Raw genomic sequence first — 53773 nt, forward strand, 5'->3', positions numbered from 1 at the left:
GGGCCGCCGCCCGGCGCGGCGGCCCCGCCGACCACGACGGGCCGGGCGGCGGCGGTGGCGGCCGCTCGCGCATCCCGCTGATCGCGGCCGTCGGCGTCGGCATCATCGTCCTCGGCATCGGCGCGGGCGCCCTGCTCAGCGGGGGCGGCGGAGGCGGTGACACGAACGCGGACACCGGCAAGACGGTGTCCGCGACGGCCCCGGCGACCGAGGGTTCCTCGCCCGCCGCCGACCCGGTGAAGGCGCAGGCCGTCGAGCTGGACAAGCTCCTCGCCGACAGCACCAGCAGCCGCGACGCGGTGATCAAGGCCGTCGGCGACGTGAAGGCGTGCCGGAACCTCGACCAGGCGGCGACCAGCCTGCGCGACGCCGCCAAGCAGCGCACCCAGTCGGTCACCCGGCTCTCCGCGCTCAGCGTCGACAAGCTGCCGAACCACGCCGAGCTGACCGCCGCGCTCACCAGCGCCTGGAAGGCATCCGCCTCGGCCGACAACCACTACGCGGCCTGGGCCGACCAGGCCAAGGCGGGCAAGGTCTGCCGCAAGGGCCACGCCCGCAGCAGCGGGCAGACCGCGGCCGGCAACCAGGCCAGCGGCACGGCCTCCGTCCAGAAGGAGAAGGCCGCCCGCCTCTGGAACGCCATCGCCGCCAAGTACGGGCTCACGCAACGCACCCGCACCCAGCTCTGATGCCCCGCTCCCGGCTCTACGCGTACCGGGTGCGCGGGACGGGCCGCGGCGGGGTCGTCCTGTGGACCGGCGGCGAGGGTGACGAACCCGACCGGGTGCTGACACTGCCACCGCCGGCTGTGCGCTCCGGGGCGCCGGTCTCCACGGAGCGCGGCCGGGCGCGGGCGTCCACGGAGCGCGGCGAGGTGCCGCTGCCCGCGGCTCGCCGCCGGGTGCCGGTGTTCACGACGGTCCGGCAGGCACGGCGGTACGCGAGCCGACTCGGGCGCGCCCTGGCCACGCCCGGCGCCGGCACGCTGGAACTCGCCCGGGTCCAGCACTGGCTGGCCGGCCCGGCCCGCCGCCGCGTGCCCCCGGGACCCGTACTGGAGGCCTGGAACTTCTTCGAGGACCTGGCCCGCGGACTCGGCGAGACCCACCGGCTGCCCGGTCAGGGCCCGGTGCACGACAGCGCCTACGACAAGCTGTTCGGCGCCGGGCACGCCGCGTGGACCCCCGCCGAGGAACGGGCCGTACGGGAACTGCTCACGGCCGGGGCGGACCTGTGGCACTCCTGCCCGGTGACCGTCAGACCCCGGTCGAGCGCCCGGCCCGGGGCGAGCGCGTAGCCAGGGCCGGGCGCCTGGCCCGAGGCGAGCGCCTAGTTCGTGCTCTCCAGCGTCCGCGACATGTTCACGAAGCCGCGGCGGGCCGGGACGAGGCGGCCGGCGCGGACGACCTGGAAGGTGACGTCGGCGTTGACCAGGCGCGGGAAGTCGTAGGCGCCGATCAGGTCCTCGAAGCGCCAGCTCAGTGTCGGGGTGAGGCCGCCCGTGTCCACCTTGAGGCCGTTGTCGAGCGCCCGGCGGATGGCCAGCGGGGTGATCCGGCCCGGGCCCAGCGACTCGACCGCCTTCTTCAGCACGGTGTAGGCGATCCAGGTGGTCTGCACGCCGGCATCGGCCGGGTCGATCCGGTTGTCGCCGAACGCCTGCTCCTTGATCACCGCCCGCATCTCGTTCCAGCGCGCGTCGTCCGCGGTCGGGTACCAGCCGGTGACGTACGAGCCCTCGTAGGGGCCCGACTTGCCTCCGGTGGCGTCCACGCGCGACTGGTCGACGCTGCCGATGACCGTGCCGGTGCGGACCTTCGGGTACCGCGTGCTGTCGCGCCGGAAGGAGTCCATGAACGTGTCGGTGCGGTCGCCGAGGGCGGGCACCACACAGCCGACCTCGGCCGGGTCGGAGGTCGCGTGCTGGAGCGCCTGCCGGGTGGGCCCCGAGTACTCGCTGGCGTCCTCGGCGGCCCGCTGGTCGTCGGCCTGCGGATGCCCCTGCTTCTTCAGGCCGGAGTCGAGCAGCAGCGGGAGCTGGTCGCCGGCCGTGGTGTCGGGGCGGATCAGCGCGACCGGGCCGCAGTTCTTGCCGAGCTGCTCGCCGAGGCCCGCCAGCAGCGCGGGCTGGCCGCCGTTGACCGGATAGGAGACCGGGCTGGTGAACTCGTCGTCGGTGACGCCGTACCCGCCGATGTAGGGGATGCCCGCGCTCTCCAGCGGGGAGAGGAACGAGCGGCTGTACTGGCTGTAGGAGCCGACCACCGCGACGACCTTCTCGTCCACGGCCCGCTCGGCGCAGTGCGCGGCGGCGATGGAGTCGTTGTGGTCGTTGCAGGTCAGCACCTCCAGCTTGTGGCCGTTGACGCCGCCGTGGGCGTTGACCCAGCGGGCGTAGGCGCGGGCGAGTGCCGGCATGCCGGCCTTGTTGGTCGCCTTGGTCTTCTCCGGCGCCCAGGTCATCACCTTGACCGTGCCGTCCCCGGAGCCCCCCGTGACACCGGGCACGACCCCGCAGCCCGCCGCGATCGACGCGCACGCCGTCAGCGCGCACGCGGACAGCAGCGCGGCCCGCAGGGGCCTGCGGTCCGGAACGGGAGAGGTGGTGCGCATGCGTCGCCTGCCGGTCATGTACACGCACGATTCCGTCACACGGCGAACCTCGGAGTGACTCGTGGTCAAGAGAGGATGACGCAGAGGTGAATGACGGGGGGCGATGACGTGTTTTCCGCGGGGAACGTACGATCGGTGACCGTGCAAGGTTCGGAGAACTCTTCCCGTCGCGGCCGTCGCTCCTCCACCATGGGCGGCATGCCACTGAACGACATGCCGTGGTGGCGCTGGCGCAGCAATGTGCGCTCCGCGCTGCACATGCTCTCCGACCCCGCCTTCCAGCGTGACGTCTGGCTCGCCGGCGTCGACGGGTACGGGGACGTCACCGACGCCGTGTACCGCCTGGTTGAGGACACCTGGCTCGACAACTGGTCGGCCGAGAAATACGTCGGCACGATCTTCCGGGACTCCGAGGAGGCGGCCCTCGTGGACACCGCCGTCCTGCGCGTCCTGCGGATCATGCACCAGGTCGGACCGGACGCCCCCGTCTCCGCCTACCTCGACCACCAGGCGTGGCCGGACGCCGTGCACGCCGCGCGCGCCGCACACGTCCGGCTCGCCACGAGCGACGGCGAGGAACCCGACGTCCCGCCGCGCACCCTGGAGGTCCTGCGCATCCTCACGCGGTCGGCGTAGGGCAGGGCCCGGGACGGGGCTCGCGGGGCGTCCGCCCTGCGGGACGGGAGTCCGGCGCGGGCGCCCGGTATGGGACCCTGTGCCGCATGAATGAGCCGTCCGTCCGCGGGAGCGCGCCCGCCGCCGAGCAGTACGTCCTGACCCTGTCCTGCCCCGACAAGCAGGGCATCGTGCACGCCGTGTCGAGCTATCTGTTCATGACCGGCTGCAACATCGAGGACAGCCAGCAGTTCGGCGACCACGACACCGGCCTGTTCTTCATGCGCGTGCACTTCTCCGCCGAGTCCCCGGTGACGGTGGAGAAGCTGCGGGCGAGCTTCGCGGCCATCGGCGACGCCTTCCACATGGACTGGCAGATCCACCGGGCCGAGGACCGGATGCGGATCGTCCTCATGGTCAGCAAGTTCGGCCACTGCCTGAACGACCTGCTCTTCCGCGCCCGGATCGGCGCCCTGCCCGTCGACATCGCGGCCGTCGTCTCCAACCACACGGACTTCGCCGAGCTGGTCGGCTCCTACGACGTGCCCTTCCACCACATCGCGGTGACGAAGGACACCAAGGCGCAGGCCGAGGCGCAACTGCTGGAGCTGGTGCGCGAGCAGGGCGTCGAACTGGTCGTCCTCGCTCGCTATATGCAGGTCCTCTCGGACGACCTCTGCAAGCAGCTCAGCGGCCGCATCATCAACATCCACCACTCCTTCCTGCCGAGCTTCAAGGGCGCCAAGCCGTACCACCAGGCGCACGCCCGGGGTGTGAAGCTCATCGGCGCCACCGCGCACTACGTGACCGCCGACCTCGACGAGGGCCCGATCATCGAGCAGGAGGTCGAGCGCGTCGGCCACGACGTCACCCCCGAGCAGCTCGTCGCGATCGGCCGGGACGTCGAGTGCCAGGCGCTGGCCCGCGCGGTGAAGTGGCACGCGGAGCACCGCATCCTCCTCAACGGCCGCCGCACGGTCGTCTTCGCGTAAGCGGGGGAGGGGGCCGGGCGCCGCTCGGCCCCCGGGGCAGTCCGGAGGCGCATCGGGAACCGTCGAGGCAGTCCGGGGGGCGCCCCAGGAAACCCCGGGGGCAGCACGGGGACGCCGCTCCGCCGGAAACCCCAGGGCGGCCCGGGAACGCTGGTGGCGACCCCCGGGGCTGCCACCTCCGGGGCACCACCTCGGACACCCCCGCTGTCCGCCGGGCGCCCCGGAGGCCGCCGCTGTCCGCCGGGCACTCCGGAGGCCGCCGCTGTCCGCCGGGCACTCCGGAGGCCGCCGCTGTCCGCCGGGCGCCCCGGAGGCCCCCGCTGTCCGCCGGGCACTCCGGAGGCCCCCGCTATCCGCCGAGCGCCCGGGAATCCCCCGCTATCCGAACGGGCACTCCGGAGGCCGCCGCTGTCCGCCGGCCACTCCGGAGACCCCCGCTGTCCGCCGGCCACCCCGGAGCCCCGCTATCCGCCGGGCGCCCGGAAGCCCCCGCTATCCGCCGGGCGCCCGGAAGCCCCCGCTACATCCGGCTCAGCGAAGCCGCCGCCAGGAGTACGTCCCTGATGGCCTCGCGGTCGCCGTCCTGGCCGGCCGCCGCCTCCTCCGGGGAGACGTGGCCCGCCGCGAGACGGCAGAACTCCACGCCGTCCAGCGCCACATGGGCCACCTCGTGCCCGGCCGAGGCGACCGCGCCCGGCGAGTCCAGCGGGATCAGCCAGTCGCCGCCCCCGGACCCCTCGATCTCCAGCCGCAGACTGCGGCCTTCGGCGCCCGCCGCGACCAGATGCCGGGCCGGAGGGGCCGACAGGCCCGCCCTGCGCCGCTCGGCCAGCGACCCCGGCAGCATCCGCGCCGCCAGGTCGATCATCCGGTGGAGATGCCGGGACGCGGGCGGCTCGTACGGGTAGTCCACGGCGTGCGCGATGTCCCAGGCGTGCATCCAGCACTCGAAGGCGCGGTCCACCATCGCGTCGCCGAGCGGCAGTTCGAACCCGCCGTACGGCACGCTCAGGCCGCCGGAACCCCGCGCGCCCGGGCCGGCCGTACCGCCGTCGACGAACGACACCGTCCGCACGATGTCATGGCTCTGCGCCCGCCAGGGGCCGCGCACGGACCGGGTCGGCGGGAAGCGCGAGGCGCTCCAGTACGTCTCGGTGCGCCCCTGCGGGGTCTGCCCCGGCGTGCTCGCGTCGCCGAGCGGGTCGTCCAGGCCCAGCGCGACCGCGACCAGGCCGTCGACGCTCAGCAGATGGGCGATCACCCCCGCGACCGTCGTACGGCGGCCGGCGGGCGCCCGGCCGTCGAACCAGCGCAGCCGCACCGGGGCGTGCCACTCGGCGCCGCCGATGTCCTGGAGCAGCGCGTCGAGCCGCGCGGTCTCCGCGTCGTAGGCGGCGGCCCACTCGGGGACCGGGATGCGCGGCGGGCGCCGGTCGAGGCAGCCCGCCAGGACCCGGGTGCGCAGCGTCGGGTCCAGGTCGAGGCTCTCCGGGGGATGCAGCAGGCCGACCGCCCCGCGCAGCCGCATCGCCTCGTCCGCGCAGGCCCCGCACTCCCCGAGGTGCTCCTCGACGGCCGTCGTCTCCCGCGCCGAGCAGGCGGCCAGCGCCCAGGCGCCGAGCAGCGACTTCAGGACGTGGTGTTCGAGGACGAGCGGCGCCGGGGCGGCGGACGGGACGGGCGCCGGGACCGGGTCGGGCAGGGGCAGCCCGGTGTCCTCCACGGAGGAACGCGGCAGCGGTATCCCGCCCTCCGGGTGACCGGACGGCTGCGGGTGACCGGACGCCTCCGGGTGACCGGGCGAGTGCGGGTAGCCGGGCGACGGCGGGTAGCCGGACGGGTCCGGTCGCTCCGGGGAGTACGGGCGCTCCGGCGCGTGCGGGTGCTCCCCGGGGCCGCCGGCGCCGCGCTCGCGGGGCCGGCCGTCGTCGGGGTCCTCCCCGTGGCCGAGCGGTCCGGCGCGGTCGGCTCCGCCGTTCACCGCGCGCCCCCGTACGGCGACGGCGGGCCGGTGCGGGCGGCGTCGTGGGCCGTGGACAGGAGCTGGAGGCCGAGCCGGAGCCGGCGGCGGGCCTCGTCCTCGGTGACGCCGAGGTCGGCCGCCGTCTGACGGTAGTCACGGCGCTGGAAGTAGGCGAGGTCCAGCGCCTCGCGCAGCGGGGCCGGCATGGACGTGACGATGTAGTCCGCGCGGGCGGCGACGGAGGCGCTGCGCACCTTGCGCTCCAGCTCCTCGGCGGTGCCGTGGCCGCCCTGGGCGAGCGCGGCCGTCTCGGTGGCGCGCAGCCGCTGCACGGCCAGCCGGTGCGTCAGCCCGGCGACCCAGGAGCGCAGCGGGCCCTGCCGGGGGTCGTAGGCGTCGGGGTTCTCCCAGACGTGGGTGAAGACCTCGCGGGTGATCCCGTCGGCCGCCCGGTCGTCGCCGAGGACGCGGTGGGCCAGGCCGTGCACGAGCGAGGCGAACCGGTCGTAGAACTCGCCGAGCGCCGCCGCCTCCCCGCGTGCGAGCCGCTGCTGCATCTTGCGGTCCCAGCGGGGCGGTGCGTCCTGCTTCGCCATGCGGCCCCCTCGCCCTGCCCGTGCCCGGCGCCTGTCCGTGAACGGTGCGTATCCGTGCGTGTCCGTGTGTGTCGGTGTGTCCGGCCTGTGTACCGACGTGTCCCCGTTCGCCGGATGGTCATGCGGTCCGCTTTTCGGTCCGTGCTTCCCGCCGCTGTTTCCAGCCTGGGCGCACCTGCTGTCCCGAATGTAGTCGGCACGTCCGACAGCGCACGCCCCTTTGCGCCAATGTGCGCCCCCGAACCGGCCACGGATGGTAGAAGCGCACCGCTTCCACCACCGGACTTGACCGCCAGGGACCGTATCCGACCGAAACCAGCCCCTCATTGAGCGATTTCGACCGTGCACCGGCGTTTCTTCCGGAGCCGATCCGTGTTTCATGGAAGCGCGGCCCGCGCGGGAACCGCGGAACGGTGTTTCGCGTGATGACTGCTGGGCAGCCGCGCTGGAAGGAAGCGTACGAAAAGCTTCCGGTTCTGCGGGACGAGGCGAGCGAGAGGCGTGGCGGTGACGCTCAAGGTGACCGAGGTGACCGACGTGACCGACAGCGAGGTCGGCGCGGGCGGCAGGGCGGGTACGGGCCGCGCGCACGGCCTCGACGCGGTGAGCCGCGACGAGGGCGACTGGGCCGTGCTGCGGGTGTCGGGCGAACTCGACCTCGTGACCGCCCCGGCGCTGCGCCAGGGCGTGCACGACGTGGTCGCGGAGGGCCGGCACAGCATCGTCCTCGATCTCTCCGGGGTCCTGTTCTGCGACTCCAGCGGGGTCGGCGTGCTGATCGCCACCCGCCGTCTGATGCGTTCCTGCCAGGGCCGGCTGCGGCTGATCCTGCCCGCCCAGGGCGCCGTCGAGGGCTCCCACGTCAACCGTGTCCTCGCGGCCCTCGGCGTCCGCCGCCTCTTCGACGTCTTCCCGGACGTCGACGCGGCCCTCGACGAGCAGGCCCGGCCGCTCTCCGCCTGATCCCCCGGCGGGCGCGCGGTCCGGCGCGGCCGTCTTCCCGTTGTCCCGGAATTCCCCCGGTCCTGGCACAACCGTCGTTTCCGGCTCGCGGGGCGCCCCGCGCGTCGTACGCTCCCTGCCAGACGAACCCCGGCCCGGCCACGGCCGGCTGAGAAGTGAGGCGGGTCCGAACACACCATGGTCAGCACCGAGTACGAGCGCAGGATCGCCGCCCGGTTCGCCGGGTTCGACCAGGACGGCAACGGCTACATCGACCGGGAGGACTTCAACGCGGCGGCCAAGGCCGTGCTCGCCGAGTTCGGTACGGCGGCCCGGTCCGACAAGGGCCAGGCCCTCTACGTCGGGGCCGAGGCGTTCTGGCAGGGCATGGCCGGCATAGCGGACCGGGACGGGGACCAGCGCATCACCCGCGAGGAGTTCGTGACCGGCGCGGTGAAGCGGCTGCGGGACAACCCCGAGCGGTTCGCCGAGATCGCCCGCCCCTTCCTGCACGCGGCCCTCGCGGTGGCGGACACCGACGGGGACGGCGCGGCCACGGTCGACGAGACCCGCCGCGTCCTGACCGCCCTCGGCGCGGACGAGGACACCGCCGCGGCGGCGGCAGCGGCCCTCGACACCGACACCGACGGCCGCGTCGGCGAGACGGAGGTCGTCACCGCCTTCGCCCGCTACTTCACGGTCCCGGAGTAGCCCGCTACTTCACGGTCCCGGAACAGGCCCCTTTCACGGTCCCGGCGTGGCCCCGCTGCCTCTCGGTCCCGGAGCGGCCCCGGACCCCGGGGCCCCGTTCCTCACTCCGAAAACCGCTCCCTGAGCCGGTACTTGAGCACCTTGCGCAGGGTCTCGTTGCGGGGCAGGGCGTCCACCACCTCCAGTCGCTCGGGGAGTTTGTGGACGGCCAGACCCTCGGCGCGCAGATACGAGGTCAGGGCGGGCAGCGTCAGTCTCGGGGAGCCCGGGGGCTGTTCGACCACCGCGCAGACGCGTTCGCCGCGCTCCGCGTCGGGCAGGCCGATCACCGCGACGTCCCCGACCGCCGGGTGCCGGTGCAGCAGGTCCTCGATCTCCTTGGCGGAGATGTTCTCGCCCTTGCGGATGATGATGTCCTTCACCCGCCCGGTGAGCACCAGATGCCCGCTCTCCGTCAGATGCCCGACGTCCCCCGTGATCAGGAACCCCTCCTCGTCGAACGCCTCCGCGGTCTGCGCCGGGTCCAGATAGCCCCGGCACACCGCCTCGCCGCGCAGCCGCACGTCCCCGTCGGCACCGGCCGGCCGGGGCGCCCCCGCCGCGTCCACGATCCGTATCTCCATGCCCCGCGGCGGCCGGCCCTCCGTGGTCGCGAGGTTCTCCGGCGTGTCGTCCGGCGCGCCCATCGTGATCATCGGGACCTCGGTCATCCCGTACCCGTGGGTGAGCTGCACGCCCATCTCCCGGACGACCGCGTGGTAGACCTCGGGCGGTTTCGGGGCGCCGCCGCCGGCGAGCAGCCGCAGGGCGGGCAGGACCGGTGTGCCGGGCTGTTTGCGCTGCTCGGCGAGGAACATGGCGTAGAAGGCGGTCGACCCGCCGGCCACCGTCACCCCGTGCCGGCGGTACTCCGCCAGGGCCTCGGGCAGCGCGAAGTGCTCGAACATCACGGCCGGGAAGCCGTACAGCAGCAGCATCACCGTGTAGTCGGGGCCGGCGATGTGCGCGTAGGGGAAGGCCATCGAGCCGACGTCGTGGGCGGACAGGCGCAGGGCGTGCGCGAGGCAGGAGCCGCCCGCGATCAGCGAACGGTCGGTGTGCAGCACGCCCTTGGGGTCGGAGGTGGTGCCCGAGGTCCAGTAGATCCAGCGGACGTCCGTGCCGTCGGCGGGCGGGGGAGGCAGCACGGCGGGGTCGCCGTCCGGCAGGTCGTCGTAGGCCTCGAAGACGTTCCGGGCGCCGAGCCGGTGCGCCATCGCGGTGTGGTCGAAGCCGCGCCACTCGCCCGGCACGGCGAAGTACTCGGCCTTCGACTCCCTGAGCGCGAAGCCGACCTCACGGTCCCGGTAGAAGGGGATGACGGGGGACTGCACCGCGCCGAGGCGGGCCAGCGCGAAGGACAGCAGGGCGGTCTCGATCCGGGTGGGGAGCTGCCAGGCGACGACCGTGCCGGGCCGCACCCCCCGCTCGTACAGGCCGGCCGCCACCCGTTCGGCGCGGTCGCGCAGTGCGCCGAAGGTCAGCGAGCGGTCGCCCTGGAGCAGGACCGGCCGGTCGGGGGTGAGGCGGGCGCGCCGGTCGGCCAGCTCCCACAGCGTGCGGGCGGAACTCAGGGCGTGCGCGGTGTCGTTCACTTCGACCCCCCGGGGGCGTTCGCCTCGGCGCCCGTGACCCACGGGCGTACCTGACGTTCCGTCAGATAGTGCGCAGAGCGTAGGGCTCACCGCCTTGTCGGTCCATAGGCGCGGGGCTAGCCTGCTGGAGGACAGAGATCTGACGACCCATCAGATACGTTGGCGGGGGCACCCGGAGACACGATGCCGGGGCCCGAGCCGGCCGACCCGTACGCCAGGCGGAGGGGACCATGACCGAACTGCCCCGCATCATCAGCGTCGACGACCACGTGATCGAGCCCGCGCACCTCTTCGAGACCTGGCTGCCGGCCAGGTACCGGGAGCGCGGACCGCGCCCGCTCACCGCCGGGATCGGCGAACTCGCCTACGTCGCGGGCAAGTACCAGATCACCATGGACCCGGCGGGCCCGCCGACGGACTGGTGGATCTACGAGGACCTGAAGTTCCCGTACAAGCGCAACATCGCCGCCGTCGGCTTCGACCGCGACGAGATGACCCTGGAGGGCATCACCCGCGCCGAGATGCGGCCCGGCTGCTGGGACCCCGCCGAGCGGCTGAAGGACATGGACCTCAACCACGTCGAGGCGAGCCTCTGCTTCCCGACCTTCCCCCGGTTCTGCGGCCAGACCTTCGCCGAGGCCCACGACAAGGAGGTCGCCCTCGCCTGCGTACGCGCCTACAACGACTGGATGGTCGAGGAGTGGTGCGGCGACAGCGGCGGCCGGCTGATCCCGCTGTGCCTGATCCCGCTGTGGGACGTGGGCCTCGCGGTCGCCGAGATCCGCCGCAACGCGGCCCGCGGCGTCAAGGCCGTCACCTTCTCCGAGATCCCCACCTACCTCGGCCTGCCCTCCATCCACTCCGGCTACTGGGACCCGTTCTTCGCGGTCTGCCAGGAGACCGGCACGGTCGTCAACATGCACATCGGCTCGTCCTCGCAGATGCCCGCCGCCTCCCCCGACGCCCCGCCCGCCGTGCAGGCCTCGCTCTCCTTCAACAACGCGATGGCCTCGATGACGGACTTCCTCTTCAGCGGCGTCCTCGTCAGGTTCCCGCAGCTCAAACTCGCCTACTCCGAGGGGCAGATGGGCTGGATCCCGTACGCCCTGGAGCGCGCCGACGACGTCTGGTCCGAGCACCGCGCCTGGGGCGGCGTGAAGGACCTGATCCCGGAGCCGCCCTCCACCTACTACTACCGGCAGATCTTCTGCTGCTTCTTCCGCGACAAGCACGGCGTCGCCTCGCTGGACGTCGTGGGCCGTGACAACGCCACCTTCGAGACCGACTACCCGCACGTCGACTCGACCTTCCCGCACACCAAGGAGGTCGCCCTCGACCACGTGAAGGGCCTCGACGACGAGACGGTCCACAAGCTGATGCGCGGCAACGCGATCCGCATGCTGGACCTGGACCTGTAGTGGACCTGACGTACACGCCCGAGGAGGAGGAGTTCCGGGTCCGCCTGCGCGGCTGGCTCGCCGAAGCCCTCCCCGCGCTGCCGCCGAAGCCGTCCCCCGCCGACTGGCCCGCCCGCCGGGCCTACGACCTCGGCTGGCAGCGCAGGCTCTACGACGCCGGCTACGCGGGCCTGCACTGGCCCGTCGACGCCGGCGGACAGGGCGCCACCCCGACCCAGCACCTCATCTACCTGGAGGAGACCGAGAAGGCCGGCGCCCCCTACGTCGGCGCCAACTTCGTCGGCCTGCTGCACGCCGGTCCCACCATCGCCGCCGAGGGCAGCGCCGGCCAGCGGGCCCGCTGGCTGCCGCCGGTCCTGCGCGGCGAGGAGGTCTGGTGCCAGGGCTTCAGCGAACCGGACGCCGGCTCCGACCTCGCCGCGCTGCGCACCCGCGCCCGGCGCGACGGCGACCACTACGTGGTCAGCGGCTCCAAGATCTGGACCTCCCACGCCGAGGTCGCCGACTGGTGCGAACTGCTGGTGCGCACCGACCCCGACGCCCCCCGCCACCGGGGGATCACCTGGCTCGCGATGCCCATGGACGCGCCCGGCGTCACCGTCCGCCCGCTGCGCACCCTCGCGGGCTCCACCGAGTTCGCGGAGGTCTTCCTCGACGAGGTGCGCGTCCCGCTCACCCATCGCGTCGGCGCGGAGAACGACGGCTGGCGGGTGACCATGGTGACCCTGTCCTTCGAACGCGGCACCGCCTTCGTCGGCGAAGTCGTCGCCTGCCGCCGGGTGTTGGCCGAGGTGGCGCGCGAGGCACGGAAGAACGGCCGCTATGACGACCCCGGGCTGCGCCGCCGGCTCGGCCGGCTGAACGCCCGCTTCCGCGCGCTGTGGCGGCTGACCCAGTGGAACGTGGGCGAGGCCCAGCGCACCGGCGGAGTGCCCGGCGTCGGCGCGTCCGTCTTCAAACTGAGCTACTCGCGGGCCCGCCAGGAGCTGTACGACACCGCCGCCGAGGTGCTCGGCCCCGAGGCGCTCGACCTCGGCCGCGAGTGGACCCGGGACCGGCTGTCGGCCCTGTCGTACACGATCGCGGCCGGCACCTCGCAGATCCAGCGGAACATCGTCGCCGAGCGCATCCTCGGCCTGCCGAGGGGGAGATGAGCCGGGCCGTGGACTTCCAACTCAGCTCCGACCAGCGGGCCTTGCGGCAGGGCATACGGGAGCTGCTGGAAGGCCGGTTCGGACCGGCCGCCCTGCGCGCGGCGGCCGGCCGGGCCGGGACGCCCGGCGAACGGGTTCTCGACCGGGCGCTGTGGCGCGAACTCGGCACGGCCGGATTCTTCGCGCTGCGCCTGCCCGAGGCGGACGGCGGCGTCGGACAGGGCCTGCCCGAGGCCGTCCTGGCCTTCGAGGAGGCGGGCCGCGTCCTGCTGCCCGGCCCGCTCATCGCCACCCACCTCGCCGCGGGCACCGTGCCCGGCGCCGCCACCGGCGAGGCGGTCGTCACGGCCGCCGACGGCGCGCTCGTGGAGTGGCTGGACGAGGCCGACGTCGTCCGCGGAGACACCGCGGGCGCCGAACCGCTGGAGCCGCTCGACCCGCTGACCCCGCTGCACCGGCTGCCCGCCGCCCCCGGCCGGCCCCCCGGCCCGCCCCCCGCCGACGCCCCGCTCGTCTCCCTCCTCACCGCCGCCGAACAAATCGGCAGCGCCGCCCGCACCTGCCGGACGGCCGTGCAACACGCCCGGACCCGCGAGCAGTTCGGTCGCCCGATCGGGGCCTTCCAGGCCGTCCAGCATCTCTGCGCGGACATGCTCGTCCGGGTCGAGCTGGCCCGCGCCGCCGTCTACGCGGCCGCCGTCACCGCCGGCCCCGCCGACATCGCCGCAGCCCGGCTGCTCGCCGACGAGGCCGCCGTACGCGGCGCCCGCGACTGCCTCCAGGTGCACGGCGGCATGGGCTTCACCTGGGAGTCCGACGTCCATCTGCACCTCAAGCGGGCCTGGACCCGGACCCACCGTACGGGCGGCGGCACACAGAGTGAGGAACTGCTCGCGGACGACCTCGCCGCCGGACCGGCCTGACGGGCCCGCTGTCCTGCGGCGGCGCGGAAACGGCGGAAAGGCATGCCGCGGATCGTGGCACGGCGGAATCACGGAGCGTCGATACCGGGTTGTGTCCTCGGCGCGACTCGTCACGGCCCGGAGTCGGCGCCGGGCTCCGGTACCTTGTGTGGGATGCGAGTGGTTCCGAGGCTGAGCCGGCCCGGTGTTGCCCCAGAGGCGGCGCCGGAGACGGCGATGCGCGCCGCTCGCGAGGCAGGACGAATCCCCGTACCTGCCTGTTCGACTCCCCGTGGCGAGCGTCGCACAGTATGCCGCACACGTACTCCTTCGCGCTGGAATATGCCCGAAGCGCTTGTTGGGGTGACTGTACGTCAACCATGCTGTCTCGCAAGGGAATCACGTTCCGTGATCCTTGTTCTGGCCATGCAGAAAATGGCCACGATCGTGGCCCTTGTGAGGCGCGAGGCGATGTGTCCGCCGGTTCGGATGGTGTGAGCGGTGCAGGTGCTTCAAGTGCAACTGGAGATCCGGCCCGACCCCGCGGAGGTGGGGCGGGCCCGGCGCTGGGCCCGTTCCCGGCTCGCGGGTTCCGGCATAGAGGCCGATGAACCGCTCGCCGAGACGCTGATCCTGCTCGTCTCCGAGCTGGTCACCAACGCCGTGGTGCACACCGGCTGTCCGGCCGTGCTGCGGCTGTGCCTGCCGGGCGGCGGCGAGGCCGCCACGGTGCGCCTCGAAGTCGCGGACTCCAGCGCCCGGCCGCCGATCCCCCGGCACGCCGAGGGCGACGAGACCAACGGGCGCGGCCTGGAACTGGTCGACGGCCTCGCGGACCGCTGGGGCTGGAACCCCGAGGGCGCCGGCAAACGCATCTGGTGCGAGGTCGACCGCTGCGCCGCGACCGGCTCCGCGCGGGTCGCGTACCCGGCCTACGAGGACTTCGCCTACGAGGCGGTCTAGCGCCTCCGTCTGTCGCGCCGGGGCCGCGCACACTTTCGTGCATCTATGCACGAAAGCGCTGTACGCGGCTGCCGTAGTGGCCGAATGCGCCGGTCCGTGCTTCGATTCGCGCTGTCTCAAATGGGGCGGAGGCGGCAAATCGCCGATCCGGTGTTGACGTGACGTGTCCGTTTGATCACGCTTGTGTTCGGTGATCCGCCGCGAGGGGACGGCGAGGGCCCCGGTGACGGGGGTCCTCGGCGAGTGCGGATCGCGATTCGGCGTCGGCTCCCCAACGGGCGGAGGAGCAGGGCGAGTACGCCGGAGACGGAGGGCGGCGCGTCGTGCCCGGAGCGGGATGGGGACCCCGCGGCCGGGCGCGGTCGAACCGGGGGAGGCGCGCCGCCGGCCGGTCTCGTGCGGGTGCCGGTGTACGGGAGCCGGGTGCCGTACGGGAAGTGGGTGCCGGAGGCGGGGCGGTCGCCGGGGTCAGAGGATGGCGACCGGGGCCACCGGGGTGCCGGTGGCGCCGACGAAGGGTTCCGGCATCGCGGAGAGCAGGAAGGTGTGGCGCCCCTCTTGTCCACAGGCTGTGGACAACTCTTCGAGATTCCAGTTCTGGCCCTGGAGCATGCCCATCTCGACCAGGTCGAGGGCGTGCACCGGCAGCCACAGGTCCTCGATCTCGGGCGGGAAGATCTCGAAGGTGAGGGTGTCGTTGGCGACCGCCGCCACGTCCCGCGCGTGGAACCACTCCGGGGCGCGCACCGACAGACCCGGCGACGGATACCCGTACCCGTGCTTGTCGCCCGCCAGATACACCTGGACCTGCCCGGTCCGCACCAGCACGATGTCGCCCGCCCGCACCCGCGTGCCCGCCAGTTCCTCGGCCGCCGACAGGTCTTCGGGGGTGACCGCGTGGCCGCCGGGCAGCCGGTCCAGGCCGCGGGCCCGCGCCACGTCGAGCAGCACCCCGCGCGAGACGATGTGCCGGGGCTTGTCGATCCCGCCGAACTCGGCGCCCCCGTGGGCGGTGACGGTGTCCGCCGGGCGGCCGTTGTAGAGCTTGCCCGAGTGCGAGACATGGGTCAGCGCGTCCCAGTGGGTGCCCGCCTGGAGGCCCATGGTCACCGCGTCGTCGCTGCACGCCACCGTGCCGGGCCCGAAGATCTCCTGGTTGATCTGCACCATCGCGTGCAGCGGATTGACCCGGCCCGGGATCATCCCGGTCTGCACACCGTCCTGCTTCAGCGGCAGCGCGAGCGGCACACGGCGCCCGCTCCGCACGGTCGCCGCCGCCTCGCGCACCACCTCGTCGGTGATCAGGTTCAGGGTGCCCATCTCGTCGTCGGACCCCCAACGCCCCCAGTTGTTCACGCGCTTGGCGATCTCGTGGAACTCGTCCGGCAGTGACATGAGTCCTCCCCGGGGCTTGTCTCCAGGTATCTGACGGGTCGTAGAATCCGAGTTGAATCTAACGGACCGTCAGAAACTGCGGGAAGGGGCCGGGCGTGGGGAACTTCTTGGCGGGCAAGGTGGTCGCCGTCACGGGCGCGGGGCGGGGGATAGGCCGGGCGGTCGCCCTCGCCGCGGCCCGCGAGGGGGCACGGGTCGTCGTCAACGACTACGGCGTGTCCGTCGAGGGCGCGGAGCCCACGAGTTCGGTCGCGGGCACCGTCGTCAAGGAGATCGGGGCGGCGGGCGGCGAGGCGGTCGCGGTCGCCGACGACATCTCCACGATGGCGGGCGGACAGCGCGTCGTCGACACCGCGCTCACCGCGTACGGGCGGATCGACGGGGTGGTCTGCGTGGCCGGCATCCTGCGCGAACGGATGCTCTTCAACATGTCGGAACAGGAGTGGGACCCGGTCGTCGCCACCCATCTCAAGGGCACCTTCACCCTGTTCCGGGCCGCCTCGGCGGTGATGCGGAAACAGGGGTCGGGCACCCTCGTCGGCTTCACCAGCGGCAACCACCAGGGCTCGGTCGCACAGGCCAACTACAGCGCGGCCAAGGGCGGGATCATCTCGCTGGTGCGCAGCGCCGCCCTCGGCCTGCACAAGTACGGGGTCACCGCCAACGCGGTCGCGCCGGTGGCCCGTACGCGGATGTCGGCGAACGTACCCATGGAGCTGAAGGAGATCGGCGAACCGGAGGACGTGGCCGCGCTCGTCGTCTACCTGCTCTCCGACCGGGCCCGCGCGGAGCGCATCACCGGGCAGGTGTACACGATCGCCGGACCCAAGATCGCCGTCTGGGCGCAGCCGCGCGAACTGCGCGCCGGCTACGCCGAGGGCGCCTGGACCCCGGAGCGGATCGCCGACTTCCTGCCCGGCACCGTCGGCGTCGACCCGATGCCGCTGCTGGAGCGGGTGGAGGCGATGGCGCGCGCCGCGGCGGACGGGGCACGCCCCAACGCGTAGTCCGGCGGCGGGGGATGGGGCGCGCCCCAATGCGTAGTCCGGCCGCGGTCACGAGCCGCGGCCCGGTGGGAGGAGAGCGTGTGGATTTCGCATTCGGCCCCGAGGACGAGGAGTTCCGGCGCGAGGTGCGGGACTGGCTCGCGGGGCATCTGGCGGAGCGTCCGAAGGACGGCGTGACCGCGCGCCGCGACTGGGAGCGGGAACTCGGGCGGGCCGGCTGGATCGGGCTCGGCTGGCCGGAGGACGGCTACGGCAACCGGACCGCCGGCCTGACCCGGCAGGTGGTGTGGGCCGAGGAGTACGCCCGCTCGGCCGCGCCCCCGAGGTCCGGTCACATCGGCGAGAACCTGCTCGCCCCGACGCTGCTGGCGCACGGGACCCCGGAACAGAAGCAGCGGTTCCTGCCGCCGATCGCGCGGGGCCGGGAGCTGTGGTGCCAGGGGTACAGCGAGCCCGGCGCGGGCTCGGACCTGGCGGGGATCAGGACAAGTGCCGTACGGGGGGAGGGGGCTGGGGCGGATGCCGGCGCTCCGGCGGCCGTACGGGATGCGGGCGTGCCCTCGCCGGTGTACCGGGTCACCGGGCAGAAGATCTGGACCTCGCTCGCCCACGAGGCGGACTGGTGTTTCGTCCTCGCCCGGACCGAACCGGACTCCGCCCGCCACCACGGACTGTCCTTCCTCCTCCTGCCGATGGACCAGCCGGGCCGCGTCGAGGTCCGGCCGATCCGCCAGATGACCGGCACCAGCGAGTTCAACGAGGTTTTCTTCGACGGAGCGGTGGCCCGCGCCGAGCACGTGGTGGGCGGCCCCGGCAACGGCTGGCGGGTCGCGATGAGCCTCCTCGGCTTCGAACGCGGGGTCTCCACCCTCGCCCAGCAGATCGGCTTCGCCGAGGAGCTGGGAAACGTCCTGCGGACCGCCGTCGCGACCGGCGCTGCCACCGATCCGGTCGTCCGCGACCAACTCGTACGGCTGTGGGCGGAGTTGCGCACCATGCGCTGGAACGCCCTGCGCACGCTGGGCGGTTCGGGCGACCGGGCGGACGCGGCGGCCCCCAGCGCGGCGAAGCTGCTGTGGGCCGGCTGGCACCGGCGGCTCGGTGAACTGGCGGTACGGGTGCGGGGACCCGGCGCGGCGGTCGGCCCGGCGGACTGGACCCCGCGGCGGCCGTACGAACTGGACGCGGCCCAGCACCTGTTCCTGTTCAGCCGGGCCGACACGATCTACGGCGGCTCGGACGAGATCCAGCGCACGATCATCGCCGAACGGGCACTGGGGCTGCCGAAGGAGCCGATGGGGTAGCGGGCGCGCGCCCCGCACGATGAACGGGCCGGCGAGGTACGGCACATCCCGGTACGGCCCCGGCGGGTGAGCCCCATCCGGGTACGGCCCAGGCAGGTGTGACCCAGTCAGGTACGGCGCAGTCAGGTACGGCCCAGTCAGGTCCGGTCCAGCGAGGTACGGCACAGCCCCGGGGTGGCCCGGGAAGAGGGGAGCCGGTGCGATGCGAGGCGTGATCTTCGACGGGAAGCGGACCGAGGTCGTGGACGACCTGGAGGTGCGGGACCCCGGGCCGGGGGAGGTGCGGGTCGCGGTCGTGGCGGCGGGGCTGTGCCACAGCGACCTGTCGGTGGTGGACGGCACGATCCCCTTCCCGGTCCCCGTGGTCCTCGGCCACGAGGGCGCCGGGGTGGTGGAGGCGGTGGGCCCGGGCGTCACCCATGTCGGTCCCGGCGACCACGTGGCCCTGTCCACGCTGGCCAACTGCGGGACCTGCGCGGAGTGCGACCGGGGCAGGCCCACGATGTGCCGGAAGGCGATCGGCAGGCCGCGGCGGCCGTTCAGCCGGGCCGGGCGGCCGCTGTACCAGTTCGCCGCCAACTCCTCTTTCGCGGAGCGGACGGTGGTGAAGGCGGTCCAGGCGGTCCGTATCCCCGAGGACATCCCGCTGACCTCGGCGGCGCTCATCGGCTGCGGGGTCCTGACGGGGGTCGGCGCGGTCCTCAACCGGGCGCGGGTGGACCGGGGTGACACGGTCCTCGTCATCGGCACCGGCGGGATCGGCCTCAACGTCATCCAGGGGGCGCGGATCGCGGGCGCCCTGCGGATCGTCGCCGTCGACTCCAACCCGGCGAAGGAGACGGTGGCCCGCCGGTTCGGGGCGACGGACTTCCTGACGTCCACCGAGGGGGTGAAGGACATCCTGCCGACGGGGGTGCAGCACGCCTTCGAGTGCGTGGGCCGGGTGGAACTCATCCGGCAGGCGATCGACCTGCTGGACCGGCGCGGCCAGGCCGTCCTGCTGGGGGTGCCCCCGGCGACCGCCGAGGCGTCCTTCCTCGTCTCCGCGATGTACCTGGACAAGTCCATCCTGGGCTGCCGCTACGGCTCCTCCCGCCCCCAACGCGACATAGCCCTCTACGCCGACCTCTACCGCACGGGCCACCTCCTCCTCGACGAACTGGTCACCGCCACCTACCCGGTGGAGGACTTCGAACGAGCGGCGGAGGACGCACACGCGGGGAAGGTGGCGCGGGGGGTGTTGACGTTCTGAGAGCGCGGCAGCCCGGGAGGGGACACGCGGGCCGGCGGCAACGGGGTCCGGTTTGGGGGTGCCCGGCCCGTGGGCGTCCCGCACGTCACACCCGCGTCGTGGTGTCCGCCTCGGCGGTGTCGGGTGTCGTCCCCGGCGTGGTGTCGGTGCCGAGGTCCGGGCCCGTCGTTGATCTGAAGGTGCGGCGGTAGGCGGTCGGGGTGACGCCCAGGGTGGACTGGAGGTGTTGGCGCATGGACTGGGCCGTGCCGAAGCCGGCGTCGCGGGCCACCTGGTCGATGGACAGGGTGCTGGACTCCAGCAGGTGCCGGGCGTGTTCGACGCGCTGGCGGGTCAGCCACTGCCCGGGGCTGACCCCGACCTCCTCGCGGAAGCGCCGCGTGAACGTCCGTACCGACATGGACTCCTGCCCGGCCATGTCGCGGAGCTGGATCGGCTCGTGCAGCCGGCCCAGCGCCCAGGCGCGCGCGTTGGTCGTGCCGGCCGACCGGGCCTCCGGGACCGGGCGCTGGACGAACTGCGCCTGGCCGCCGTCCCGGTGCGGCGGTACGACCGTGCGGCGGGCCACGTCGTTGGCGACGGCGGCGCCGTGGTCGCGGCGCACGATGTGCAGGCACAGGTCGATCCCGGCGGCGACACCGGCCGAGGTCAGCACGTCGCCGTCGTCGATGAACAGCACGTCCGCGTCGACCCGTACCTCCGGGAAGAGCCGCTGGAAGTGCTCGGCGTGCATCCAGTGCGTGGTCGCCGGGCGGCCGTCGAGGACACCGGCCGCGCCCAGCACGTAACTGCCGGTGCAGATCGAGACCAGCCGGGTGCCGGGGCGGACGCGGGCGAGGGCGGCGGCCAGCTCCGGCGTCAGCACGCCCTCCCGCTGGACGGGACCCAGCTCGTGCGAGGCCGGGACGACCACCGTGTCGGCGCCGGCGAGCGCCTCGGGGCCGTGGGCGACCAGGACCTCGAAGTCGGCGTCCGTCGTGACCGGCCCCGGCGGCCTGACCGAGCAGGTGACCACCTCGTACAGCGGGCGGCCCGCGCCGTCGCGTGCCTTGCCGAAGATGCGCTGCGGGATGCCCAGCTCGAAGGGGAGCAGGCCGTCGAGCGCGAGGACGGCGACGCGGTGCGGGCGGGGCGTTCCCGGAGAGGTCATGGCCTGATCCTAACGAATACTGTCCTTCGGGCCAGTGGTCCGGCCCGTTCCGTTGCCCGAAGCTCGATGGCGTGACCCAGACAAACCAGGCCGCACCCGCCGCGAAGGACGCCCGGCCTCCCCGCCCCGCCGCCCCGCACCGCATCCACCGCGCGTGGTTCGTCGCCGCCGTCACCTTCGTGACGATCATCGGAGCGGCGGCCTTCCGGTCACTGCCGGGACTGCTGATCGACCCGCTCAACGCCGAGTTCGGCTGGTCGCGCGGCACGATCGGCGCCGCCGTCTCCATCAACCTCGTCCTCTACGGCCTCACCGCGCCCTTCGCCGCCGCCCTCATGGACCGCTTCGGCATCCGGCGCGTCGTCGCGATCGCCCTGACCGTGATCGCCGTCGGCTCCGGACTCACCGTGTGGATGACGGCGGCCTGGCAACTGCTGCTCTGCTGGGGCCTGTTGGTGGGGCTCGGCTCCGGTTCGATGGCCCTCGCCTTCGCCGCGACCGTCACCAACCGCTGGTTCACCGAACGCAAGGGCCTGGTCACCGGCATCCTCACCGCGGCCTCCGCCTCCGGCCAGCTCATCTTCCTGCCCCTGCTGTCCTGGATCGTCGACGAGCACGAGTGGCGTCCGGCAGCCGTCACCGTGGCCCTCGCCGCCCTCGCGGTCGTCCCCTTCGTCTGGCTGCTGCTGCGCGACCACCCGGCCGACGTCGGCCAGAAGCCGTACGGCGCGAAGGAGTTCGTACCGAAACCCGAACCGGTGCGGGGGGCCGCCCGGCGCACTCTGACCGTGCTGTTCTCCGCCGCCCGCACCGGCCCCTTCTGGCTGCTCGCCGGGACCTTCGCGATCTGCGGCGCCTCGACCAACGGCCTCGTCCAGACGCACTTCGTGCCCGCCGCCCACGACCACGGCATGCCCATCACGGCCGCCGCCTCGCTCCTCGCGGTCGTCGGCGTCTTCGACGTGGTCGGCACGATCGCCTCCGGCTGGTTCACCGACCGCTTCGAGCCGCGCCGCCTGCTGGCCGTGTACTACGCGCTGCGCGGCGTCTCGCTGCTCTTCCTGCCGATGCTGCTCGCCCCGGACGTACACCCGCCGATGATCTTCTTCATCGTCTTCTACGGCCTCGACTGGGTCGCCACCGTCCCGCCCACCCTCGCCCTGTGCCGTGAGCGGTACGGCGAGGACAGCGCCATCGTCTTCGGCTGGGTCCTCGCCTCGCACCAGGTCGGCGCCGCGCTCGTCGCCTTCCTCGGCGGCGTCGCCCGCGACCACTTCGGCTCCTACGACGTCGTCTGGTACGCCTCGGGCGCGCTGTGCGCGGTGGCGGCGCTGATGGCGCTGGTGATCCGGCGCAGGGGTCCGGCCGCCTCGGCCCCGACGGCTCCGACAGCTCCGACGGTTCCGGTGACGCCGGCGGCTCCGGCGAACGCCTGACCGGAGGGATGAGGGGAGAGACAGAGACGCGGCATGAGCTAGACGTGGAGCTAGACCTAGACCTAGACCTAGAAGTAGATCTAGACCTGGGCCTCTAGGTCAGGAACCGCCCCTTGTGGAACAGCAGGGGCGGTACGCCGTCGCCGTCCCCGCCCGTGCCGAGCGCGTCCACCCGGCCCACCACGATCAGATGGTCCCCGCCCGTGTGCACCGCGTGGACCGCGCAGTCGATCCACGCCGCCGCCCCCGCGAGCCGGGGGGAACCGGAGACCGGGGCGGCGTCGTACTCGACCCCGGCGAACTTGTCCGCGCCGCTCACCGCGAACCCCCGGCACAGGTCGCCCTGGTGCGCCCCGAGGACGTTCACACAGAACACGCCGGCGCGGGCGATACGGGGCCAGGTCGTCGACGTACGGGCGACCATGAAGCAGATCAGGGGCGGGTCGAGGGACAGGGACGCGAAGGACTGGCAGGCGAAACCCGCCGGTCCCGCCGGTCCCGCCGGGTCACCATCCCTGTCCCTGTCCCTGCCCCCGTTCCCGTCCCCGCCCTCGGCGGCCGGGGATGCCGCCGGTGTCGTCACGACGGTGACGCCCGTCGCGAAGTGTCCGAGGACCCGCCGGAACTCCGCCGGGTCGACCGGCGCGCGCTCGTCCTCGCCGACCGCCCGCAACTCCGGCCGCGGCAAGGCCTCGACGGCCCCCGCGACTGTGGGGGTCCCGACCGACCTGAGATAACGGACGGCCACGGCGGCCATCCCTGCGTGTCCCATCACACCGGCCATTGAAGCTGACGGGGTGTCAGATCGGAAGGGGTGCGGGTGCCCGGATGCCTGGGTGTCCGGGTGCCTCGCCGGCTGGGTTCGGGTGTCCGGCCCGGCCCGGTCCGGCGTGGGAGGCCCGCCCCTCACCCCCGTACCCCCCTCCCCGTATCTTTCGGCCCATGGGGTGGGCAGACTCTGGGAGGGCCGTGCGCTTCCGGGTGCGATGGGACGGCGTCGAGGTGAACCTCGCCGCGGCGGTCTGCGCGGTGCAGGCCGCGGCTGTCGCCGCCGTGTGGTGGGTCGGCACCTTCGACGACGACGATCACGGCGCCGGCTCCGGCGGTGGACTCGCCGCCGTCGGTTTCCTTTGCCTGCTGGTCTTCGGACCGGCGCTGCTCGCCGCCGTCGGTGCCCTGCACGCCGTGGCCGTCACGATGCCGGCGGCCTCCGCGGCCCGGTTCGCGGCCCGCCGCCTGCCCGGTCCCGAGGGCGTCTGGCACCCGGCGCTCGCCCTCGCGCTCGGCTCGCTCTGGGCCGTACTCGCCGTCACGCTCGGCGGCCTCTCCCCGACCGGCGTACCGGCCTGTCTGATCGCGTTCTCCGGTCTCCTGCCCGCCCTCGCCGTCGCCCGCGTGCGCCGGCGCGAGCGGCGCACCGGGCGTCCGCCGAGCGGCCTCCGCGTCTGGACGCGCGCCGCGCTCGCGGCCCTCGGCGCGTGTGCCCTGATCGCCGGGGCGGGCGGGGTGGGGCTGTCCACGGGACTCATCCACGAGTACGAGCCCCCGCACCTCGGCGCCGACCGGCTGACCGGCGTCTGGCGCGGCGACCACGGCGCCGTGCTGCGGCTAAGCCCCGGCGGCCGGGCCCGGCTCACGTCCGTACCGGCCCAGCCCGAGTTCGAGGACATCGCCACCCGGGAGTTCACGCGCTGCGGCGGCACCGGAACCTGGTTCCTCGACACCGGGGGCCGCTACGACCCGTACGCCGGCGGGGGCACCTCCGCGCAACGGGCCGGTGTCGTCGTCCGCGTCGCGAACTGCGGCCACGACACGTACTGGACCATCGGCGGCACCACCCAACACCCCGAACTCTTCGTCCTGTTCGGCGACCCGGACTCGGGGGACCTGCGCATCCTGCGGCAGGAGCGGGACGGACGGAGGTGAGCGGCGCCGGTCGGCGGCCTTGCGTCGGTCACCGGCCCGTGCGGGTCAGTGGCCCTGTGCGGGTCAGTGGCCCTGTGCCGGTCAGCGGCCCTCGTAACGCGGGGTCCGCCGTTCCACGAAGCTCGCGACGCCCTCGGTGGCGTCCGCCGTCGTCATGTTGATCTCCTGCGCCGCCGCCTCCGCGGCGAAGGCGGCGGCCCGGTCGGTGTCCAGGGACGCGTTCACGAGCTGCTTGGTCAGCGTCAGCGCGCGGGTCGGCCCGGCGGCCAGCCGCTCCGCCCACGCCCGCGCCGTCCCCTCCAACTCCTCGGCCGGCACGACCCTGTTGACCAGCCCCATCCGCTCCGCGTCCACCGCGCTCAACGCGTCGCCGAAGAACATCAGCTCCTTCGCCCGCTGCGGCCCGACCAGCCGGGGCAGCAAGTACGCCCCGCCGCCGTCCGGTACGAGACCGCGCCGTACGAACACCTCGATGAAACGGGCCTGTTCGGCCGCCAGGACGAGGTCGCACGCGAAGGCGAGGTGGGCGCCGATCCCGGCCGCCGTACCGTTCACCGCCGCGATCACCGGCTTCTCGCAGTCGAGGACGGCGGCGATCAGGCGCTGCGCGCCCAGCCGGATGGTGCGGGCCACGTCACCCGCGACCCGGGGCCCGGCCGGCGGCCCGCCCCGCAGGTCGGCGCCCGCGCAGAAACCGCGCCCGGTCGCCGTGATCACCACCGCCCGCACCCCGGGATCGGCGGACGCATCCGTGAGCAGCCCGATCACCCGCTCCCGCTGGTCCCAGGTGAGCGCGTTCATTGCCTCGGGCCGGTCGAGAGTGATCCACGAAACGGCGTTGTCAGTGGCGTGCCGTATCAATGAGGCGAGGGGCTTTTCGGCGGAACCAGCGGATTCTGTCGTATGTGTCATTTCTGTCGTTTCTGTTGTGCGGGGGAGTCGGTCATGGGGGCCTGGGGCGTACGGAGTTCGGGCGCAGGTGACTCGGATGCACGGGAGCCGGTCGCGAGGTTGCTCCGTTCCGTGTTCGTACGGGGGCGGGGGCGGGTGCGGGGGCGGGGAGGGGGCGGGCCGGTATGCACGCCGGGTGGGGCCGGGCCGCCGGGCCTGTCGGGGTGGGCAGCCCTCGGCCGTGCGGCGGCGGCCCGCTGCCACAGGTGGGCGAGCCGGTGCCGTACGGCGGCGGCTACCCGGTGCCACTCACCGGCGCCCGCGTCCCGCTCAGCCGCACACCACCAACGCGTCCAGAGCCACCGCCCCCTGCCCCCGGGGCAGCACCATCAGCGGGTTGATGTCCAGCTCGGAGACCTCGTCGCCGAGTTCGAGGGCCATGCGCTGTACCCGGACGACGACCTCGACCAGCGCGTCCACGTCCGCCGGCGGCGCCCCGCGCACCCCGTCGAGGAGGGCCCGGCCGCGCAGCTCCGCCAGCATGGCCCGCGCCTGGTCGTCGCCGAAGGGCGGCACACGGACGGCCGCGTCGCGCAGCACCTCGACGAGCACCCCGCCGAGCCCGACGGTCACGGTCGGCCCGAAGAGCCGGTCGTGCGTGACGCCGACGACCATCTCGACGCCCCGCTCGACCATCTGGCACACGAGGACACCGTCCAGCGAGACCCCCTCGTAGCGGGCGATGTCGGTCAGCTCGCGATAGGCGTCGCGGACCTGGCTGGCGGAGGTGAGCCCGATCTTCACGAGACCGAGTTCCGTCTTGTGGGCGAGGTGCGCGCCGGACGCCTTCATGACCACGGGGTAGCCGACCTGGCTCGCCGCGCGCACGGCCGCCGCCGCGCTGGTCACCAACTGCTCGCGCGGCACCCGGATCCCGTACGCGCGCAGCAGTTGCTTGGCCGCGTGTTCGCTGAGCCGGTGGCCCGGGCGCAGCAGGGCCTGCGCCTTGCGGAAGGACGGGGAAGGGGTGCGCGGGGCCTCGTCGAAGGGCGAGCGGTAGGCGGCGGTGAACCGCGCGTGCTCCAGGTGGGCGCGGACGGCGGTGATGCAGTTCGCGAAGGTGCGGAAGGTGGCGACCCGGGAGGAGCCGAGCAGCGTCGTGCGGTAGGCGTCCTCGGTGCCGACCGGCGAGCCCCACACCACGCACACCAGCTTGTCCGTCTGCTCCGCCGCGTCCACCAGATCCTGCGCCAGCCTGTCGCTCATCGGCGGGAAGGGCCCGGTGATGGGACAGATCAGCACGCCGACGGCCGGGTCGGCGAGGATCGCGTCGATGATCTTCCGGCCGCGCCAGTCGCCGACGGGGTGGCCGCCGTTGTCGACGGGGTTGGCGACGTTCAGGTACTCCGGTATCCACGTGTGGAGTTCGGCCTGCTTGGCGTCGGACAGGACGGGCAGGTCGAGGCCGGCCGCGCTGGCGAGGTCCGCGAAGTGCGCGCCGGTGCCGCCGGAGATCGAATAGACCACGACCCCGTCGGCCCGCGGCGGTTTGGCCCGCGCCAACAGGGCGGCGGTGTCCTGGAGTTCGTCGAGTCCGTCGACGCGGATGACCCCGTACTGCCGCATCGCCGCGTCCACCACCGCGTCGGCGCCGGTCAGTTTGCCGGTGTGGGAGGCGGCGGTGCGGGAGCCGGTCTCGGTGCGGCCGACCTTGACCGCGACGACGGGCACCCTGCGGCGGGCGGCGCGGTCGGCGGCGAGCAGGAAGGAGCGGCCGTCCTTGAGTCCCTCGACATAGCAGGCGATGGCTCCGACCTCGGGCCGCTCGGCGAAGTAGGAGATGAAGTCGGCGGTCTCCAGGTCGGCTTCGTTGCCGGTGGGCGCCCAGTGGGAGAGGCGCACGCCGAGCTGCTGCATCGCGAACACCGGGCGGCCCTGGTGGCCGGACTGGGTGATCAGCGCGACCGCGGGGCCCTCCAGGTCGTCGCGGAAGTGCTCGAAGGCGTTGAGGTTGGTGTTCGGCCCGAGCAGCCGCAGCCCGGAGCGCCGGACGGCGGCGGCGAGCCGGCTCTGCGCGGCGGCGCCCTCGTCGCCGGTCTCGGCGAACCCGGAGGCGAAGGCGACCGCGAACCGCACCTTGGCCTCGGCGAGTTCCTCGATCACCGGGAGGGGGTCGGCGACCAGCAGTACGGCGAGGTCGACCTGTTCGGGCAGGTCCGCGACGGAGGGGAGGCAGGGCAGGCCGAAGACCGACCGGCGCGTGGGGTGCACCGGGTGCAGCCGGGCGCCGACGCGCTCGGCCCAGCCGATGAGCTGCCGGGTGATCCCGGTGTTCGGCCGCCCCTCCGCGTCCGAGGCGCCGATCACCGCCACCGACTCGGGCCGGAAGAACCGGTCCAGGTCGGGTGCGTCGGCGTACAGCGGGCGTCCGCTGACGTCCAGGTCGTCGACCTCGGCCGGCCTGCCGTGCACGACCGGTGAGGGCTGCTCGCCGCAGGCGATGACCCGGGCCCGGCGGGAGTCGGTGGTGAGGGTGCCGTGGGTTGATCCAAGCATCGGTCCGCCCGCTCCTGTGTGCCGGCCGGCCACCAGGCCGACCGGCAAGCCAACAACTAACTGACGCACAGTCAGATTACGGAACTGACGTCGCGTCAGGAATAGTTGTGCAGGCAAAGGCTCGGAGTGTGTACGGGCTTGCGGGTTCTCAGCCCACGGCTACGTCGGGCCCCCGGCACCGCCGACGCCGTAGAAGAGAGTTGTTTCCCCGTATCTCGCAGTTCTCCTCGGGCCTCGAAGATCTCTTGTGGGTGTTGCCGGCACGACCTGCGGAGCGGTGACGGGGTTGACCGTGCGGCGCGTTTCGGAACGCTCTGACGTGTGCCCCCAGCGCGACGACGGCTCCGTCCTCCCAGCGCGACGACGGCTCCGCCCTCACGCTGGGAGGACGGAGCCGTTTCGACGCAGGCTCGACGTGCGGTCAGGCGTGGCGGCGGTTTCCGGTGATGACCCGGTACAGGGCGAGCAGGATGAGCGAGCCGACGATGGCCGCGATCCAGGTGGACAGGTCGAAGAAGCCGTCGATCGAGTCCACGTCGAAGAGGACCTTGCCGAGCCAGCCGCCGAGGAGGCCTCCCGCGATACCGATGAGCATCGTGATGATGATGCCGCCCGGGTCCTTGCCCGGCATGAGCGCCTTGGCGATGATGCCCGCGAGCAGACCGATGAGTATCCAGGCGATGATGCCCATGATGCGTGTCTCCAACCTGGTCGTATAAAGACTCTGTCAGGACAACCGGGTGTTCCGTGTCAGCGAGTTCAAACCCCTCGCATGCCTGGGAGGGCGCGGAGCCGACCGGGTCCAGGGGGCGTGCGCACACGGACCACGGCCCGGCGGGGCAGCCTCAGGGCGCTCGTGTCCCGTAGCCGGATCGGCGCCTTTCGACGCGCATGGGTCCTGCGGTCGCCGCGGCCTCGGCCGGCGCTACTTGGTCAGGGAGTGGACCGCAGCGGTGGTGCCTGCCACGTTATCGAGGGCGGCTGGAGCAGCGGCGAGGGCTCGGGGCCGGGGTCATCGGTGTCGAGGACTCCGGCGGCCGTGTGGTCGAAGCCGGCGGGCCAGCGGGTGTGTTCACTGGCCAGGGCACCGGCCAGGCGTGCTTCGACAAGATTGGCGGTGCGGAGGTCGGTGCCGCGCAGGTCGGCCATGCGGAGGTCGGCGCGGTGGAAGACCGCGCCCTGGGCGTCGGCCTTGCGCAGGTTGGCCTCGCGCAGGTCGGTCTCGGTGAAGTCGGTGTCACGTAGGTCGGTTTCAACGAGCTTTGCGGCCCGCAGGTCGGCCAGGACGCAGCGAGCGCGGCGGAGAATCGCGGTCGTGAGGTCGGCATGCCGGAGGTTGACCGAGACCAGAGACGCCTGAGTCAGATTGGTGTGGTACAGGCTCGCTGCCTCCATGCAGGCACGGTCGAAGTTGACCTCGGGGAACCACAGGCCGTCGCAGTCGGCGCGGCGCAAGTCGGTGCTGCTGAGATTGACCCAGGACTCCTCCCGTTGCCGGCACAGCACGCCGAGCGCGGTCAGCGCCACCTGGGCGTCGGCGGCACGAGTCTCCAGGGGCGCGATGTCGTTGATGGGCACGTCTGCCGCCGGTGATCCCGGCCCGTCGGGCGGCCAGGCCAGGTGTGTACGCAGGTACGCGGCCTGGATGGAGATGATGGCCTCCCGGTCGCGGGCCGACTGCTCCGCGATCCGCCACAGCGCGTGCAACCCGCCGATGCGTACATCCAGCTTGTCGCTCCCGAGCTGGTCGACGGCCCGGCTGAACCGGTCGGTGACGTAGCCCTCCTGGGTGGCGCGCAATCCGTCCTGACTCACCCGCAGTTGGCGCCAGGTGGCGTACGCGCCGAAGAGCACGACCAGGCCGCCGAGTACCTGGAGAAGCGTCGTACGGACGTCGTTCACCGCCGTCAGACGGTCCTGCGCGGCGACGCTCGCCCCGGCGAGATCGTGGTCGACCACTACCCCCGGCAGTACGACGAACACGGTGCCCAGAATGACCAGCCCCGCCCCGGCCAGGAGGCCTGAGGCCGCACGACGCCTGACCAGCCGGTCGCGCCATGGCCGCCGCCCGCGGTCCGGTTCCCCCATCTCCATGGGCCTGGAGCCTAGGGCATGTCGGTTGGATCATGTGGCGGGTCGCGCCCAACCGGCAAGGGGTCCGGGAGCCCGCGTTCGTCCTCCCCGAACGGCTACACTCCGCGAGCCCGTGGGCGGGCGTAGGCGGTCTTCCCCGAACGGCTACACTCCGCGAGCCCGTGGGCGGGCGTAGGCGGTCTTCACCTCCGTCCAGCGGGCGGCCTGCGCGGGGGTGAGGGTGCCGCGGAGTTCGGCGAGTTTGAGGAGGTTGGCCTCGGCTCCGGTGGTGAGGGTCTGGGCCTCGGCGGTGTAGTGGTCGTCGACGACGGCGGCCAGCTCCGCCTCGTTCATGACGGGCAGGACGCGCTGGGCGATCTTGTTCATGTTCCGGTAGGAGCCCTGGAGCTGGAACGGCGGCTCGGTGCGGGCGTCGTCGGACTGGGCGGCGGAGGCGATGTAGGCGGCGTTGACCGCGAGGACGGTCTCCCGGGCGGTCAGCAGATGGCGCAGGACGGCCAGGACGCGTTCCAGCTCGGCGGGCGCGTAGGGGTGGGCGAGTTGGTCGGGGCGGGCGGCCGGGTCGTGCCGGGCGAGCCGGATCAGCACGTCGAGGTCGGCCCGGTCCCGGCCGGCCAGGGGTGCCAGGACGGGGTTGGCGGTGAGGGCGTTCTCCACGAAGCTGAGGGCGAAGGCGTCCGCCTTGCCGGTCAGGACGTCGCCGAGATTCCACACGTCGGCGCGGTTGGCGAGCATGTCGGGCACCCGGAAGCGGGCGCCCGACTCGGTGTAGGGGTTGCCCGCCATACAGACCGCGAAGTGCTTGCCCCGCAGGTCGTAGGTGTACGGCTCGCCCTCGCGTACGCCTTCCATCCGCCGGGTGTCGTCGCACAGCGCGATGAACTTCTCCAGCAGCTCCGGAGAGGTGTGCTGGATGTCGTCCAGGTACAGCAGGGTGTTGGTGCCCGCCGCCAGCGCGAAGTTGATCTTCTCCACCTCCTTGCGGGCCGTGACGTTCGGAGCCTCCGCCGGGTCCAGCGAGGTGACCTTGTTGCCGAGGGCGGGCCCGCTGACCTTCACCAGGAGGAGACCGAGGCGGTCGGCGACGTACTCCATGAGCGTCGTCTTGCCGTACCCCGGGGGAGAGACGAGCAGCAGGAGGCCGCCCGTGCCGGTCCGCCTCGACTCGTCCGCCGTGCCGAGCTGCTTGGCGAGGTTGTCGCCGATGAGCGGCAGATAGACCTCGTCCACGAGGCGGCCACGGACGAACGACGCCATGGCGCGCGGCCGGTGGTCGTCCAGCCGCAGCCGGGCGCGCTCGGCGGTCACCAGGGCGGTCCGCCGCCGCTGGTAGGCGCGGAAGGCCGGGGTCTCCAGCTCGCGGAACCTGTCGGTGCGGGCGAGGAACTCGTCGACGCGCAGGGGCAGCCGGCGGCCGGTGACCCGGGGGTGCGTACCGAGCAGGTTCTCGGCCGCGGCGGACAGCGGGGCGTCCGAGGCGTAGCGGGGCAGGTCCGGGCACAGCTCGGCGGCGGCGGCCTCGGCGAGGTCGCCCGCCTCGCAGGGGGCGCCGGTCGCGGCGACGTACGAGGACAGCCACGCCTGGACCACCTGGCGGCGGGCGGCGAGTCCGGCCAGCTCGCGCAGATCCTCGTCGTAGCCCGCGCCGCCCACGGCGTCGCGGAAACCGCCGAGCAGGCTGCGCGCGACACCGCTGAGGGCGAAGCCCTCGGGGCCGAGGGTCAGTTCCTCGAAGAGGTACGCGGCGGCCGCGGGCGCGAGGGCCGGGTCCGGCGAGGGCCGGACCGTCACCCCGCCGGGCGGCGACCACAGTGCGGCCCCGCCGGGCGGCGACGACAGGGCGGCCCCGCCGGGCGGCGACGACAGGGCGGCCCCGTCCGGCGGCGACCACAGGGCGGCCCCGTCCGGCGGGGACGCCGAGGGGGTCCCGGCGCCCCAGGCCCCCGCCGCCGCCCCGTCCGGCGAGGACCCCGTCCTCGTCCCGCCGGGCGGCGAGAACCGTACCGTCGTCCCGTCCGACGCGAACCACGTCTCGATCGCCGTCGCCAGCTCGGCCCGCAGCTCCGCGATGGAGGGGACCGGGCCGAAGGTGGCGCGGGCGCGGGCGAGGGAGGCGGCGCGGCGGGCCCAGGCGGCGCGTGCCCCGGAGGTGGTGCCGTGGGCCCAGAAGAGCTGGGCGGCGGCGCGGGCGGCGGGCTCGTGACGCAGCGGGCCCGCCCCCTCGTACAGGGGGAGCAGCGCGGTGAGGATCACGGTGGCGTCGTGGTCGTGCACCCCGCGCTCGTAGCCCTCGTCGTACGCCTCCTCGGCGGCCTTGCGCACCAGGGCCGGCAGGTCCGCCTTCGCGAGGACCGTGGGGCCGTGTTCGCTGAGCAGCCGGGCGGCGAGGTGTTCGGCGCGGTAGACGTCGGGGGACTCGGACGGCAGGTGCCGGTTCCAGAAGGGGCGGGTGGCGGCGAAGGCGGGGTCGGTGACCGGTGAGCGGTAGTCGGTGCCCGCGAGCGCGAAGGCGAGACCGTCGGCGTCGGGCACCAGGGTGAGGTCGAGGGGCTGGGTGTTGACGGCGAAGCGGTGGCCGCCGAGGCGGATGGTGCGGCCGTCGTCGGCGTAGAGGTCGATACGGTCGCGCAGGGCGCGGGCGGCTTCCTGCCGGGCGGCCTTGAGCCGGCCGTCCAGCTCCTCGGCCCGTACGGTGTCGCCGAGGGCGCGCAGTTCGCCGGCGGTGCGGCGGACCTTGGCGGCCATGGGGTCGGAGGCGAAGAACGCCGAGACCTCGTCGGCGTCCTTCAGGGCGGCCGAGCGGCGGGCGATGGTCTCCAGCACGCGGGTGGCGGACGTGACGAGCTGGTCGGCCCGGCGGGCGCGGTCGTCCGCGTGGCCCTGCTTGCGGGCGGAGAACACCTCGTAGATCTCGGCGCGTTTGTCCGCCAGTTCGCCGAGGTGGCCGTCGAACTCGGCGAAACGGGTCTCCAGGTTCTCCAGCCGCACCAGCAGGCGGGCGAGCTGCTCGTCGCACGCCTCGGGGCTGTCGGCCATCGTGAGGGCGGCCGTGACCGCCTGGCCGAGCAGGGCGAACTCGGCGGCGAACTCGGCGCGCCCCTCCTGGTCGAGGAGGGCGCGGCGGCGGGCGTCGAGGGTGGCGCGCGCCCGGTTGAGGTCCCCGAGGACGCCGGCCACGCGCTCCAGCACGGAGGTGCGGACCGTGGCGTCGGACATGTCGATGCCGGCGACGACCTCGGTCACCGTCTGAAGGCCCTCGGTCAGTTCGTCCAGCCGGGCCGTGAGGGGCGCGGTCTCGGCGACCCGGCTGATCGACTCGGCCTCGGCGACGAGCTGTTCGACGCTCGCGTGGTGGGCGGCGAACGCGTCCTCGCGGGCCAGGGCGGTCACGGCGCGCTGCCCGAAGGCGGCAAGGTCCTCCGTCGCCTCGGCGGCGAGCCGGTCGATACGGCCGGCGTCGCTGTAGCGCAGGTCCTTGAGGGTGAGCAAGTGGCCCTGGGCCTGCCGGAGTTCGGTGAGTCCGTCGACCCAGGCGGTCGCCTCGCGCGGGGCCTCGCCGCGCAGCCGGCGCACGACGGCGGCGATACGCCCCTCCGCCGCCTCGAAGGCCTCCGCCGCCTGCCGGGTCAGCGTCAGGACGGTCTCGAACTCGGCCAGCACCTGCCCGGCCGTGTCCCGAACCGCCTCCAGCGGAGTGAGCAGATCGCCCAACTCCTCGTCCCCGAACCAGTGATGGGCGTCCGCCGCGCGGACGCAGGCGGCGGACAGCGCCTCGTACACCTCGGCCGTCGGGGTGGTCTCGGCGACCGCGCGGGTCACGGACAGGCAGTCGGCGACGCCGCGCACCAGGTCGGCGTTGCCGATCCGGGCCAGCGGACCCGAACCGGCCGGCGCGGAGGCGGCGTAGGTGTCGGACACGAACGGCGAACGCCACACCTGGAGGGGGTGGACGCGCGCGGGCTCCTCGCCGTCGGCGCGCAGCACCATGAGCGTGCCGTCCTCGAAGAACGCCGAGCCGTGGCAGGACAGCGGGCCGCCGACCTCCTTGCGGATCACGTTGTACGGCAGCAGCAGTGTGCGGCCCTCGGCGCGCGCGTGGAAGGCGTAGAGCACGTCCTCGCCGTTCGGGGCGCGCACCTCGCGCTCGAACTCCAGCTCCGCCACGTCCAGGTCGTACGTCTTGTACGCGCCGCCGGCCAGGCGGTAGCCGCCGGGGAACACGATGCCCGCGTCGTCGGGCAGCCGGCGGCAGGCCTGGCCGACGGCGTCGAGGCGGACCACGGAACCGGTGAGGGTGTCGAACACCAGGTAGCGGTGGGCGTCCTCCTTGTAGGGGCGGACTCGCAGCAGGATCAGGGCGCCGACGCGGGCGTGGGCGATGTCGGCGTCGGCGAGCGCCTGCAACGGCTCGGCGACCGGCTCCGCGTAAACGCCCTCCCCGGTCTCGGTGTCGTCCTCGGTCTTGACGGTGAGCGCGCCGCCGACGGACGAGACGAAGACCTCGCCGAGCACGGAGACGTGCGGATGGCGGCCGAGGACGTGGTCCTCGCGCGTCGCCGCCGTCCACACGACGTCGTGGGAGGGCGGGAAGGTGTGGTCACGGTCGCCCCGCGCGTCCAGGAAGGACACCCCGCCGTCCGCGCCCAGCGCCCAGCGCAGCACCCGGATGTCGCCGGCCTTCTCGCCCGTCTGGAACACCGCCAGCAGCCGGCCGTCCACACGGCGGAGCCGGAGCAGCCGGGCCTGCCGGTAGTAGCGGTACAGGGCGGCGAACTCCCGCCGGAACGCCGGATCGTCCAGCAGCCCCGGCACCGCGCCCTCCGGAAGCCGGTTCAACTCCCGGTCGTACAGGGCGAATACGTCCCCCACCGCCGTCTCCGCCGCGACGGCGGACCGCGGGACACCGCCGAACAGCAGGACGTCCGCCACCGCGACCACGTCACGCGGCACGCACGGGTGCTCGGTCCGCAGCCGCTCGGTGCCGGTGAGCCGCAGCCGCACCGAGCCGAACTCCTCGACGCGCCGGGAGTTGAGCGCCTCGGCGCGCCGGGCCAGCTCGGCGGCCTGCGCGGTGAGCCGGTCGCGCAGGACCTCGTACGCGCCGGTCTCGACGGAGTCCCGGGTCCCGTGCGCGCCGGTCTCGACGGAGTCCCGGGTGCCGTGTGTGCCGGTTCCGCCGGTGTCGCGGGTCCTGTGCGTGCCGGTTCCGGTGGTGGCGCGGGTGCCGTGTGTGCCGGTTCCGGCGGTGTCGTGCGGCTCGCGCGGGCCTGTCGCGGCGGTGTCGCGGGTGCCGGTCCGGAGCGTGCCGTTGTGAAGCGTCCCGGTGTGAAGCGTCCCGGTGTGGCGGCCGGTTGCCATGGTGCGTGCGTCCCTTCAGAAGATGCGGGGCCGGAGCTGCCGTCCCCTGTGCGGCAGCTCCGGCAGTCCGCGGCCGGTCAGACCCGTGCGCTGCCGTTGAGCGCGCTGAGCGGCGTGTCCGCGAGGCCGAGTTCGCCGGCCTGGTCGAGGAGCCGCTGCACGGGCCCGGCGAGGGCACCGTCCGACTTCATGAGCTTCAGCAGCAGCGCGGAGACGGTCAGGTTCTGCACGTCCGCCGTGGAGACCGAGCCGAGCACCCGGCTCAGGTCCTCGGTGAAGCTCGACGTGCCCTCCAGCCACGGCCCGGCCAGCGCCCGCGCCGTCTGCGAGTGGGCGACGAAGCCGTCCACCGACTTGCCGAGCGCGATGGAGGACATCAGCCGGTCGAAGAAGACGGACTCACCGCCCACGATGTCGATGTCGGCGTTCTCCAGACCGGTGGCGAGCACGGTCGCCTGGGCCTCGGCGACCTGGCGCTGCACGTCCAGCCCGGCGAGCCGGATCTCCTTCTCCGCCTCCAGCCGCAGCCGGTACTCCTCGTGACCGCGCGAGGCGTCGTCCAGGGCGGCCATCGCGGCGGCCTTCTCGGTCAGACCGGACGCCTCCGCCTTCAGCTTCTCGCCGACCGCCATCGCCTCCGCGAGCGCCTTGGCCTGCGCTCCCTCCGCCTCGGCGCGCAGCCGGGCCTCGGTGGCCACGGCCTCCGCGCGGCCCGCCTTCTCGATGACCTCGGCCTCCTTGTCGCGGACCTGGACCGCCGCCAGCCCCTCGGCCGCCGCCTCCGCCTGGACCCCCTCGGCCAGCCGCAGCTTCGCCTTGGCCTCCAGATCGGCGGACCTCAACTGGGCCTCCGCCAAGGTGATCTGCTCGGCGGCGCGGTGCGTCGCGGCCTGCTCTGCGGCCTCCGCGGCCTTGATGTCCTTGACCAGCCGCTCCTGCGCCTGCGCCTCGGCGGCGATGATCACCGTCTGGCGGTCCCGCTCCGCCTCCTCCACGGCCCGCAGCTTCTTGATGGACTCCTCCTGCTCGGCGACCGTGCGGTCCACCGCGACCCGCTCGCGGATGACCTCGGCGATGTCCCGCCGCTCCGCCTCGACCTCCTTCTCCGCGGCGATCCGGGTCAGCTCCGTCTCCCGCTCGCGGCCGATGACCTCCAGCAGCCGGTCCTTCTCGATGCGCTCGTTCTCGATGGCGATGACCCGCTCGCGGTTCTTCGCGGCGACCGCCACCTCACGGGCCTGGTTCTCCCGCTGGATGCCCAACTGCTCCTCGGTGCGCAGGAAGGCGCCCTGCGCGCGCAGCCGCTCCTCCTCCACCACCCGCGCCGTCTCCGCCTCCTCGCGGGCGCGTACGGTGTCGATCTCCCGGCGCTGCTTGATCTCGGCGTCCGCCTGCCGGCGCTCCAGTTCGAGGATCGCCTCCCGCGCGTCGACGTCCTGCCGGGTGATCTCCTTCTGCTCGTTGCGCTGGGCCTCGTTGGTGCGGACGTGCTCGACGGCCGTCAGTTCGGTGATCTTGCGGATGCCCTGGGCGTCGAGGACGTTCGCCGGGTCGAGCTGGGTGAGCGGCGTCTGCTCCAGGTAGTCGATCGCCGCGTCCTCCAGGTGGTAGCCGTTGAGGTCGACGCCGATCAACTCGATGATCTGGTAACGCAGTTCCTCGCGCTTGGTGTAGAGGTCGGTGAAGTCCATCTGCTTGCCGACGGTCTTCAGTGCCTCGGAGAACTTCGCGTGGAACAGCTCCTGGAGCGTGTCCCGGTCACTGGCCCGCGCGGTGCCGACGGCCTGGGCGACCTTGATGACGTCCTCGACCGTCTTGTTGACCCGCACGAAGAACGAGATCCGGATGTCCGCGCGGATGTTGTCCCGGCAGATGAGCCCCTCGCGCCCGGTGCGGGTGATCTCGATGGTCTTCACCGAGATGTCCATGACCTCGGCCTTGTGCAGGACCGGCAGCACGATCTGCCCGGTGAAGGTCACGTCGACCTTCCGGGTCCGGGACACGATCAGCGCCTTGCCCTGCTCCACCTTGCGGAACAGCCGGGAACACGCGAACAGGGCGATGACGACCACGAACAGCAGGGCCGCGGCGAGCACGCCGAGAGCAACCATGACGTAAGTCCTTCCGGGATGAAGGGAGTTGAAGCGTGAGATGGCGGTGTCGGAGGGCGACGCGTTCGGCGGAGGCCGGCACGCGAGGCGGACGGACGGTGGCCGGTGCGCGAGGGGTGCCGGGGCGAGCCGGTGCGCGACGCGTACCGACGGGAGGCCGGATCAGGTGGCGCGTTCCGGCGGGGGTCGGTTCAGGCGGCGCGGTCGGGCGCGGCGAACGGCTCACCGGCGCGTCGGTGGCCGACGCGTTCGGAGGGCTCGGTGCGCGCGGTGCGCTCGGCGGTCCCGGCGCGCTCGGTGCGCCTGACGGGCTCGACGGGCTCGGCCGGCTCGGCGGCCGAGGGTTCGTCAGGGAAGAGTCGGTGCAGCGGCCGGACGAACATGCAGGTCAGCCGCCAGGCCACGAGCAGCGAACCGGCCGCCGCCGCCAGGGGCGGCAGACCGGCGGGAAGATCCGCCGCGGCCACGGCGGTGAGCAGCAGGGTGAAGCCGAGGTCGAGGAGCCAGGCGAACACGGTCAGCAGCGACAGCGCGACCGTGACGGGCACCCCGCCCATGTTCCACGCGCCGAGGTCGACATCCGTGTCGAAGGCGTCGACGGCCACGAGTCCGAGGGCGGCCAGCAGCCAGAAGGAGAGGGCGACGACGAGGGCCGCGGTGAACAGGATGCCGGGCAGACCGGTGGCGGCTTCGACGAGCGTCCGCATCTTCCGGCCCCCTTCCCGCACGCCGCACCTCGACGGCGTGGTGCTGTCCCCCGGCTCCCGCGCCGGACACCATCTGCCGGTGTCCGGCACCAGAACCTTCCGTAGTGCTCCCCGCGTTCATGATGCACGGCGGCGACGGGAACGCGCATTGCCGGTTCCCGGCAGTGTTCACCACGGCCGGTATGCCGGGGACCCGCCAAGTGGGCGCCGGCCGTGGGTGTCGGCGGAGGCGGCTGGGGCGGCGCGTGGTCCGGTGTGGGCCGCGTGCCGGGCCGGCGCGGCGGGGAGCGATGCCGGCCCACGGCCCGCCGGTACGTCGCCAGGCCCCAACTCCCCTGACGGGGAGCCCTGTTCCGCCTCCTCGCCAGTCCGGCGGGTGGCCGGCGGACGGCGACCGAAGCGGGTTCGGTCACCTCGGCGAGTGCTCGCGAGCCGGCGGCCTACGGCCAGTACCGGGCGATCAAGTCCCTTACGGGACCCGCCGAATGGGCGGCCAGCATGTGGGGGCAGCGCGCGGCGCACGCCTGGAAATTCTGGTCCGTCTCCTCCGCCATGGCGGCGAAGAAGCGGCGCCCGTCGGCCGACTGCCGTGAGGTGGACCAGGTGTAGCCGGTACAGGGCGCCAACGCGGTGTGCACGGCCCGTCGTCCGACGCCCTGACCCTGCCAGGGGGCCGCGACCGCGATGCCCGCCACGTGTCCGCGCCGGCACGGATGGCAGACCTGGTAGTCCAGTTGCCCGACCGCCCTGCCCTCGTCGTCGCGTACGACGACGCTCTCCAGGCCCGCGGGCAGCGGCGCGGCGATACGTTCGAAACGCACGTCGGGAGGCCGCGCCGGCCCGGTCATCCGGATCCCAGGGCGCGCTCACGGCCCGGCGACGCCCCCGACGGGACCCACCCGGCCGACCCGCCCACCCCGGCCGGCCCGTCCACCCCGGCCGCCCCGCCCCATCGGCGGCCTCTCGGTCGCAGCATGTCCCGCACGCGTACCCCCTCATCGGAACCCGCCCGTGCCCCGGTCGCGCCGCGTGCCCCGCGCCCGGGTCCCGTACACGCCGGGGTGCCCTACAGGGCCGGGTCCGGGCCCGGGTCCCGTACGCGTCCGGGTGCCGTACATGGTGGCGGCCCGGGCGGCTGTACGCCACCCGGGCCGCGTCACCCGGCTCACCTCAGCCGGTGATCTCGATCTTGCCGTTCGCGTCGGCGGGCGCCGTGTCGGCGGCGGGCTGGTCGCCGCCCTCCGCGCGGCGGGTGACGCCCTTGAGGAGGGCGGCGAGGTCGACGCCCGTGGTGGAGTTGAGGAGTTCCACACCCTGGGCGACGTTGTCCGCGACCGTGCGGGACAACTGGGAGGCGCCGTCGGTCGAGATGACCGTCATCTTGTCGATGGCGCTCAGCGGCTCGGACGCCTTGGCGACGACCTGCGGCAACACCTCGACCAGCATCTGGAGCACCGCCGCGTCGCCGTACTGCGCGAAGGCGTCGGCCTTCTTCCGCATGGCGTCCGCCTCGGCCGCACCCTTGGCGCCGATCGCCGCGGCCTCCGCCTCACCCTCGATGCGGACCGCGTCCGCGAGCGCCGCGCGGTGCGCCTTCTCGCCCTCACCGGTCAGCCGGGACCGCTGCGCGTCCGCCTCGGCCTGCTTGACCAGCGCGATACGGCGGGCCTCGGCCTCCTGCTCGGCCTGGTAGCGGGCGGCGTCGGCGGGCTTGCGGACCTTGGTGTCGAGTTCGCGGTCGGTCAGCGCGGCCTGGCGCTCGGCGACCTTCTCCTGCTCGCTCAGCACCTCCTGGCGGCGCGCGGCCTCGGCCAGCGGGCCCGCGGCGGCGGCACGCGCGGAGGCCTCGTCGGTCTCCGCCTTGATCTCCGCCTGCTTGAGCGCGAACGTCCGCTGGGCGACCGCGATCTCCTCCTCGGCCTTCAGCCGCGCCTGCTCGGCGGCCCGGCGGGCCACCGCCTCGGCGATGTCGGCCTCCTGCTTGGCGCGCGCGGCCTCCGGGCGGCCGAGGTCCTCCAGGTAGGAGCCCTCGGTGGTGATGTCCTGGATCTGGAAGGCGTCCAGCACCAGGCCCTGCCCGGACAGACTGGCCTCGGCCTCCTCGGCGACCTGCCCGGCGAACGCGGCCCGGTCCCGGATGATGTCCTCGACCGACATCCGGCCGACGATCGCGCGCAGCGCACCCGACAGGACTTCCTGCGTGAAGCCGACGATGCCTTCCTGCTGCATCAGGAACCGCTGCGCGGCGGCGCGGATCGAGTCCTCGGTGCCGCCGACCTTGACGATCGCGACCCCTTCGAGGTGCGCCTTGACACCGCGCAGGGTGACCGCGCCGCGCACCGCGACGGGGATGTGCCGGGAGGACAGGTCGAGGGTGAACTTCTGCTGCACGAAGGGCACGACGAACACGCCGCCGCCCACCACGACCTTCTGGCCGCTGTTGTCGGTGAAGATCCGGCCGGTCTCCGGGTCGGTGGACTTCTTGCCGCGCCGCCCGGTGACGATGAACGCCTCGCTCGGACCCGCCACCTTGTAGCGGGTGACGACGACCAGCGCGAGGAGGACGAGGAGCACCACGGCTCCTACGACGGCGACTGCTACTGAACTCATGATGTTCCCCTCAGCCCCCTCCAGGAGACGGCAGATCGGTACAGAAACAGAACGTGCGAACCCGGTGCGCGGGCGGCGCCGGCCGCCACGGCTGTACGACCTGTGGTCGTACAGCCTGTGGCCGTACAGCCTGTTGTCGTACGACCTGTGGCCGTACGGCCACCAGTGGCCCGGTCTCCGGTCGTACGGGCCTCGGCCGGGCATCCTCCGGTCGTACGGTCTCCGGTCCTCCGGTCACCGGCGGTACGGTCTCCGGGGCCGGGTCGCTCAGCGTTCGACCAGGCGGACGGTGACCGCCGTCTGGGACAAGGTCCCCTCCACCCACACCTCGGCGCCGCGGGCGAGGGGCACGGGACTTCGGGCCGAGAGCTTCACCGGCTGGCCCGCCAGGCGCACCAGCACCTCGCCGTAGCCGTCGGCCGGGATGGCGGTCACGACGGAGCCGGACGCGCCGATCACGTCGTCCCCGCGCGGCGCCGCGCCCGACCCGTCGCTCATCAGCGCCCGGCTGAGGCGGTACACCGGCCAGCCGGTGGCGAGTCCGGCCGGGACACCGACCGCGACGGCGCCCACCGCCCCCCAGCCGGTGGTGCCGAGGGTGATGGCGCCCGCGAAACCGAACATCGAAACGAACCCGGCGATCACCGGAAGCGACAACAGCCCGTCGAGGAAACCGTCGACCAGGCCGACGCCGTCGAAGAAGCCTTCCAGGAGCCCGTCGAAGACCAGGGACAGGACGAGGAGGACGATCCCGGCGATACCGAATCCCAGGAACCAGGCCATGCGCCGTCACCACCCTCCGTTGCCGCCCCCGCGGCGATGGACGCATCGTCGCACGTCGGCGAAGCCCCGTCATTGCCTGGTTCCGGCAGTCCTTTACCTGGATTTGGTGCCGGTCCCGCACGGCCGCCGCCCGCATGCGCGGTCCGGCGGCGGGTACCCGCGACAACGCAAACGCTCCGGCCGGGGCGGACATTCCGTCCGGCGCCGGAGGGCAGGAGGCTCCGCCCGGAGCCCGGAATCCGTGAGGAGTCGTTTTGTCCGCCTCTCTGGTCGAAACCGTCGATGTCCAGGCCCCCGTCTCCGTCGCGTGGGCGCTGTGGAGCGATGTCACCCGGTGGCCGGCCTTTCTGAGCCATGTGCGCCGCGTCGACCGGCTCGACGGGCAGCGCTTCGCCTGGCAGCTCCAACTGCCGGGAGCCGAAAAGAACTTCGTCGCGGAACTCACCGAGGTGGTGCCCGAGGACCGGATCGCCTGGCACACCGTGGAGGGCGTCGAGCACGCCGGGGTGGTCACCTTCCACCGGCTGAGCGACACGACCAGCCGGGTCACCGTGCAGATCGAGTACGACCCCAAGGGCTTCGTCGAGCGCCTCGGCGCGCTCACCAACCTGGACTCCACGCTCGCCAACTACGACCTCGGCGAGTTCCAGAAGCTGGCGGAACTGACGGCGGCCAACCGGCCCGCACCGCCCGCGAGTCGGTGATCAGCCGGTCGACGGCGCCGCGTTCCGGGACTTCGACGCCTGCCGGTCCACCGCCTTGGCGATCTTCTCGGCGTCCAGGGCGAGTTCGCGGAACATGCCGCTGATCGGGTTGGTGAACCCGGTGAAGTACAGGCCGGGCGCGTTCTTCGGGGTGCGGGCGCCGTGCACGGCGGGACGCCCGCGCCCGTCGAGCACCCCGAGGTGTCCGACGAGGCCTTCGAGCGCGCGCTCGTACCCGGTCGCCGCGATCACGGCGTCCGGGGCGATCCGGTCGCCGTCCGCGAGGACCACCTTGCCGTCCTCGAAGCCCTCCACCGCGGCCACCACCTCGACCCGGCCCTTGCGGACCGCGTCGATGAGACCGACGTCCTGGACGGGGATGGCCCCCTCCTTGACGCGGGAGTAGAGGCCGGTGGCCGGCCGGGGAAGGCCCTGCGCGGCCAGGTCGGGCACGCTGAGCCTGGCCAGCGGCCCGGCGAGCGCGTCGACCAGCCGGACCGGGAGGCGGCGTACGGCGATGCCGGTGAACTGCGCGGCCCAGCCGGCCGTGGAACGCCGGACGATGTGCGGCGCGGTGCGCACCGAGAGCCGTACGCGCGAGGCCCCGCCCTCGACCAGGTCCACGGCGATCTCGGCGCCGGTGTTGCCGGCCCCGACGACCAGGACGTCACGGCCGGCGTAGGGCGCGGGGTTGCGGTAGGCGCCGGCGTGCAGCAGCTCGCCGGTGTACGTGTCGCGGCCGGGCCAGCCGGGGACGCGCGGGGTGTGGTTGTAGCCGGTCGCGACGACCACGGCGCTGCCGGTCAGCTCCCGGCCGCCGGTGGCGCGCAGCAGCCAGCCGTCGCCGCCGGGGGCGGGCTCGACGCGCGAGACCTCGACGCCCGTGACGATCTCCAGCTGGTGGTGCTCGGCGTACTTCTCCAGGTAGCGCACCACGTTGTCGCGCGACACCCAGCGCCCGAACCGGCGCGGCATCGGGAGCCCGGGCAGCGCGGAGAGCCGCCGGGTGGTGTGCAGGTGGAGCCGGTCGTAGTGGCGCCGCCAGGATGCGCCGACCTGGTCCGACTTCTCCAGTACGACGGCCCTGACTCCCCGGGCGCGCAGCGCGTGGGCCGCCGCGAGGCCGCCGGGACCGCCTCCGATCACGTACACGGGGCGGTCCTCGTGGGACGGCACCGGGCGGGATGTCGTGGAAGCAGTCGAGTCGGCCATGAGCGCGAGCGTAATCCCGACTTCGGTTGATAGGTCTCGGTCAAGACCGGAATCGGTTGCGAACTGATCACGAATGGTCCGGGCGTGGTCCACCTCGGTCCCGCCTCCGCCCGTCTCCCTCCGTCTCCGCCCATCTCCCTCCGCCTCCGTCCATCTCCGTCCGTCTCCGGCCCTTGCGCGGACGTACCGGCTCACCGAAACTGACGTACCGTCAGATGCGGGACGGGACGGAAGCTCGGCTCTCCACGGGAGGTTGGCCCATGGACACGATCTGGCTGAGCGGGGCGGAGTGGCTGGCCGTGCTGCGGATCGGCCTCGGGCTGTGGTGGCTGGAGAGCTGGCGGCACAAGGACAAGAAGGGCTGGTTCGAGCGGGGGACCGGCATCGCCTGGGCGGCGGAGGTCGCGCGCAAGCACCGCTGGGGAGCGGTGCGTTCGGGCTTCGACACCGTGGTGGCGCCGCGTCCGAAGGCGATGGCGTACGTCGTCGTGTACGCCGAACTGGCCCTGGGCCTCGGCCTGGTGACCGGCTTCCTGACCCCGGTGGCCCTGATCGGCGGACTGCTCCTCAACCTCCTCTACCTCGTGCTGATGATCCACGACTGGGCGGAACAGGGGCAGAACGCGATGATGGCGCTCATCTCGGTGGTCGCGCTGTTCGCGATGGCGTGGCAGAGGTGGTCGCTGGACGCGGTGCTGGGACTGTTCCGGTGACGGGGGCGGGGCCGGGGGCGGGGCCGGGGCCGGACAGGCCGTTCGACGTGCCGGAGGCGGACGCGTTCACCCGCCCGTACTGGGACGCGGCGGCGAAGGGGCGGCTGCTGATCCGGCACTGCGCGGCCTGCGACCGCGCCCACCACTACCCCCGGGAGTTCTGCCCGTACTGCTGGAGCGAGGACGTGAGCTGGCGGCCCGCGACCGGCCGCGCCACGCTCTACACCTGGTCCGTCGTCCACCGCAACGACCTGCCGCCGTTCGGCGACCGCCTGCCGTACGTGGCCGCCGTCGTCGACCTGGCGGAGGGGCCCCGGATGATGACCGAGGTGGTCGGCTGCGAGCACGCGGCACTCCGGATCGGGATGGCCCTGGAGGTGACCTTCCGGGCGGGCACGCCGGTGTTCGGGCCGCCTGGGGCGGCGGGGGCGGCCGGGGCGGCGGGGGCAGCCGGGGTGGCCGGTGTAACCGGGCTGACCGGGTCATGACCGCCCCGGAAGTGGCCGCCGCCCCGGAGGCGACCCCGGAGCGGACCGCCCCGGAGGTGACCTGGAGAGGACCGCCCCGGAGGTGACCCGGAGAGGACCGCCCCGGAGGTGACCCGGAGAGGACGGCCCCGGAGGTGACCGCGGCGGGCGGAGGGGTTTGAATGGCTGGATGTCCGAGGTCCACGCACAGTTCGCCGTCCACCCCTTCCCCGAGCTGACCGGGCTCGGCCTTCGGCTGCGCCCCTGGGACGCGGATTCCGACGCCGACGTCTCGGCGTATCTGCGCGGTCTGACCGATCCGGAGTTCCAGCGCTGGAACACCCCGCTGCGGTTCATCCGGGACATCGACGAGGCGCGGGAGTCGCTGCGGTCGAGGATCGCGGACGCGGCGAGCGGCGGCACCGTCTCGTTCTGCGTCACGGACGCGGAGGGCGGGGAGAAAGGCGGGGAGGTGCTGGGGCACATCGGCATCAACATGATCGACCACGTGATGAGCTGCGCCCGCGTCGGCTACTGGGTCCTCCCCGAGGCGCGGGGCCGCCGGGTCGCCACCCGCTCCCTGACCCTCGCCGCCCGCCACGGCTTCAAGGACCTCGCCCTGAACCGCCTCGACCTCGGCCACGCCCTGGGCCACGAGGCCTCCTGCCGCGTGGCCGAACGCTGCGGCTTCCGCGCCGAGGGCACCCTCCGCGGCGCCATGTTCGAAGCGGGCCGCCACGACACCTTCCGCGACGTCCACCTCCACGGCCGGCTGGCATCGGACCCGGAGCCTGCGGTCGGGGGGTGAGCGGGCGCGGGGGCCGTAGGGGCGTCCGCGTAAATCGGAGGCGGGACGGCGGGGACCACGGGATCATCCGGTATGGCTTTTCTTGGTGGTGGGTGGCGGGTCGTCCGGGATGTCGACGTGTTCCTCGGGCGGGCCGGGGAGTTCCTGCGGGGCAGCCCCGCGCTGCACACCGTGCCGTTGACCGTGACGGACGCGCTGCGCCGGCGGGGGATGGGCGCGTACGGCGAGGGGGCGCCGGTTTTCGGTGTGCTGGAGCGGGGCGGCGTCGTGTGCGGCACGTTCTTCCGCACACCGCCGTACCGCCTGAACCTCACGGCCGTGCCGGAGCGGGACGCGGACGCCCTCGCGGAACTGCTCGCGGACGTGGACGCCGCGCTGCCCGGGGCCGCGGCGGAGCCGGACACCGCGGGTGCCTTCGCCGAGGCATGGCGGCGGCGGACCGGGGTCACGGCCGTGCGGGTCGGCAGCGAGCGGCTGTACCGGCTCGACGCGCTGACGGCGCCCGCTCCCGCGCCGGCCGGACGGGCCAGAGTGGCGGGCGGGGCCGACCGGGAACTGCTCGTCCGCTGGTACCGGGAGTTCGTCGGAGCCATCGGCGGAAGCGGGCACCGTGACGGCGGGGCCTGGGCCGACGACCGGATCTCCTACGGCGGCATCACCCTCTGGGAGACCCCCGACGGGACCCCGGTCGCCATGGCGGGCGCGACACCCCCGGTCGCCGGCCAGGTGCGAGTCGGCCCCGTCTACACCCCGGCCGCCCTGCGCGGCCGGGGTTACGCCGGTGCCGTCGCCGCCGAGGTGAGCCGTGCCGCCCGGGCGGCCGGAGCCCAGGAGGTCGTGCTCTTCGCCGACCTCGCCAACCCGACGAGCAACGGCCTGTACCAGCGCGTCGGCTACCGCCCCGTCGCGGACTTCGCCACCTGGGGGTTCACCGCGCCGGCACCCCGCGAGCGCGAGGCGGACGGCTCGGCCGGCAGGCCGTGACCCGCCCTCACGGCCACAGCAGCTCCGTCCCCCACTCGCCCTCCGTCCCCCACTCGCCCTCCGGCCGCCGGTACCTCAGGCGGACGTGGCGGCGGCGGGAATCGCCCTGGAAGAACTCCGCCTCCGTGGGGTGGAGGCGGTAGAGGGTCCAGGTGGGGGCCGGGGCGGCCGGGGACCGTTCCGCCTGCCGCCAGGCCGCGTCGGACGCCTGGTCCAGGTCCGTCAGGGAGGGCAGGACGTCGCTCTGCCGGCCCACCAGGGCCGCCGCCAGCGCACCGGTGGAGCGGGCGTGCAGGTCGCTCTGGGCCTCCTCGGCCGGGGCGACGGTGACCGGGCCCCGCAGGCGGATCTGGCGCCCCCGCGCCGGCCAGTAGAAGCCGAGCGCCGCGTACGGGCGGGCGGCGAGCTGACGGCCCTTGCGGCTGGTCACATGGGTGGCGAACGCCCAGCCCCGCTCGTCCGCGCCGTGCAGCATCACCGTGCGGACGTCGGGCAGCCCCTCCTCGTCCGTCGTCGCCAGCGACATCGTGTGCGGCTCGGTCTGCCCCGCCGCCGCGGCCTCCGCGAGCCACCGCGTGAACAGCGTCAGCGGGTCCGCCGGCGCCTCCCCGGGCTCGAAGGCGGGCAGCTCCGTGTCCCACACCCGCAGCGACCTCAGCAGCTCATGAAGATCCGGTTCCATGCCGTCGAGTATCGCCCGGCCCCTAGCCGGACGCAGTCGCCTCACCCCGGGGCGCCCGCCCCGCTCCGGGCGCGCCCGCCTCACCCGGGGCGCCCGCCTCACCCGGGACGCCAGCCGCTCCCCGGGCGCGCCCGCCCACCCCGGGCGCGCCCGCGCACCCCCGGCGAGCACCGCCTCACTCCCTCCCCAGCACCACCGTCCCCGACGAGCAGAACCAGCCGCCCGTCCCCGACGCCACCGCCAGCCGCGGGAGGCCGCCGTCGGACCGGCGTACCTGGCGGGCCTGCGGCACCTCGCCGCGCAGTTGCCGTACCGCTTCCACCAGCAGGAACAGCCCCCGCATTCCCGGGTGCTGGGCCGACAGGCCGCCCCCGTCGGTGTTCACCGGCAGCTCTCCGCCGACCAGCAGCCGCCCCTTCGCCGCCTCCACGAAGGCGCCCCCCTCGCCCTTGGCGCAGAACCCGAGGTCCTCCAGCGTCACCAGCGTCATGTACGTGAAGGCGTCGTAGATCTCGGCGAGGTCGATCTCCGCGGGCCGCACCCCGGCGCGTTCGAAGGCGAGCCGGCCGCTCACCGCCGCCGGGGACACCGTGAAGTCCGGCCACTCCGACATGCTCGTGTGGGAGACGTACTCGCCGGTGCCGAGCACCCACACCGGGGCCGTACGGCAGTCCCGTACGTACTCCTCGGCCGCCAGCAGCACCGCCGCGCCCCCGTCCGAGCGCAGGCAGCAGTGCAGCTTGGTGAAGGGGTCCGCGATCATCGGCCCCGCCAGGACCTCGTCGACGGTGACCGGGGTGCGGAACATCGCCTCCGGGTTGTGCGCGGCGTTCGCGCGGGCCTGCACGGCGACCGAGGCGAGCTGTTCGAGCGTGGTGCCGTAGGTGTGCATGTGACGGCGGGCGGCCATCGCGTACTTGGCGATCAGTGTGTGCCCGTACGGCACCTCGAACTGGAGCGGCCCGCGCGCGCCGAACGACAGGTTCCCGGTGCGGCGGCCCGCCTTGATGTCGGCGCGCGCGGTGGAACCGTAGACGAGCAGGACGGCGTTGGCGTGACCCGCCGCGATGGCGTCGGCCGCGTGGGCGGCCAGCACCTCCCAGGTGGACCCGCCGACGGAGGTCGAGTCGACCCAGGTGGGGCGCAGCCCCAGATACTCCGCCACCTCGGCCGGCGCGAGGGTGCCGAGGCCCGCCGACGCGAGCCCGTCGATCACCGGGCGGTCCAGGCCCGAGTCGGCCAGCGCGCGGCGGGCCGCCTGGGCGTGCAGCGCGTACGGGGTCGCCTCGTCCACGCGACCGCAGTCCGAGAGGGATATGCCGACGACGGCGACCTTGCGGCCGGCGCGGCCCGGGGTGGCATGCGTCATGAATCTGACGGTACATCAGATTGGGTGGCTGTCGGCAGGTCGTCGCAAGTCCGTCGAGGGGGGGCGTCGGAAGTCCGTCGGGAGGCCGTCGGGAGGCCGTCGGGAGGTTGCCGAGAGGCGGTCGTCGCGTCGGCCGGGGTGGTCGCCGCTCTGTGCATCCGCCGTCCGCCAACCTAATATGACGGGCCGTCAGGTCAGCGTGGCGGGGAACGGCGGACCGATCCCCGCCGGCCGCCCGAGGGAGGAGCCCGCCCATGGACGCCCGTCTCACCGCGGAGCAGGAGGAGATCCGGCGCACCCTGCGGGAGGTGCTGGTCAAACGGTGCGGCCCGGACGACCTCCGGGCCGCCGCGCGCACCCCCGAAGGGCACGACCCGGCCCTCTGGAAGACCCTCTCCCAGCAGCTCGGGCTGCCCGGACTCGCCCTCCCCGAGGCGTACGGCGGTGTCGGCTGCTCGGCGACCGAACTCGCCCTCGCCTGCGAGGAGTCGGGCCGCTTCCTCGCCCCCTCGCCGCTGTTCGCCACCGCCGTCCTGGCCGCCCCGCTGATCCTCGCCCTCGGCGGCGAGGCCCAGCGCGCCGCCCTGCTGCCCCGGCTCGCCTCCGGCGAACTGACCGCCACCCTCGCCGTGCCCGGCACGGGTCTGGCCACCGCGCTCGCCCTGGCCGGGGACAACCACGGCGACTGGGCGGGCGGCGGCCGTGCCGGAGGCGTCCAGGCCCGCCGTAGGGACGGCGCCTGGCGGCTCTACGGGCAGGCGGAACAGGTGCTCGACGGGCACAGCGCGGGCCTGCTGGTCGTGGCCGCGCACACCGGCGGGTTCGCCCGGTCCCGGACCCTGCTCTTCCTGGTACGGGCCGACGCCGCGGGCCTGTCCCGCGTACGGCAGACCGCGCTCGACGTGACCCGCCCGCAGGGCCGCGTTCAACTGCGAGACGTGGAAGCCGAGTTGCTGGGCGACGAGCGCGCCGACGTGGCCGCCGCTCTCGCCGCCGCCGGCGACACCGCCGCCGCCGTCCTCGCGGTCGAGGCCGTGGGCGTGGCCGACCGCGCGCTGGAACGCACCGTCGAACACGTGCGGACCCGCGAGCAGTTCGGGCGGCCGATCGGCTCCTTCCAGGCGGTCAAGCACCGGCTGGCCGATGTGTTCGTGGGGGTACGGGCGGCACGCTCGGCGGCGTACTACGCGGCCTGGGCGGCCGGGGCCGGGGCAGGGGCCGGCGGTGAGCGGGCCGGGGGTGAGCGGGTCGGCGGGCTCGCGCTGGCCCAGGCGCTGGAGGCGCTGCGCACCGCCGCGGCCGAAGGCATCCAACTGCACGGCGGCATCGGCTTCACCTGGGAACACGACGCCCACCTCGCCTTCAAGCGGGCCGCCGGCGACGAACTCCTCTTCGGCCCCGTACACCGCCTCCGCGCCCACGCGGCCGACGCCGCACGCCTCTTCGACGGGGGAGAGGTGAGGGTCTGATGGCCGGGTTCGGGCGCACGCGGTCGGGAGGGGACGCGGGGAGTACGCCGGGGACCGGAACGGGGGCCGCCCCTGGCGTCAGAACAGGGTCCACCTCTCCTGTCGGCACCGGCGTCGCCCCTGGCACCGGAACAGGCGTCGCCCCCGCCGTCGGCACCGGCGCCCGGAAGATGCCCGGCGTTCGGCTGGTCCAGCGGGTCTCCTCGACCCGGGCCTTCGCCAAGGTGGCCCCGCATGTCGTGCCGTCCCTCGACCGGGCCGTCCACCGGCTCACCCGGGGCAAGGTGCTGCTCAGCGCCCGGATGCTGCCGGGCCTCGTCCTGACCGCGCGCGGCGCCCGGAGCGGCCTGGAGCGCCGGACCCCGCTGGCCTGCGTACCGGAACCCGCGGCGGCCCCGCCTCCGGCCGAGGCGGGCTCCGCGACGAACACGCAGGGCGCCTGGCAGACGCCGGGTGCCGAGGCGGGCCCGGACGCCAAGCCGGCCCCCGGAGCCAAGCCGCGCCCGGGAGGCCCGCCGGACCCCGGCGCCGGGCCAGTCCCCGGCACCGAGCCAGTCCCCGGCGCCGGGCCGGCCCCGGGAGGCCTGCCAGGCCCCGCCGGACAAGGAAAAGCGGGCGTCCGTGAGGGTGGCTGGATTCTCGTCGGGTCCAACTTCGGGCGGCCAGGTCACCCCGCCTGGACGGCCAACCTCCTCGCCCACCCCGACGCCGTCATCAACCGCGAGGGCGAGGACATCCCCGTCACCGCCCGCCTGCTCACCGGCGAGGAACGGGCCGCGGCATGGCGGACGGCGCTCGCCTTCTGGCCGCCGTACGCCGCCTATCAGGCCCGGGTAGACCGGGAAATCCGCCTCTTCCGCCTCGTCCGGCGAGCCGCACCCGAGGCACCCGACGCACCCGCACCCGAGGCGCCCGACGCGCCCGCATCCGAGGCAACCGAGACACCCGCACCCGAGGCACCCGCCCCCGGCGACGGCCCCGCCTAGTCCGGCCGTGAGCCCGAGCGCGTACACCCACCTGCGACCCCACCCAGACCCCCGCCCCCACCGCTGCCCTCCCGCACAGCGCAGCGGGCGGCGGTTCGCCGGAGAGGTCCGGGGTGAACTGCCGCCCGCATGACAGGAATTGGGGATGAAAAGGTCGGGTAAGTTACTTCGTCGGCTTCTTCCCGGTCACGCCCAGGTAGACCAACAGCGCGAGGTTCGGCTTGAGTTCGGCCTGCTTGACGCCCCACGTCTGGAAGCCCCGCTGGTGCGAGGCGACCGCGGCGAGCATGGCGACGAGGGAACCGGCCATGGCCGCCGGGTTCACGTCCTTGTCGACCTTGCCCTTCGCCTGGAGGTCGGCCACCGCGTCCGTGAGCGAGTTGTTCACGGAGTTCAGGATCTTCATGCGGATCTTGTAGAAGCGCTTGTCGCCCTCGGCCGCGCCGAGGTCGACCACGCGCAGGATCGCGTCGTTCTTCCGCCAGAACTCCAGGAATCCGTCCACGAGTTCCTGCGCGGTCTGCCAGCCGGCCTTGCCGACCCAGGACCGTCCTTCGAGCAGTTGGGTCAGGCCGGCGCCCTCGGCGGCCATGTGCTCGGCGATCTCCAGGACGGCGCCTTCGACGTCCGGGAAGTACTGGTAGAAGGTCGCCGGCGACGTGCCCGCCTTCCGGGCGACGTCGATGACTTTGACATCCCGGTAGGGCGACGAGCTGAGCATCTCGCTGAGGCAGTCGAGCAGCTTCTGCCGGGTCGCCTGCCCACGCCGTCCGGCCACGCGGCCGTCGACGGTACGCACTTGTCCTGTCATGCCGTCAGCTTACCGAGGGGTGATCGGAGCGCGATTCGGCCGACTGCAAATGGGGTGCGGCCGTCCTGCGCGGGGGTTCCGCGGGTTCCGGGAAGGCGGTTCGGGGGCGTCCGGGCAGCGCGGTGAACGGGTGTCACCGGTGCGGACGCGCCCGCTCTGCGGGATGCGCGCGGGGCCGTTAGCTTGGGCGCATGGCCGAAACTGCCGCTGCCGCCGCCTTCTCCGAGGGCGTGCCCTGCTGGGCCGACGCCCAGTTGCCCGACGTGGAGGCCGGGAAGCGCTTCTACGGCGAGCTGTTCGGCTGGACGTTCCCCAAGACGGCGGAGGCGGCCGGGGAGACCGCGGGCGCCGGCCCGGTCGCGCTGGCCGCGCTGGACGGTGCGCCGGTCGCCGGGCTCACGCCCAAGCGGGACGGCCGTATGCCCACCGTGTGGACGGTGTACTTCGCGACGCCGGACGCGCGGGCGCTGGCCCGGCGGATCACGGCGGCGGGCGGCGGGATCATCACCGCGCCCACCGAACTGCCCGGCCCCTCGGGCGACCTCGGCACCGCCGCGCTCGTCACCGACCCGGAGGGCGCCGTCTTCGGCCTGTGGCAGCCCGCCGCCCACCCGGGGTTCGGCCGGCGCCACGAACGCCGTACCTTCTGCTGGGCGGAGCTGTACGCGCGGGACACCGCGACCGTCGACCGTTTCTACGGCACCCTCTTCCACGACGCCCTCTTCGGACCCGACGCCACCCCCGACTTCGGCCGCGTGCCGGTCTCCGGCGTCTTCGCGGCCGAGATGCCGCCCCACTTCCTCGTGCACTTCGGCGTCGGCGACTGCGAGGAGACGCTCGGGACGGTCAGCCGGCTCGGCGGCCGGGTCCAGGTGCCGCCCTTCGAGACGTCGTACGGACGGGTGGCCGTGGTCACCGACAACCAGGGCGCGTCCTTCGCCGTCCTGGAGCGCTGACCCCGTACCTCCCGGGCCGTACATCCGGGGCCGCCGTCCTCCCGGGCGGTACATCCGGGGCCGCCGGGCGGGGTACATCCCGGACTAGGGGCGGCATTCGGCCGTGAACCGCCGCGCCGGACCGCCCGTACTCCTCCGAAGGCGGGTGTTTTGTCCTGAGACATCCCGATCCGGGCCCGGGTTCGCAACCTGTCGCCCGGCCAGGAAGAATCGGGGTGCGTGCCGCCACGGCGGTGCGGTGGTGAGACGCTGCACTGGGCCGCGTCCATACGTGGATGACGCGGCCCGTACGGGGAGGTGGCAGGCAAGTGGTGGATCAGCTGACGCAGCACGATCCGCGGCGGATCGGGCCGTTCGAGGTGCTGGGACGGCTGGGTGCCGGCGGCATGGGGCTGGTCTATCTGGCGCGCTCGGCCTCCGGGCGGCGCGTGGCGATCAAGACGGTCAGGACGGAACTCGCCGAGGACCAGCTCTTCCGGGTCCGCTTCTCGCGCGAGGTCGAGGCGGCCCGCGCCGTCTCCGGCTTCTACACGGCGGCCGTGGTCGACGCCGACGCGCGCGCCGCGGTCCCCTGGCTCGCCACCGCCTACGTCCCCGCCCCCTCGCTCGAGGAAATAGTGAACGAGTGCGGGCCGCTCCCGGCCCAGGCGGTGCGCTGGCTCGCGGCGGGCGTCGCGGAGGCGCTCCAGTCGATCCACGGCGCGGGGCTCGTCCACCGCGACCTGAAGCCGTCGAACGTCCTGGTCGTCGAGGACGGCCCGCGCGTCATCGACTTCGGCATCGCGTCCGGAGTATCGAACACCCGTCTGACGATGACGAACGTCGCGGTCGGCACCCCCGCCTACATGTCGCCCGAGCAGGCCAAGGACTCGCGCAGCGTCACCGGCGCGAGCGACGTCTTCTCGCTCGGCTCCATGCTCGTCTTCGCGGCCACCGGACACGCGCCCTTCCACGGCGCCAACCCCGTCGAGACGGTGTTCATGCTGCTCCGCGAGGGACCGGACCTCGAAGGCCTGCCCGACGAACTGCGTCCGCTCATCGAGTCCTGTATGCAGATGGACGCCACGGCCCGCCCGAACCCGGCCGACCTCCAGGCCCAGCTCGCCCCCCACCTCTTCGGCTCCGGCTCCGACGACAGCGGTACGGCGTCGGCGTGGCTGCCCGAGCGGGCGGTCGGCCTCATCGAGACGCGCCGCGGCGGCCGGCCGCCGGTGAAGCCCGCGTCCGGCGGCGGGCGCAGCGCCGGCGGACGCCCCGCCGTCCCGCCGCCCCCCTCGCACGCCCCGGTCGCCGTCGGCGCCCCCGGCGCGCGGCCGGGACCAGGAGGCGGCGAGACCGGCCTCCGGCGGGGGCGCCTTCACGGCGGCGGCGCGGGCGTCGGCGACGCGCGGCCCGGGTCCGATGGGCACCTTGCCGCCGGCCAGGCGCACCGGGCCCGTGTCGGGGGCGCCGACGGCGACCGGGGCGTGCGAGGGTCCGAGGTTTACCCACGTAACCACTCTGACCTGCGCGAACGCCTCTCGGGAGGG

At 73.7% G+C, this 53773-nt stretch carries 43 protein-coding genes and 3 pseudogenes; 25 read left to right on the forward strand and 21 right to left on the reverse strand.

Features of this window, described 5'->3' with window-relative positions; genetic code table 11:
• Window positions 1-689, forward strand: a pseudogene (locus tag AB0912_RS25985) (hypothetical protein); the annotation flags it as partial.
• Complete coding sequence (locus AB0912_RS25990; RefSeq protein WP_366703766.1) at window positions 689-1297, forward strand: hypothetical protein; 609 nt, start codon at window positions 689-691, stop codon at window positions 1295-1297. The pseudogene AB0912_RS25985 and the gene AB0912_RS25990, both read left to right, overlap by 1 nt.
• A 32-nt stretch (window positions 1298-1329) precedes the next feature.
• Here the strand turns inward: AB0912_RS25990 and AB0912_RS25995 are convergent, their stop codons facing one another.
• A complete protein-coding gene (locus AB0912_RS25995; RefSeq protein ID WP_366703768.1) occupies window positions 1330-2631 on the reverse strand; it encodes an ABC transporter substrate-binding protein in 1302 nt (433 codons plus the stop codon).
• 117 nt (window positions 2632-2748) lie between these two features.
• Between AB0912_RS25995 and AB0912_RS26000 the strand changes: the two genes are divergently transcribed.
• Both AB0912_RS26000 and purU read left to right on the forward strand, forming a co-directional pair.
• Window positions 2749-3249, forward strand: a complete 501-nt coding sequence (locus tag AB0912_RS26000; RefSeq protein WP_366703770.1) for a hypothetical protein — start codon at window positions 2749-2751, stop codon at window positions 3247-3249.
• Between the two features lie 86 nt (window positions 3250-3335).
• Window positions 3336-4220: a formyltetrahydrofolate deformylase gene (purU, locus tag AB0912_RS26005; RefSeq protein WP_366703772.1), complete on the forward strand. Its 885-nt coding sequence runs from the start codon at window positions 3336-3338 to the stop codon at window positions 4218-4220.
• A 520-nt stretch (window positions 4221-4740) separates the two neighbouring features.
• Here the strand turns inward: purU and AB0912_RS26010 are convergent.
• Both AB0912_RS26010 and AB0912_RS26015 read right to left on the reverse strand, forming a co-directional pair.
• Window positions 4741-6201 (reverse strand): zf-HC2 domain-containing protein, encoded by a 1461-nt coding sequence (locus AB0912_RS26010; RefSeq protein WP_366703774.1) that lies wholly within the window; start codon window positions 6199-6201, stop codon window positions 4741-4743.
• A complete protein-coding gene (locus tag AB0912_RS26015) occupies window positions 6198-6779 on the reverse strand; it encodes a sigma-70 family RNA polymerase sigma factor (protein WP_366703776.1) in 582 nt (193 codons plus the stop codon). The genes AB0912_RS26010 and AB0912_RS26015 overlap by 4 nt, the downstream gene beginning before the upstream one ends.
• Before the next feature lie 603 nt (window positions 6780-7382).
• Between AB0912_RS26015 and AB0912_RS26020 the strand changes: the two genes are divergently transcribed.
• Both AB0912_RS26020 and AB0912_RS26025 read left to right on the forward strand, forming a co-directional pair.
• Window positions 7383-7742 carry an STAS domain-containing protein gene (locus AB0912_RS26020; RefSeq protein ID WP_366703845.1) on the forward strand — a complete coding sequence of 120 codons (360 nt, stop codon included), beginning with the start codon at window positions 7383-7385 and terminating at the stop codon, window positions 7740-7742.
• Window positions 7743-7919: 177 nt separating this feature from the next.
• Window positions 7920-8432, forward strand: coding sequence for an EF-hand domain-containing protein (locus AB0912_RS26025; protein WP_366703778.1), 513 nt, complete (start codon window positions 7920-7922; stop codon window positions 8430-8432).
• Window positions 8433-8533: 101 nt separating this feature from the next.
• Here AB0912_RS26025 and AB0912_RS26030 read toward each other — a convergent pair whose 3' ends face one another.
• A complete protein-coding gene (locus AB0912_RS26030) occupies window positions 8534-10066 on the reverse strand; it encodes an AMP-binding protein (protein WP_366703780.1) in 1533 nt (510 codons plus the stop codon).
• Between the two features lie 230 nt (window positions 10067-10296).
• Between AB0912_RS26030 and AB0912_RS26035 the strand changes: the two genes are divergently transcribed.
• The 4 genes from AB0912_RS26035 to AB0912_RS26050 all read left to right on the forward strand — a co-directional run bounded on the left by AB0912_RS26035 (window position 10297) and on the right by AB0912_RS26050 (window position 14503).
• The gene (locus AB0912_RS26035; RefSeq protein ID WP_366703782.1) at window positions 10297-11484 is read left to right on the forward strand and encodes an amidohydrolase family protein; all 1188 of its coding nucleotides are present in this window, start codon (window positions 10297-10299) and stop codon (window positions 11482-11484) included.
• Window positions 11484-12638 (forward strand): acyl-CoA dehydrogenase, encoded by a 1155-nt coding sequence (locus AB0912_RS26040; RefSeq protein WP_366703784.1) that lies wholly within the window; start codon window positions 11484-11486, stop codon window positions 12636-12638. Before AB0912_RS26035 ends, AB0912_RS26040 begins: the two co-directional genes overlap by 1 nt.
• 8 nt (window positions 12639-12646) lie before the next feature.
• The gene (locus tag AB0912_RS26045) at window positions 12647-13561 is read left to right on the forward strand and encodes an acyl-CoA dehydrogenase family protein (protein WP_366703787.1); all 915 of its coding nucleotides are present in this window, start codon (window positions 12647-12649) and stop codon (window positions 13559-13561) included.
• A gap of 480 nt (window positions 13562-14041) precedes the next feature.
• The gene (locus AB0912_RS26050; protein ID WP_366703789.1) at window positions 14042-14503 is read left to right on the forward strand and encodes an ATP-binding protein; all 462 of its coding nucleotides are present in this window, start codon (window positions 14042-14044) and stop codon (window positions 14501-14503) included.
• Window positions 14504-14971: 468 nt separating this feature from the next.
• Here the strand turns inward: AB0912_RS26050 and AB0912_RS26055 are convergent, their stop codons facing one another.
• Window positions 14972-15898 (reverse strand): cyclase family protein, encoded by a 927-nt coding sequence (locus AB0912_RS26055; RefSeq protein WP_366703791.1) that lies wholly within the window; start codon window positions 15896-15898, stop codon window positions 14972-14974.
• Between the two features lie 95 nt (window positions 15899-15993).
• Here AB0912_RS26055 and AB0912_RS26060 point away from each other — a divergent pair, with 95 nt between their 5' ends.
• The 3 genes from AB0912_RS26060 (at window position 15994) to AB0912_RS26070 (ending at window position 19461) form a co-directional block, all read left to right on the forward strand.
• Window positions 15994-16905, forward strand: a complete 912-nt coding sequence (locus AB0912_RS26060) for an SDR family oxidoreductase (protein WP_366703793.1) — start codon at window positions 15994-15996, stop codon at window positions 16903-16905.
• 80 nt (window positions 16906-16985) lie between these two features.
• Entirely contained in the window at window positions 16986-18209 is a 1224-nt protein-coding gene (locus tag AB0912_RS26065) for an acyl-CoA dehydrogenase family protein (RefSeq protein ID WP_366703795.1), read from the forward strand.
• A 202-nt stretch (window positions 18210-18411) separates the two neighbouring features.
• Window positions 18412-19461, forward strand: coding sequence for a Zn-dependent alcohol dehydrogenase (locus AB0912_RS26070; protein ID WP_366703797.1), 1050 nt, complete (start codon window positions 18412-18414; stop codon window positions 19459-19461).
• A gap of 85 nt (window positions 19462-19546) precedes the next feature.
• Here AB0912_RS26070 and AB0912_RS26075 read toward each other — a convergent pair whose 3' ends face one another.
• On the reverse strand, window positions 19547-20611 hold the full coding sequence (locus AB0912_RS26075; RefSeq protein ID WP_366703799.1) for a helix-turn-helix domain-containing protein: 1065 nt from the start codon (window positions 20609-20611) through the stop codon (window positions 19547-19549).
• 71 nt (window positions 20612-20682) lie between these two features.
• On the opposite strand from AB0912_RS26075, the gene AB0912_RS26080 reads away from it, so the two are divergent.
• On the forward strand, window positions 20683-22047 hold the full coding sequence (locus AB0912_RS26080) for an MFS transporter (RefSeq protein ID WP_366703801.1): 1365 nt from the start codon (window positions 20683-20685) through the stop codon (window positions 22045-22047).
• Between the two features lie 94 nt (window positions 22048-22141).
• Here the strand turns inward: AB0912_RS26080 and AB0912_RS26085 are convergent, their stop codons facing one another.
• Window positions 22142-22819: a flavin reductase family protein gene (locus AB0912_RS26085; protein ID WP_366703847.1), complete on the reverse strand. Its 678-nt coding sequence runs from the start codon at window positions 22817-22819 to the stop codon at window positions 22142-22144.
• A gap of 170 nt (window positions 22820-22989) precedes the next feature.
• Between AB0912_RS26085 and AB0912_RS26090 the strand changes: the two genes are divergently transcribed.
• Window positions 22990-23973 (forward strand): hypothetical protein, encoded by a 984-nt coding sequence (locus AB0912_RS26090; protein ID WP_366703803.1) that lies wholly within the window; start codon window positions 22990-22992, stop codon window positions 23971-23973.
• An 81-nt stretch (window positions 23974-24054) separates the two neighbouring features.
• Here the strand turns inward: AB0912_RS26090 and AB0912_RS26095 are convergent, their stop codons facing one another.
• The 10 genes from AB0912_RS26095 to AB0912_RS26140 form a co-directional block, all read right to left on the reverse strand.
• On the reverse strand, window positions 24055-24885 hold the full coding sequence (locus tag AB0912_RS26095; RefSeq protein ID WP_366703805.1) for an enoyl-CoA hydratase-related protein: 831 nt from the start codon (window positions 24883-24885) through the stop codon (window positions 24055-24057).
• Between the two features lie 309 nt (window positions 24886-25194).
• Window positions 25195-27420, reverse strand: a complete 2226-nt coding sequence (locus AB0912_RS26100; protein WP_366703807.1) for an acetate--CoA ligase family protein — start codon at window positions 27418-27420, stop codon at window positions 25195-25197.
• Window positions 27421-27841: 421 nt separating this feature from the next.
• Entirely contained in the window at window positions 27842-28111 is a 270-nt protein-coding gene (locus AB0912_RS26105; RefSeq protein WP_366703849.1) for a GlsB/YeaQ/YmgE family stress response membrane protein, read from the reverse strand.
• A 242-nt stretch (window positions 28112-28353) separates the two neighbouring features.
• Entirely contained in the window at window positions 28354-29514 is a 1161-nt protein-coding gene (locus tag AB0912_RS26110) for a pentapeptide repeat-containing protein (protein WP_366703809.1), read from the reverse strand.
• Window positions 29515-29658: 144 nt separating this feature from the next.
• Window positions 29659-34872: a DNA repair ATPase gene (locus AB0912_RS26115; protein ID WP_366703811.1), complete on the reverse strand. Its 5214-nt coding sequence runs from the start codon at window positions 34870-34872 to the stop codon at window positions 29659-29661.
• Window positions 34873-34949: 77 nt separating this feature from the next.
• Window positions 34950-36983 carry a flotillin family protein gene (locus AB0912_RS26120; protein WP_366703813.1) on the reverse strand — a complete coding sequence of 678 codons (2034 nt, stop codon included), beginning with the start codon at window positions 36981-36983 and terminating at the stop codon, window positions 34950-34952.
• A 191-nt stretch (window positions 36984-37174) separates the two neighbouring features.
• On the reverse strand, window positions 37175-37690 hold the full coding sequence (locus tag AB0912_RS26125) for a hypothetical protein (RefSeq protein WP_366703815.1): 516 nt from the start codon (window positions 37688-37690) through the stop codon (window positions 37175-37177).
• A gap of 440 nt (window positions 37691-38130) precedes the next feature.
• Entirely contained in the window at window positions 38131-38511 is a 381-nt protein-coding gene (locus AB0912_RS26130) for a GNAT family N-acetyltransferase (RefSeq protein WP_366703817.1), read from the reverse strand.
• A gap of 349 nt (window positions 38512-38860) precedes the next feature.
• Complete coding sequence (locus AB0912_RS26135; protein WP_366703819.1) at window positions 38861-40300, reverse strand: SPFH domain-containing protein; 1440 nt, start codon at window positions 40298-40300, stop codon at window positions 38861-38863.
• 267 nt (window positions 40301-40567) lie between these two features.
• Window positions 40568-41083, reverse strand: coding sequence for a hypothetical protein (locus AB0912_RS26140; RefSeq protein WP_366703821.1), 516 nt, complete (start codon window positions 41081-41083; stop codon window positions 40568-40570).
• Window positions 41084-41337: 254 nt separating this feature from the next.
• On the opposite strand from AB0912_RS26140, the gene AB0912_RS26145 reads away from it, so the two are divergent.
• The gene (locus AB0912_RS26145; protein ID WP_366703823.1) at window positions 41338-41787 is read left to right on the forward strand and encodes an SRPBCC family protein; all 450 of its coding nucleotides are present in this window, start codon (window positions 41338-41340) and stop codon (window positions 41785-41787) included.
• Here AB0912_RS26145 and AB0912_RS26150 read toward each other — a convergent pair whose 3' ends face one another.
• Complete coding sequence (locus AB0912_RS26150; protein ID WP_366703825.1) at window positions 41788-42999, reverse strand: NAD(P)/FAD-dependent oxidoreductase; 1212 nt, start codon at window positions 42997-42999, stop codon at window positions 41788-41790.
• A gap of 260 nt (window positions 43000-43259) precedes the next feature.
• On the opposite strand from AB0912_RS26150, the gene AB0912_RS26155 reads away from it, so the two are divergent.
• From AB0912_RS26155 to AB0912_RS26170, 4 genes are all read left to right on the forward strand, one after another.
• Entirely contained in the window at window positions 43260-43712 is a 453-nt protein-coding gene (locus AB0912_RS26155) for a DoxX family protein (RefSeq protein WP_366703827.1), read from the forward strand.
• Window positions 43709-44200, forward strand: coding sequence for a Zn-ribbon domain-containing OB-fold protein (locus tag AB0912_RS26160; RefSeq protein ID WP_366703829.1), 492 nt, complete (start codon window positions 43709-43711; stop codon window positions 44198-44200). The genes AB0912_RS26155 and AB0912_RS26160 overlap by 4 nt, the downstream gene beginning before the upstream one ends.
• A 169-nt stretch (window positions 44201-44369) precedes the next feature.
• Entirely contained in the window at window positions 44370-44987 is a 618-nt protein-coding gene (locus AB0912_RS26165) for a GNAT family N-acetyltransferase (RefSeq protein ID WP_366703831.1), read from the forward strand.
• Between the two features lie 72 nt (window positions 44988-45059).
• The gene (locus AB0912_RS26170) at window positions 45060-45971 is read left to right on the forward strand and encodes a GNAT family N-acetyltransferase (RefSeq protein WP_366703833.1); all 912 of its coding nucleotides are present in this window, start codon (window positions 45060-45062) and stop codon (window positions 45969-45971) included.
• Window positions 45972-45978: 7 nt separating this feature from the next.
• Here the strand turns inward: AB0912_RS26170 and AB0912_RS26175 are convergent, their stop codons facing one another.
• Both AB0912_RS26175 and AB0912_RS26180 read right to left on the reverse strand, forming a co-directional pair.
• Window positions 45979-46653: a pyridoxal 5'-phosphate synthase gene (locus AB0912_RS26175; protein ID WP_366703835.1), complete on the reverse strand. Its 675-nt coding sequence runs from the start codon at window positions 46651-46653 to the stop codon at window positions 45979-45981.
• Window positions 46654-46828: 175 nt separating this feature from the next.
• Window positions 46829-48022 carry an acetyl-CoA acetyltransferase gene (locus AB0912_RS26180; RefSeq protein WP_366703837.1) on the reverse strand — a complete coding sequence of 398 codons (1194 nt, stop codon included), beginning with the start codon at window positions 48020-48022 and terminating at the stop codon, window positions 46829-46831.
• A 254-nt stretch (window positions 48023-48276) separates the two neighbouring features.
• On the opposite strand from AB0912_RS26180, the gene AB0912_RS26185 reads away from it, so the two are divergent.
• The 3 genes and pseudogenes from AB0912_RS26185 to AB0912_RS26195 all read left to right on the forward strand — a co-directional run.
• Window positions 48277-49491 (forward strand): acyl-CoA dehydrogenase family protein, encoded by a 1215-nt coding sequence (locus AB0912_RS26185; protein WP_366703839.1) that lies wholly within the window; start codon window positions 48277-48279, stop codon window positions 49489-49491.
• 170 nt (window positions 49492-49661) lie between these two features.
• A pseudogene (locus AB0912_RS26190) lies at window positions 49662-49874 on the forward strand (nitroreductase family deazaflavin-dependent oxidoreductase); the annotation flags it as partial.
• Window positions 49875-50117: 243 nt separating this feature from the next.
• Window positions 50118-50363 (forward strand): annotated as a pseudogene (locus tag AB0912_RS26195) (nitroreductase family deazaflavin-dependent oxidoreductase); the annotation flags it as partial.
• Between the two features lie 277 nt (window positions 50364-50640).
• On the opposite strand, the gene AB0912_RS26200 reads toward AB0912_RS26195, so the two are convergent.
• Window positions 50641-51276: a TetR family transcriptional regulator gene (locus tag AB0912_RS26200; protein ID WP_366703851.1), complete on the reverse strand. Its 636-nt coding sequence runs from the start codon at window positions 51274-51276 to the stop codon at window positions 50641-50643.
• Window positions 51277-51479: 203 nt separating this feature from the next.
• On the opposite strand from AB0912_RS26200, the gene AB0912_RS26205 reads away from it, so the two are divergent.
• Both AB0912_RS26205 and AB0912_RS26210 read left to right on the forward strand, forming a co-directional pair.
• Window positions 51480-52244: a VOC family protein gene (locus AB0912_RS26205; RefSeq protein ID WP_366703841.1), complete on the forward strand. Its 765-nt coding sequence runs from the start codon at window positions 51480-51482 to the stop codon at window positions 52242-52244.
• 308 nt (window positions 52245-52552) lie between these two features.
• The coding region (locus AB0912_RS26210; protein ID WP_366703843.1) for a serine/threonine-protein kinase at window positions 52553-53773 on the forward strand (1221 nt) is incomplete at its 3' end.

Source organism: Streptomyces sp. NPDC007084 (assembly GCF_040703595.1).
Classification (GTDB): Bacteria; Actinomycetota; Actinomycetes; order Streptomycetales; family Streptomycetaceae; genus Streptomyces.

Bases quoted from the DNA above. Each gene is read 5' to 3' on its own strand.
- AB0912_RS26135 (WP_366703819.1), bottom strand. From the start codon at position 40,300: ATGAGTTCAGTAGCAGTCGCCGTCGTAGGAGCCGTGGTGCTCCTCGTC.
- AB0912_RS26170 (WP_366703833.1), top strand. From the start codon at position 45,060: ATGGCTTTTCTTGGTGGTGGGTGGCGGGTCGTCCGGGATGTCGACGTG.
- AB0912_RS26100 (WP_366703807.1), bottom strand. From the start codon at position 27,420: ATGCTTGGATCAACCCACGGCACCCTCACCACCGACTCCCGCCGGGCC.
- AB0912_RS26120 (WP_366703813.1), bottom strand. From the start codon at position 36,983: ATGGTTGCTCTCGGCGTGCTCGCCGCGGCCCTGCTGTTCGTGGTCGTC.
- AB0912_RS26125 (WP_366703815.1), bottom strand. From the start codon at position 37,690: ATGCGGACGCTCGTCGAAGCCGCCACCGGTCTGCCCGGCATCCTGTTC.
- AB0912_RS26035 (WP_366703782.1), top strand. From the start codon at position 10,297: ATGACCGAACTGCCCCGCATCATCAGCGTCGACGACCACGTGATCGAG.
- AB0912_RS25995 (WP_366703768.1), bottom strand. From the start codon at position 2,631: ATGACCGGCAGGCGACGCATGCGCACCACCTCTCCCGTTCCGGACCGC.
- AB0912_RS26115 (WP_366703811.1), bottom strand. From the start codon at position 34,872: ATGGCAACCGGCCGCCACACCGGGACGCTTCACACCGGGACGCTTCAC.
- AB0912_RS26155 (WP_366703827.1), top strand. From the start codon at position 43,260: ATGGACACGATCTGGCTGAGCGGGGCGGAGTGGCTGGCCGTGCTGCGG.
- AB0912_RS26165 (WP_366703831.1), top strand. From the start codon at position 44,370: ATGTCCGAGGTCCACGCACAGTTCGCCGTCCACCCCTTCCCCGAGCTG.
- AB0912_RS26085 (WP_366703847.1), bottom strand. From the start codon at position 22,819: ATGGGACACGCAGGGATGGCCGCCGTGGCCGTCCGTTATCTCAGGTCG.
- AB0912_RS26110 (WP_366703809.1), bottom strand. From the start codon at position 29,514: ATGGAGATGGGGGAACCGGACCGCGGGCGGCGGCCATGGCGCGACCGG.
- AB0912_RS26075 (WP_366703799.1), bottom strand. From the start codon at position 20,611: ATGACCTCTCCGGGAACGCCCCGCCCGCACCGCGTCGCCGTCCTCGCG.
- AB0912_RS26105 (WP_366703849.1), bottom strand. From the start codon at position 28,111: ATGGGCATCATCGCCTGGATACTCATCGGTCTGCTCGCGGGCATCATC.
- AB0912_RS26095 (WP_366703805.1), bottom strand. From the start codon at position 24,885: ATGACACATACGACAGAATCCGCTGGTTCCGCCGAAAAGCCCCTCGCC.
- AB0912_RS26185 (WP_366703839.1), top strand. From the start codon at position 48,277: ATGGACGCCCGTCTCACCGCGGAGCAGGAGGAGATCCGGCGCACCCTG.
- AB0912_RS26150 (WP_366703825.1), bottom strand. From the start codon at position 42,999: ATGGCCGACTCGACTGCTTCCACGACATCCCGCCCGGTGCCGTCCCAC.
- AB0912_RS25990 (WP_366703766.1), top strand. From the start codon at position 689: ATGCCCCGCTCCCGGCTCTACGCGTACCGGGTGCGCGGGACGGGCCGC.
- AB0912_RS26180 (WP_366703837.1), bottom strand. From the start codon at position 48,022: ATGACGCATGCCACCCCGGGCCGCGCCGGCCGCAAGGTCGCCGTCGTC.
- AB0912_RS26205 (WP_366703841.1), top strand. From the start codon at position 51,480: ATGGCCGAAACTGCCGCTGCCGCCGCCTTCTCCGAGGGCGTGCCCTGC.
- AB0912_RS26090 (WP_366703803.1), top strand. From the start codon at position 22,990: ATGGGGTGGGCAGACTCTGGGAGGGCCGTGCGCTTCCGGGTGCGATGG.
- AB0912_RS26175 (WP_366703835.1), bottom strand. From the start codon at position 46,653: ATGGAACCGGATCTTCATGAGCTGCTGAGGTCGCTGCGGGTGTGGGAC.
- AB0912_RS26025 (WP_366703778.1), top strand. From the start codon at position 7,920: ATGGTCAGCACCGAGTACGAGCGCAGGATCGCCGCCCGGTTCGCCGGG.
- purU (WP_366703772.1), top strand. From the start codon at position 3,336: ATGAATGAGCCGTCCGTCCGCGGGAGCGCGCCCGCCGCCGAGCAGTAC.
- AB0912_RS26015 (WP_366703776.1), bottom strand. From the start codon at position 6,779: ATGGCGAAGCAGGACGCACCGCCCCGCTGGGACCGCAAGATGCAGCAG.
- AB0912_RS26140 (WP_366703821.1), bottom strand. From the start codon at position 41,083: ATGGCCTGGTTCCTGGGATTCGGTATCGCCGGGATCGTCCTCCTCGTC.
- AB0912_RS26055 (WP_366703791.1), bottom strand. From the start codon at position 15,898: ATGTCACTGCCGGACGAGTTCCACGAGATCGCCAAGCGCGTGAACAAC.
- AB0912_RS26070 (WP_366703797.1), top strand. From the start codon at position 18,412: ATGCGAGGCGTGATCTTCGACGGGAAGCGGACCGAGGTCGTGGACGAC.